Genomic DNA, 42,134 nt, shown 5'->3' with positions numbered 1-42,134 from the left:
AGCGCATGCGCGAAGCGCGAGTCTCGAGGCCTGAACGGCGGGACACCAGGGGGCCTCAACCCCCGCGACGCCGAAGGCGGCGCCAAAAACACAGCTCAGCGGCCGGCGCGGATGGACTCGAAGACCTGCGGGTCCACCAGGGTGGAGGTGTCGCCGAGTTCCCGGCCCTCGGCCACATCGCGCAGGAGTCGGCGCATGATCTTGCCGCTGCGGGTCTTGGGCAGTTCGGGTACCACGTGGATCTCTCGCGGCCGGGCGATCGGGCTGATCTCGCGGGCGACCTCGGCCTTGAGTTCGTCGACCATCGCGGATCCGGTATCGGTGGCACCGGCGGTGAGGATCACGAACGCCACGATGCCCTGACCGGTGGTCTCGTCGGTGGCCCCGACCACCGCCGCTTCCGCCACTCCGGAGTGCCCGACCAGCGCGGATTCCACTTCGGCGGTGGAGATGCGGTGACCGGATACGTTCATCACGTCGTCCACTCGGCCGAGCACCCAGAGGTCACCGTTGACGTCGAGCTTCGCGCCGTCACCGGCGAAGTACCAGCCCTGTTCGGCGAAACGGTCCCAGTAGGTGGCCCGGTAGCGCTCCATATCGCCCCAGATACCACGCAGCATCGACGGCCACGGCTGGTCGAGGACGAGGTAGCCGTTGGCCTCGGTTTCGCCGCGGCGCACCGCTTTGCCTTCTTCGTCCACCACCGCGGCCGTCACCCCGGGCACGGGGGTCATGGCGGCGCCGGGTTTGGTCGCGGTGATACCGGGCAGCGGGGAGATCATGATGGCGCCGGTTTCGGTCTGCCACCAGGTGTCGACGATGGGGGCTGTGCCGGAACCGATCACGTCCCGGTACCAGCGCCAGGCCTCCGGGTTGATCGGTTCGCCGACCGATCCGAGCACCCGGATCGAGGACAGATCGTGCGCGTCGGGGATCTGGCGGCCCCATTTCATGAAGGTGCGCACCAGCGTCGGCGCGGTGTAGTAGATCGTGACGCCGTACTTCTCGATGAGCTGCCAGTGCCGGTGTTCGTCGGGGAAGTTCGGGGTGCCTTCGTAGAGGACCTGGGTGGCGCCGTTGGCCAGCGGACCGTAGACGATATAACTGTGCCCGGTCACCCAGCCGACATCGGCGGTGCACCAGTACACATCGGATTCGGGTTTGTGGTCGAAGACCACCCGGTGGGTGTAGCTGGTCTGGGTGAGATAGCCACCGCTGGTGTGCAGGATGCCCTTGGGCTTACCCGTGGTCCCCGAGGTGTAGAGGATGAACAGGGGATGTTCGGCGTCGAAGGCCCGCGCCTCGTGGACCGGGTCGGCTTGCGCGACCGTTTCGTGCCACCAGAGATCGCGGCCCTCGGTCCATTCCACCTCGGTACCGACGCGGCGTACGACCAGGACGTGCTCCACGCTGGACGGTACGTCACCCTTCGCGAGCAGTGCCTCGTCGACGGCCTCCTTCAGCGGTGCGGGATTACCGCGCCGCCACTGGCCGTCGACGGTGATGACCAGGCGTGCTTCGGCGTCGTCGATCCGCTGGCGCAGTGCGGTCGGCGAGAAGCCGGCGAAGACCAGCGAATGCGGCAGGCCCAGCCGGGCGCACGCCAGCATCGCCACGATGGTCTCGGGGATCATCGGCATGTAAATCGCCACGCGGTCGCCCGCGGTCAGGCCGAGTTCGGTCAGATAGTTCGCGGCCCGGCTCACCTCGGCGAGCAGATCGGAGTAGGTGATCGTACGGGAATCGCCCGGCTCGCCCTCCCAGTGCAGCGCGACCTTGTCGCCACGCCCCTCCAGCACATGGCGGTCGACACAGTTGTAGGCGACATTGAGCCGCCCACCGACGAACCATTTCGCCACCGGGGCGTCGGTCCAATCGAGCACCTGGTTCCACCGCTCGTGCCAGTGCAGGTGATCGGCCTGCTCGGCCCAGAACGCTTCGCGGTCCTGCGCGGCCCGCTCGTAGATACCGGCATCGACATTCGCCGCGGCAGCGAACTCCGCACTCGGCGGGTAGGCGTCCGGGTGATCGGCGGTCTCGGTCATCTGAGTCACTTCCTTCGCGTTACCTGCACCATAAGGGGCCACCTGTGACCCTAAACTCTCGCTCCGGGCCGCCGCGGCGATCCCGGGACGAATGGTCGCCGGTGCCGGGTGAGCGGCAGCCGGTGGCGGACGAACGGCGGTGCTCGCCGGCGTCCCGAGAGTTCACGAACCCGGCAGGATCGCGCAAGGGGGCCTATATTCTGCAGACAACTCTGCGGGGTGCCGAGGCCGTGGTCGTGACGAGCCGGGAGGGTGTGTGAGGGGATCGTCGTGGGTGTTGCGGGCCGCCGGCCTGGTGCTGGTCCTGGTCGGTGTGACGCTGGTGCCCGCGTGCACCGTGACTCCCGCGCTCGGTGAATCCGTCGCGGTCAACGGAAGCGAACCGCAGAACCCGCTGGTGCCCTCGAATACCAACGAGAACGGTGGCGGGCGCATCGTGGACCGGTTGTTCGCCGGGTTGCGCCGGATCGCGGCGGACGGCAGCCTGCACGACGAGGTGGCCGAATCCATCGAAACCGACGACCAGCAGTTCTACCGGATCCGACTGGAACCCGGCTGGACCTTCTCCGACGGTTCCCCGGTGACCGCGCATTCGTTCGTCGACGCGTGGAACTACGGCGCGCTGATCAGCAACGCGCAGTTGCAGAGCTACACCTACGCACCGATCGCCGGATTCGAGGATGTGCAGTCCGATCCACCCCGGTCCCGGACCATGTCGGGGCTGCGGGTGCTCGACGACCTCACTTTCACAGTCGCGCTGAAAGAGCCGACGATCGATTTCCGCACCAGGCTGGCCTACGCGCCCTTCTATCCGCTGCCGCCGTCGGCCTTTGCGGATATGGCGGAATTCGGGAAGAACCCGATCGGTAACGGGCCCTATCGGTTCGCCGGTCCCGATGCCTGGCAGCACGATGTGAAACTGGATCTGGTGCCCAATGATCGTTACCGAGGTGGGCGCCCGCCTCGGAACAAGGGTTTGACCTTCGTCTTCTATTCGGATTTCGACGCCGCCTATGCCGACCTGCTGGCCGGCAATCTGGATGTACTGGATACCGTCCCCTCCAGCGCGCTGACCGTGGTGGACGCCGACCTGGGGGAGCGGTCGGTTTCCGCGCCCACCGCGCAGAATCAATGGATCGGGACACAGCCCGGGTTACCGCATTTCGGGGGCGAGGAAGGCCGGCTGCGCCGGCACGCGATCTCGATGGCGATCCACCGGCAGGCCATCGGCGACAAGATATTCCGGGGCACTCGCGCGCCCGCGCGTGACTACACCTCGCCGGTGCTGCCCGGGTACGACGGCGAACTGCCGGGGGCGCAGGTGCTGGACTACAACCCCGACGAGGCGCGGCGGTTATGGGCCCGGGCCGACGAGATCTCGCCGTGGAGCGGGCGTTTCGAAATCGCCTACAACGCGGACGGCGACCACCAGGCGTGGGTGGACGCGGTTGCCAACAGCATCAAGAACACCCTGGGGATCGAGGCGGTCGGTGCCGCCCTGCCGACGTTCAAGCAGTTACGGGACCAGGTCACCACCCGGTCCGTCGGCAAAGCGTTCCGGTCCGGGTGGCAGGGGGATTATCCGACCATGCTCCAGTTCCTGGAACCGGGGTTCCTGAGCCATTCCGAAACGAACGACTTCGACTACCACAACCCCGAATTCGACGCGCTGATCGCCGCCGCCGAGGCGGCCCCGACCGAGGCCGGATCATGGGCGCTGGTGGCCCGCGCGCAGACGCTGCTGTTGCGCGATATGCCGACCATCCCCATCTTCGACTACGTCAACTCGGCCGGGTACTCCGAACGGGTCCGCGGAGTCACCTTCGCCTGGAACGGCCTGGCCGATTTCGAGAACATCGAGCTGATATGACCGCTGTCCGCGAATCCTCGCCCGAACCGCAGGAGTGCCCATGGCGTGGTATGTAGTGCGGCGGCTGCTGCAGATGGTCCCGGTGTTCTTCGGCGCCACTCTGCTCATCTACTTCCTGATCTACAAGATCTCCGGAGGTTCGGTCGCCGCGCTGGCCGGTGACCGAACCCTGACGCCCGCGCTGGAGGCGCAGCTGAAGGCGCGCTACCACCTCGACCGCTCGTTCCTGGTGCAGTACCTCTACTACCTGAAGGGCATCTTCACCTTCGATCTCGGCACCACGTTCTCCGGGCGCTCGGTGAAAGACGAACTCGCCCGCGCCTTCCCGATCACGATCCGGCTCACGGTGCTGGCGCTGTTGTTCGAGGCGGTGTTCGGCATCCTGTTCGGCACGCTGGCGGGCCTGCGGAAGGGAAAACTGTTCGACTCCACCATGCTGGTACTCAGTCTGGTCGTGATCGCGGTGCCCGTGTTCGTGCTCGGATTTCTCGCGCAGTACCTGCTGGGCGTCGAATGGGGAATCGCCCCGGTCACCGTGGGAGCCGATGCGAGCTGGAGCCGGCTGGTGGTACCGGCGCTGGTGCTCGGCGCGCTGTCCTTCGCCTATGTACTGCGCCTGACCCGCAATGCCGTCGCCGAGAACCGCGACGCCGACTATGTGCGCACCGCCACCGCCAAGGGCCTGCCCCGGCGCCGGGTGGTGCGCGTACACATCCTGCGTAATTCGCTGATCCCGGTGGTCACCTTTCTCGGTGCCGATCTGGGCGCGCTGATGGGCGGAGCGATCGTGACCGAAGGCATCTTCAACATCCCGGGTGTCGGCGGCACGCTCTACCAGGCAGTGGTCCGCGGTGAGGCGCCGACGGTGGTCTCGTTCGTCACCGTGCTGATCGTGGTGTTCCTGCTCGCCAATCTGCTGGTGGACCTGTTGTACGCCGTGCTCGATCCGCGGATTCGCTATACCTGAACGGAGTGCGGTCATGTCAGATGAGTTGCCGGCCCGCCCGATCCGGCCGGACCGCCGGCGCTGGGTCGCCGCGCCGGACGCGGTCACCGTCGAGACGACCGACCGGGTGCGGGTGGCAGGCGCGCCGAGCGGATTCTGGAGTCAGGCCTGGCGCGGCCTGCGCCGCAATCCGTTGTTCCTGATCGCGGTGGCGATCATCGCGCTGGTCCTGGTCGTCGCGATATTTCCCGGACTGTTCACCGACCAGGACCCGCGCTACTGCGTGGTGGACAACAGCCTGCTGCCACCGAGTTCGGCGCACTGGTTCGGCTTCGACCTGCAGGGTTGCGATATATACGCGCGCACCGTCTACGGGGCGCGCGCCTCCGTACTCACCGGTGTGGGCGCCGCCGCGCTGTTCGTGCTGTCGGGCGCCACGCTGGGCGCGCTGGCGGGGTTCTACGGCGGGCTCCTCGATGCGGTGATCTCCCGGATCTCCGAGATCGTGTACGCCGTTCCCCTGATGCTCGCCGCTATCGTGCTCATGCAGTTGTCGACCACGCGCACGGTCTGGCTGGTGATCGTCACTCTCGCCGGTTTCACCTGGCCGCAGGCGGCGCGGATCGCCCGCGGTGCGGTGATCGCGGCGAAGAGCAGCGAATACGTACTCGCGGCGCGGGCGCTGGGCGTATCCCGACTCGGCATCCTGGTCCGGCATATCGTGCCCAATTCGCTGGGTCCGGTGCTCGTGGTGACCGCGATCTGGCTCGGGGTCTTCATCGTCACCGAGGCGACACTGTCGTTCCTCGGCGTCGGTCTGCCGCCCACCGAGGTTTCCTGGGGCGCCGATATCGCGACCGGTCAGCAGCAGTTGCGGGGTGGCTCGCTGATCCTCTTCTATCCGGCCACCGCACTGGCGCTCACGGTGCTCGGCTTCATCATGCTCGGCGATGCCCTGGGCGACGCTCTGGACCCCAAAGGCCGGGCGTCGAAGTGACGGTATCGAAGCGGATTTCCCGGATCGGAGACAGGGAGCAGATATGAGCGCCGGCGCCGAGGACGAACGTCCGCTGCTGCGGATCCGCGATCTGCGTATCGCGTTCGGTACGGGGGACGAACAGGTGGATGCCGTACGCGGTGTGGATCTGACCGTGTACCCGGGGGAGACGGTCGCGATCGTCGGAGAGAGCGGGTCCGGGAAATCGACCACCGCGCACGCGATCATAGATCTGCTGCCGCGCGCGGGCCGGATCGTCGGGGGCAGTATCGAATTCGACGGTACGGAACTGGCGGGCGCTTCCGAATCGCGGCTGGTGGAACTGCGCGGCACCAGAATCGGCTTCGTCCCTCAGGATCCGATGTCGAACCTGGATCCGGTACACAAGATCGGGTTCCAGATCCGGGAAACCCTCGCGGCCAACGGTATCGCCCGCGGCCGCGCCGCCCGGGAACAGGCGGTGGAGCTGCTGCGCGCGGCGGGCATCCCCGATCCGGAGCACCGGATCGATCAGTACCCCCACGAGCTGTCCGGCGGCCTGCGCCAGCGCGCACTGATCGCGATGGCGCTGTCGGGCCGGCCGGATCTGCTGATCGCCGATGAGCCGACCTCCGCCCTCGATGTCACAGTGCAGCGCCGGATCCTCGACCATATCGACAGTCTCACCGGTGAATTCGGGACCGCGATGCTGCTCATCACGCACGATCTGGGAGTGGCCGCCGAACGCGCCGAGCATCTGGTGGTGCTGTACCGCGGCCGGGTGGTGGAGTCGGGGCCGGCCCTGGAACTGCTGCGCGATCCGCGGCACGAGTACACCCGGAAACTGGTCGAATCGGCACCTTCGCTGGCGGCCGTCCGGCGGACGTCGCGTGCCCGCGTGCTCGCGGCCCCGGATCCGATCCTGGTGGCGGACCGGCTCACCAAGCGATACCGGACCCGGGGCGCGGTGCCGTGGCGATCCGGAGAAGCTGTCGCCGTCGAGGATGTCTCGTTCACCCTGCATCGTGGGCGTACCACCGCGCTGGTCGGGGAATCCGGATCCGGTAAGTCCACTGTCGCGCAGCTGGTGCTCGGACTGCTCGAACCGAGTTCCGGGTCGGTGGCCTTCGACGGCACGGATATCGGAGGTATGAGCGGTCGCGAACAAATCCGATTCCGCCGCCGGGTGCAGCCGATCTTCCAGAACCCCTACGCCTCGCTCGACCCTATGTACTCGATCCACCGGTGTATCGACGAACCGCTGCGGACCCACGGCCTCGGCATCCGCGCCGAACGTGACAGCCGGGTCCGCGAACTGCTGGACCATGTCGCGCTGCCCAGCAGTGTGCTGGCCCGCTATCCCAACGAACTCTCCGGCGGTCAGCGGCAGCGGGTGGCCATCGCACGTGCCCTGGCCCTGCAACCGGAGCTACTGGTCTGCGACGAAGCGGTATCCGCGCTGGACGTACTGGTCCAGCAGAACATCCTCGATCTGCTCACCCGGCTACAGGACGAGCTCGGCCTCACCTACCTGTTCATCACCCACGACCTCGCGGTGGTCGGTCAGCTCGCCGACGAGGTCCTGGTGATGTACGGGGGTCGTATCGTCGAGGCGGCGCCCACCGGGGAGATCTTCGACTCGCCGCGCGAGGACTACACGCGCCGCCTGCTCGACGCCATACCCGGTCGCGATCTGCTCATCGGCTGAGTCGGGTCCGGCCGGCACCCGAAGGGCCGCCGAGTCCGCTCACGCCGCGGGGTCAGCGCTCGCCCGGTGGCTCGGCGGCGGTAGCGTGCTGATCCGTGACCGATCCGCTCGCGCCGCTCATCGAACTGCCCGGGGTCCGGGCTGCCGCCGACAAGGCCCGGGACGCGCTGGCCGAGGTCCACCGGCACCGGTCGAACCGCAGGGGCTGGGCCACTACCGCAGCCGAGGCGGCGGTACGTGCCGCACGCTCGTCGGCAGCACTCGAGGGCGGCAGCACCGAGCTGCCTGCCGACGGCAATATCGCCGACCCGATCCTGGCCGGCGCGTTGCGAGTGGGACAGGCGCTCGACGGCGACGCGCTGCGGAATCTGGTCGGTATCTGGGAACGGGCGCCGCTGCAGGCTCTCGCCCGCCTGCACCTGCTGGCGGCCGCCGATCTGATCGACGACGAGGACGGACTGGGCCGCCCACGGGCCGACGGCGGTGTCGCGCAGCGGCTGGATGTCCTGGCGCAGACGTTGCTGACCACTTCTGCGCCGGCGCCGGTCACCGCGGCGGTGGTGCACGGTGAACTACTGACCCTGAAACCGTTCGGTTCCGCGGACGGATTGGTCGCGCGCGCCGCGTCCCGGTTGGTGACAGTGTCGAGCGGCCTGGATCTCCGCGCGCTCGGAGTGCCCGAGGTCTTCTGGTTGCGGCGGCGTCAGGCATATCTCGACGCGGCCGCCGGGTTCGGTTCGGGGACCGCTGACGGTGTGGGCGGCTGGGTGCTGTTCTGCTGCGGTGCGCTGGAGGACGGAGCGCGGGAAGCGACATCCATCGCCGACGCGGCCGCCGGCTGACGCGCCACCGGCCGACGGGCGGCCGGACAGCGCCGCCGGTCGCCTCGGCGGTCGTGGGCAGCCGGTCGGCCGGCGTTCCCGTCGGGGCCCGAGGCGCGGGCGCCCCGGAGAGATCTGGGTGATACCTACTTCGGCGACGAAACTTCCCGCGCACGTCAAAGCGGGCGGCGTGGTCCTTGGACCTCACCGCCCGCGAGCACGGACTACCTGGTTACCATGCGTGCTGGTTTGGGTTGTGTTCTCCGGCCTCGGCGTTCCTCCGGGCTCCGCAGCAGCTCATCCCCGCAGCTATGCGAGGCCATCGCCGGCAACGGACCGGATTTCGCAGGCCCACAACGCTTCTGCCCTTGTCGCGGCGAGCTCCGCGTGGGTGCCTGGAGTCCGTGCTGGGAAGGGTGGGACGGGAGACTGAGCCTTCTCTTCCGACTCCGCCTTGGCCTTCCTTCCTTCCGTGCCTCCATTTTTACACTGTGACTGCACTCACATCAAGGGTTGACGCAACTTCGTGGAACAAATGGAAACCGGGCTCGTCGATCGGAGTTACATGCTATAAGTCCTGGTCGTGGGGGTGCTCACCGTCGGCGTAGTAGTCGGTAGGTCACCGCTCCCGCGGCCAGCGCGCTGATGCCGACAGCCAGTCCCGTGGCCACCGTTTTCGAAGGTGCCTGGAACCGTGACCACAGCGATACCGGGTTGGAGAAACTCAGGACGGGCCAGCCCCGGGTCGCCGCCTCGCGGCGCAGAGCGCGGTCGGGGTTGACGGCGGTGGGGTGGCCTACCGCGGTGAGCATGGGCAGATCGGTGACCGAATCGGAATACGCGTAGCAACGTGAGAGGTCGTAACCCTCAGTGGCGGCGAGCTTCTCGATAGCGGTGACCTTGCCTTCGCCGTAACAGTAGAAATCGACCGCACCGGTGTACTTCCCGTCCACGACCTCCATCCGGGTCGCCGCGGTATGAGTCGCGCCCAGCGCCTCGGCGATCGGTCCCACCACCTCCTCGCCGGAGGCGGAGACGATGACCACATCGTGGCCGCGGATGCGGTGATCGGCGATGAGGTCGACGGCCTCCGCGTAGATCAGCGGGTCCACCAGTTCGTGCAGAGTGTCCGCGACGATCGACTGGATCTGGGCGACATCCCAGCCCGCGCACATATCGGTCAGATGCGCACGCATACGCTCCATCTGGTCGTGATCGGCACCGGAGAGCAGGAACATGAAATGGGCGTAGCTGCTCTCGAGCACCGTGCGCCGGCTGATCAGGCCCTGGTCGAAGAATGGCTTGCTGAACACGAATGTGCTCGATCTCGCGATCACTGTCTTGTCCAGATCGAAGAAGGCAGCGATGCGGCCGTTCTCGCCGTGCCGATCGCCGGGAGATGGTGTCGTATTGCCGAAGCCCGTCACCGCTCCAGGATAGGCATCGACATGTGGCGTGTCGTGTCCGATATGCGCTCGCTCACGTTCTGACCTGTGGTTTTTCCGGCTCCTCCGAAGTGGGGGTGACCTGCGGAACTTCTTTGTCGTCGGGCTTGCGTTCCGGTCGGTGCTTGGGTGTAGTATTGCTGGCACCTGGACATGTTCCAGGCGCGTTCAGCCCGACCCCCCGGGGCTGAACCCCGACGGCCCCAGCCTCCTCCCCCCCCGGCTGGGGCCGTCCTCTATTCGGGTGCGGTTTCCGGTGGGACTCCGGCCGGTTCGAAAAGTTCTCCACAGCCCGCGAGTTGTCCACAATCGCCGCGGCGGCCCGTTCCGATGCGTTCGGCGGGGCCACGCTGAGTCCATGGATCAGGAACCGACGTCCACCACCGGGGACGCACCCGCGGTGTTGGTGCTCATCCGGGACGACCGGCTACGTGAGGAGGTGCGCCGAGTCGCCGCCGCGGCCGGCCGGCGGATCGAAGAGAACGAGGCACCTGTCGGCAGGCATTCCTGGTCCGCGGCGCCGCTCGTGGTCCTCGATACCGCGGCCGCGACAGTGTGCGCGACCACCTCTCCGCCGCGTCGTGACGGAGTGGTGACGGTCACCGACGGTGAGCCGGAACTGGTCGATTGGCAGGCGGCCGCGGTGATCGGTGCCCAGCGGGTCGTCGCACTACCGGATGCCGCGGTCGAGCTCATCGAGAAGTTCGCCGAGTACGGCCAGCAGCGCGCCGACGGTGGAGTGGTGGTCGCTGTGGCCGGAGCGGGTGCCGGGGCCGGAGCCTCCGTTCTCGCGGCCGCCACGGCCCTGTGCTCGGCCTCGACCGGCTTCCGTCCGCATACGGTGCTGGTCGACGGCGCACCCCAGGGCGGCGGCCTCGACCTGTTGCTCGGTATCGAGGCCACGCCCGGTCTGCGCTGGCCTGATCTGGTCGTGGACGACGGCAGAGTCGCCGCGGCCGAGCTGCACAATGCCCTTCCCGCCGCGGGCGCCGGTCTGTCGGTGCTGTCCTGTGGCCGGGGCGGTGGGCGGACCGGTCCCATCGGCGCCGCCGCGGCGCATGCCGTGGTCGAGGCCGCCCGGGGCGCAGGCGATCTCGTCGTCTGCGATATCTCCAGTGAGCGGGGCCCGCATACCGACCGGATACTCGACGCCGCCGACCTCGTGGTGCTCGTGGTGCCCGCGCAGTTGCGCGCGGTGGCGGCCGCCGGTGCGGTGGCGGAATGGATTGCGCAGCGCAATCCGAATCGTGGCCTGGTGGTACGTGGTCCCGCGCCCGGAAACCTACGCGGCCGCGATATCGCCGAGGTACTGGGACTTCCGCTGCTGGCGGCGGTCCGGGCGCAGCCGGGACTCGCCGGGCGGCTCGAACGCAGCGGATTGAGCGTTCGTCGCGGCCCCCTGCGCGACGCGTGCGGTGCGGTGCTGGCGGTACTGAGCCCACCGGATCGGCGGAGAGTCCGATGAGTACTGCCGCCGAGCCCGCCGGGGTGGTCACCACCGAACTGCTGGAGCGAGTGCGTGAACGACTGGCCGGAGATCACGCCGAGCCCGAGCCTGCCCGGGTCGCTGCGGCCATCCGTGCCGAAGCCGGTGGGATGCTGGGAGATACCGATCTGCTGCGTGCACTGCGACTGTTGCAGACCGAGCTCACCGGCGCCGGAGTGCTGGAGCCCCTGCTGCACGATCCGGCTGTCGCCGATGTACTGGTCACCGCCCCGGACGCGGTGTGGATAGACCGAGGTAGCGGGGTGGAACGCACCTCGACGACCTTTCCCGACGAGGCGGCTGTCCGCCGGCTGGCACAACGCCTGGCACTGTCGGCCGGACGACGGCTCGACGATGCGCAGCCCTGGGTCGACGGGCAGTTGTCCGGCCGGGAACTTCTGCTGGGGACACATTTCGGCGTGCGCCTGCATGCCGTGCTGGCACCGATCGCGCGGGGTGGTACCTGCCTTTCGCTGCGGATTCTGCGCCCGGCGACGCAGGGCCTGGACGCGCTCGTCCGGGCGGGTGCGGTGCCGTCCGAAGCGGAAACCCTCCTGCGCGAGATGATCCGCGCCCGGTTGGCCTTCCTGGTGGTAGGCGGGACCGGAGCGGGAAAGACCACACTTCTGTCCGCGCTGCTCGCCGAGGTGGATCCGGGCGAACGCATCATCTGCGTCGAGGACGCGGCCGAACTCGCACCGCCACATCCGCATGTGGTCCGGTTGGTCGCGCGCCCACCGAATATCGAAGGGGCGGGGGAGATCACGCTGCGCGATCTCGTCCGGCAGGCGTTACGGATGCGGCCGGATCGCCTGGTGGTCGGCGAGGTCCGGGGCGCGGAAGTCGTCGACCTGCTGACCGCATTGAACACGGGGCACGACGGCGGCGCGGGGACCGTCCATGCCAACTCGCCGCGGGAGGTGGTAGCCCGGCTCGAGGCACTGGCGGGGCTGGGCGGGATGGACCGGGCCGTGCTGCACAGTCAACTGGCCGCGGCGGTCCACGTGGTGCTGCACGTCCGGCGTCGCGCCGACGGGTTCCGGTACCTCGGGGAAATCGGTGTGGTGCAGCGGGATTCCGGCGGCCGGGTGGAGATCTGTCCGGCCTGGCGGGCTACCGGGCCCGCGCCCTCCGTGGAGCCATTCCGTGCGCTAATCGCGGAACGGTCGGGGTGATGTTCACCGGCGCGGGGTCGGCGGGCCCTTCGGCGGCGGCGTTCGGGTGTGTGGGGCTGGCATTGCTTCTCGTACCGGTTCCACCGGGGAGGCGCCGGTTCGGCGCTGTATTCGAAATGGCTTCACCGCAGAGCTTTCCGATTCGCCGGGCGTTGATCGCTGTGGGCTGTTTCGGATGTGTGCCCGCGCTGGTCCTGGGCAGCGGCAGTTTCATGGCCGCATTGCTCGTCTCGGGAACAGTAGCGCTGCGGTTACGCCGTACCCGCCGGATGCGTCTGCACCGTACCGAATGTGCCCACCTGCTCGACGGCCTCGAAGCCGTGATCGCCGAGTTGCGGGTCGGGGCGCATCCGAGCACCGCGGCGGCCGCAGCAGCCCGGGAGACCGGTGGAATCGCGGCCGCGGCGTTCGCGGTCGGGTCGGCGCGAAGTCGGTTGGGTGGGTCGGGTGCCGAAGGATTGCTCCGTCCCGATGCTGTGATCGCCGCCGAACTCGGCCGAATCGCCGACGCCTGGCGGGTCGCCGAACGCCATGGTCTCGCGCTGGCCGAGCTGTTGTCGGCAGCGCGGGCCGATCTAGGCGCGCGGATCAGATTCCGGAGCCGTACCGATGCCTCGCTGGCGGGAGCCCGCGCGACCGCCACGATCCTGGCGATTCTGCCGCTGCTCGGTGTGGGCCTGGGGCAGCTGATGGGTGCACAGCCACTCCATGTGCTGTTCGTTTCGCCGATCGGGCGATACCTGCTGCCGCTCGGTACCGGTTTGGCCTGCGCGGGGTTGCTCTGGGCAGACGAGATAACTCGACGGGTTGTCCCGCGGTGAGTACGCGTCCGCTCGTTGAATCCTGTTGCGGCCAAGGGCCGCTCAGCGGCGGCGAGACCGCACAACAGAGTTCTGGGGGAAGAAGCGATGACAGCCCAAACCTGGCCGTTCGTACTGCTCTCGGCTGCGTTCCTGCTCCTACCGGCTCGGGTCCCGGTGGTGTTCCGCCTGTCCGCTGCCGCGGCTCATCGCGATGTACGGGCCCGGACGGTCCCTGCGACGCCCGACCCGGTCGCCATCGCGACGCTGTTCGATCTGCTCGGTGCCTGTCTGCGCGCCGGGTTGCCGCCGGCCACGGCACTTCGCGCGGTCGCTCCGGCAGCGCCGGGTGCGCTGGCCGATCGGCTGCTACGGGTCGCCGACCTGCTCGCCCTCGGGGCCGACGCGGCGGTCGCATGGGCACCGGCCGAATCGGGCGCACCGGGTGCGGCGGAATTCGATGCGCTCGCCCGGCTGGCGCGTCGCTCGGCACGGTCGGGTGCGTCACTGGCCGCGGCCATCGGAGAACTGGCCGGCGAGCGGCGTACCCAGGTGGAGGAGGAGGCGACCGCGCGTGCCGAACGAGCCGGTGTGCTGATCGGTGGACCACTGGGTCTGTGCTTTCTGCCGGCGTTCATCTGTCTGGGCATCGTGCCCGTGATCATCGGTCTGGCCGGCCGAGTGCTCGGCGGCGCGGCCCTATGAGCACGGCACCGGAGACGGGTGGTGACGGCAATACCGCCGGGGGCGCCGGCCCGGCCTCCGACGGGTCGGCAGTGGCGGATACCGAGACGTGCTCGTGCGGATCGGCTGTACGAGGCGAGAAGAGAGGGGAGTCGGATGCCGACGAGTCGGACAATGCTGCGGTCTGTACAGGAGGTGCTGCGTGTGGCACAGGCGAGGGCGAGTACTCGCGTGATGAGCGCGATGTCGGAGGACACGGGGATGAGCACGGTCGAGTACGCGATCGGGACCATTGCCGCGGCAGCCTTCGGGGCGGTGCTCTACACGGTGGTGACCGGCGAGAGCATCCCCGACGCGTTGACCGGGATCATCGAGAAGGCACTGAACACGAGCGTCTGAGGTCTACAGGCGGCTCACCCGGCACCGTGACTGCTCTCGGGAGCAGCTGCGCGCGGGCGCTCCGGCGACTGGATTCCGAGGAGACCGGGTCGGCAACTGTCGAGGCGGCGATCGCCCTCGGTGCGATCGCCGTCACTGCCGCGCTGTGTGTGGGAGCCGTGTTCGCGGCGGTGACCCAGGTGCGCTGCGTGGACGCCGCACGTGAGGCGGCCCGGCTGGCCGCCCGCGGTGACCGAGCTGTGGCGGTCGACGCCGCGCGCCGGGTAGCACCGGACGGGGCCGTGATCTCACTACGTGACGAGGGCGATCGCGTGATCGCACTCGTCACGTCGGATACCCCGTTGTTACCTGCACTGGAACTCCGAGCGGAGGCGGTCGCGGTACGGGAACCGGACGTGCGCCCGTGACCCAGGGCCGAGAGACACCACCGGTGTCGGGGGTGCGGCGAGCGCGTCGGATATCGGGGGTTCGATTCAGTAGTGGTCTGCGCCGGAGAATCCTGCGCCAGGGAACGCTGCGCCGACGGCGAGAGGAGGGCTCGGCGACGGTCACCGCTTGTCTGGGACTGGCCGCACTGATCGTCCTCACCGCTCTCGTAGTCCAGTTCGGCGCGGTGGTGGTGGCACGACACCGTACGCAGGCCGCGGCGGACCTTGCGGCCCTGGCCGCGGCAGGCGAACTGTGGAACGGAGCGGAAGCCGGATGTGCGGCCGCCGAATCACTTGTACGGAGGATGGGGGCGGGAGTTGTGCAGTGCGAGATAGCGGGCTGGGATGCCGTGGTCTCGATCGAAGAAAAAGTACCGTTGGGTCCGTTCGGGGAACGGAGTATACGAGCGGTTGCACGAGCAGGGCCGGTCGGAGAAGCGGCGTGATCGCTCTTTGTCGAATTTTGTTAACGACGAATACGGTATTCGCTCAGTGGCGGCAATTAATGGCCCGCTACCCGAATTCGTCATATGTTCCGGAATGGATACGAATGCGCCTTCTGTAGCTACCGACCGGTCTTATGGCAACAATTCAGTTAATATGATGCTTATCCTCTTAATTCCAGTGGGCGCGGGGCGTAGTCTGCCCGCTGCGAATCAGTCGGCAATGCCGTGACCACCAGCGTTGCCCATAGCTGAGGCGCATCGACGGTCCGGTGCGGCAAGTTCCGCCAGAATCGCCGTCAACAAGCGAATCGCCCCTGCTTTATCGAGGGGGTCGTTGCCGTTCCCGCACTTGGGCGACTGCACGCAGGACGGGCATCCGCTACGGCAGGAGCAGGCCTCGACCGCGGCGAGAGTGGCGCCGAGCCAGCGTCGCAGCATCGAGTACCCGCGCTCGGCGAATCCCGCACCGCCGGGCTGCCCGTCGTAGACGAAGACCGTGGGTAGGCCGGTATCTGCATGCTGAGCTGTGGAAACACCCCCGATATCCCAGCGGTCGCAGGTCGCTACGAGCGGTAGTAGGCCGATCGCCGCGTGTTCGGCGGCGTGCAGCGCGCCCGGGGTCGCGGCAGGGTCGATCCCGGCCCGGCTCAGTAGTTCGGGTGTCACGGTGTAGAGCACCGCCGTGGTCGGCAGCGTTTGCTCGGGCAGATCGAGTTCGACCAGGTCGAGAACCTCGCCGGTCACCAGGGTGCGCAGATATCCCACCACCCGGCTCCGTACGGTGACCTCCGCGAAAGCTGCCGTGACCTGGCCGAAGGTCATACTCTCGCGCATTGTGTCCACGGTCAGGGAGGTGACTTTGCGGGCGCTGGTGGTCCAGCCGGGGGTATCGGCGCGGACCAGTGCGACGCCGCCTTCGAGATCCAGTTCCTCGACCAGATAGCTTTCGCCCTGGTGCAGATGGACCGCGCCTTCGTGCAGGGTGGCCGGGGCGCGACCGGCGTCCGTTGTACCGAGTAGCCGCCCGGTCTCGCCGACCACTATCGCGACCTGGGTGCCGATACCGCCGCGGACGTCGACCTCATCGTGCGGTGGTCCGGCGGCGGTGTAGAACCACCGGCCGTCACCGTCGGTTCCACGCCGCCGGACGAGCCCCTGATCTGCTAGGTCCATCAGAACTCGCGCGGCTCCGAGCGCTTCGGCCTCCGCTTCGCCGAGCGGCAGTTCCATGGCCGCGCACAGCAGCTGCGGGCCCAGCACGTAGGGGTTCGAAGGGTCGATGATGCTGGCTTCGACGGGCCGGTCCAGCAGTGCTTCGGGATGGTGCACGAGATAGGTGTCGAGGGGGTCGTCACGCGCTACCAGCAGGGCCAACGCTCCCTGTGTGCGGCGCCCGGCTCGGCCGATCTGCTGCCGGAACGAGGCGACCGTCCCGGGGAACCCGGCCAGTACGACCGCGTCCAGACCGGCGATATCGACGCCGAGTTCCAGCGCATTGGTAGTCGCGGCGGCGAGCAGTGAGCCGTCCGACAGGCCGGCCTCCAGCGCTCGCCTGTCCTCCGGAAGGTAGCCGCCACGATAGGCGGCGACACGTTCCGCCAGGTCAGGGTCGATTTCCGCGAGTCGCTGCCGGGTGTGCACGGCGATCAATTCCGCCGCTCGGCGTGAGCGGGCGAACGTCAGGGTCCGCGCGCCCTCCACCACCAGATCGGCGGTGATACGCGCCGCCTCCGTGGTGGCGCCGAGCCGCACCGGGGCGCCGTTCTCCCCGGTCACCGCAGTGAGCAGGGGCGGCTCCCAGAATGCGACCGTGCGCGGTCCCCGCGGCGACCCGTCCTCGGTTACCGATACGCAGTCGGCGCCGATCAGCCGGGACGCTGCCGCGGCGGGAGCGGCCGCGGTCGCGGAACACAGTACGAATACCGGGTCTGCGCCGTAATGGGCGGCCAGCCGGCGCAATCGGCGCAGCACCAGCGCGATATGGGAACCGAATAAGCCCCGATAGGCATGGCATTCGTCGACAACGACATAGCGGAGCCGGCGAAAAAAGCGTGACCAGCGGCGATGCGAGCGTAAGAGGCTCAGGTGCAGCATATCGGGATTGGTGAAGAGCCAGCGCGCCTCCGCCCGGATCCACTGCCGGATCTCGGTGGGGGTGTCGCCGTCGTAGGCGGCGACGGGGATCCGGGACAGTGCACCGTGCCGGGTCAGTTCACCGACCATCCGGAGCTGGTCGGCACCCAGCGCCTTGGTCGGGGCGAGGTACAGCGCCGTTGCCCGTGGATCCTCGTGCAGGGCGGTGAGGGCGGGGAGCTGGTACCCCAGTGATTTTCCGGAGGCGGTGCCGGTGGCGACTACCACGTGCCGTCCGTGGTGGGCATGGTCGGCCGTGGCCGCCTGATGACTCCAGGGCCGTTCGATTCCTTCGGCCCGCAAGGCGCTCACCACAGCGGATGCGGCCCAGTCCGGCCATTCGGTCGTATCGGCCGACCGGCCCGGTATCTCGGTGATATGCGTCAGCCGCGAATCGGTGGCCGGAACGCCGTCGAGGACACGATTCAGCAACGATCGCCCGTAGGACTGATCTGGCCGCGTCTCTCGATTCATGCGTGGGTGCCTTCCGGGTCTCCGAGCAATGTGAAACACCGCCGTCCGCTCCGTACTACCTGCGGGTTCGATACCCAATAGCGATCTGGGTCACAGCTGGCTACTCGGTCCGGACGCTGGTTATCGGTAGGCAAACATACCGGAAGTTCAGATTCGGATGGGCTAACCCTTACCCCTGCATTCGCGAGATCATTTTTTTTGCAAATTGTCGGTAACTCCGCTGTTGAATTTCCCAAAGACATGGTTCACTGGGTCTCGGTCGCAAGCTTCTGTGTTCGAGGGACGGATGCAAAGTCCAAACCCTGGCAGGATCGATGTTGCGAACGGCATACGTTGGCCCCCATGGGAGTCCAGAGTAGCGCCGATCGGAACAGGCCCGGTGGACGAAACCCAGTTGTCCGCCGTTCCGAGTAAGAAAAGAGAAGGAACAGAATGGCACAGGGAACTGTGAAGTGGTTCAACGCGGAGAAGGGCTTCGGCTTCATCGCGCCCGAAGACGGCTCTGCGGACGTCTTCGTCCACTATTCCGAGATCCAGGGTTCGGGTTTCCGTACCCTCGAAGAAAATCAGAAGGTCGAGTTCGAGGTTGGTCAGGGCACCAAGGGCCCCCAGGCCACCGGAGTTCGCGCGCTCAGCTGAGCGAGTACACCTCCCAGTCCGTCCCTCGCCTCCCGTAACGGGAGCGAGGGACGAACTATATGTGGAGTATGCGTACCTCCGCGTTCGCTCCGGCCGTGCGCGCTTTGCGTACCTCCGCGTTCGCTCCGGCCGTGCGCTCTTTGCGTACCTCCGCATCCGTTCCGGCCGTGCGCTCTTTGCGTCCAGGCGCGTCCGCTCCGGTCTTGCGTGCTTTGCGTGCCGATGCGTTTGCTCGGATCCTGCGCCTTTTGCATTACTCCGCAACCGACCTGGCTGTCCGGCCTGTGTGTACCTCCGCGTTCGCTGCGGTCACGCGTTCGTCGTGTGCTTCGGTATTCGTCCGGGCTATGCGTTCGCCACATGCCGCGGTATTCGCTCCGATCATGCCGATCTCGCATATATCGGTGGCTGGTCGAAGCGGGTACTCCTCGCGTACTCCTGCGTCGGATCCGGCCGGCTGCTTTCCGCCCGGCATCGGCTCGGTGGCGTTCACGTGGATATCGCGCACCGGCGTATTCGGACCTGCTGCATGGTGGCCGAGGCCCGGAGCATTCGATCCGGTCTCGCGCTCCGCGCCGCATGGTGCTCGCGCGCTGCGCCCACGTGTTCGCGGACCCATGATGAACGTGCGTTCCGCACGTAACCCGATATCTCCTGCTGCTGTGTGCCGGCGACCCGCCCCGGCCCGTTCGGAGGTGGGGGAACGGTGCGCGGGTACTCCTCCCGGACACCTCGGACGGCGTACCACTCGTCCGGCGCCGGGTAGCGTCGAACGTGTTCCGCGCCACGCGCGGGCAGCAGGCGGATCGGCCTCGGCACACACCGGTCAATGTGCTACTGGGCGAATTCGTGATGCACCGTGCGTGCCGACCCCTGGCGCGGCACTGCATACTGAACGGCATCGACGCGCCATTGCCCGATGGTCGCAACCGTTCGACCACGCGCAGCGTCGGGGTATAAACGTGACTGGTGGTGATGTAGACCGTCACCATCCGCTCAGTCAGCCGCGTCCTGCGCTCCGCGCAGCGTTCCGCGGGTCGAGAAGGAAAGGGATTCACAGGTGGCAACACGAGACCGAAACGCAGCCGAGGCGGGTCGTCCCGTGCGTCGTCTCGTCATCGTCGAATCCCCGACGAAGGCCCGCAAGATAGCGCCCTACCTGGGCCGCGACTATACGGTCGAGGCATCGGTGGGCCATATTCGGGATCTGCCGCGCGGTGCGGCCGATGTCCCGGCCAAATACAAGGGCCAGGACTGGGCGCGGCTCGGAGTCGACGTGAACAACGACTTCGAACCCATCTACGTGGTCAGCCCGGAGAAGAAGGGCAAGGTCACCGAGCTGAAGGGGCTGCTCGCCGACGCCGACGAGCTGTATCTCGCCACCGACCCCGACCGTGAGGGCGAGGCCATCGCCTGGCATCTGCTGGAAACGCTGAAGCCGAAGGTCCCGGTCCGGCGGATGGTGTTCCACGAGATCACCGAGCCCGCGATCCGCGCGGCCGCCGCTGATACCCGTGACCTGGACAACGACCTGGTCGACGCCCAGGAGACCAGGCGCATCCTGGACCGGCTCTACGGCTACGAGGTCAGTCCCGTGCTGTGGAAGAAGGTCATGCCGAGGCTGTCGGCGGGCCGGGTGCAGTCCGTCGCGACGCGCGTCATCGTGCAGCGCGAACGGGAGCGGATGGCGTTCCGCTCGGCCGAATACTGGGATATCGCCGCGAAGCTCGATGCCGGTGGGGAAGCCGATTCCGCCAATCCGCGCATTTTCTCCGCCCGCCTCGTCGATGTCGACGGGTCCCGGGTGGCCACCGGTCGTGATTTCGGCTCGGACGGCAGGCTCAAGGCCGACTCCCGGGCATTGGTCCTGGACGAGTCCCGCGCCCGGCGGCTCGCCGAGGCCCTGCACGGCACCGATCTGGTGGTGACCTCCGCCGAATCCAAGCCCTACACGCGCAAGCCCTACGCGCCGTTCATGACCTCCACACTGCAGCAGGAGGCGGGCCGCAAACTGCGGTTCACCTCGGAACGCACCATGCGTACCGCGCAGCGGTTGTACGAGAACGGCTACATCACCTACATGCGTACCGACTCGACCACGCTGTCCGAGTCGGCGATCAATGCCGCGCGTACCCAGGCCACTCAGCTGTACGGTGCCGAGTTCGTGCACCCCACCGCCCGGCAGTACACCCGCAAGGTGAAGAACGCGCAGGAGGCACACGAGGCGATTCGCCCCGCGGGCGATACCTTCGCCACTCCCGGGCAGTTGCATGCCCGGCTGGACAACGACGAGTTCCGTCTCTACGAGCTGATCTGGCAGCGCACTGTCGCTTCGCAGATGGCCGATGCCCGGGGTACCACCCTCACTCTCCGGATCACCGGCACCGCGGGTACCGGTGAGGAATGCGTTTTCTCCGCCTCGGGGCGCACCATCACTTTCCCGGGCTTCCTCAAGGCCTATGTGGAAAGCGTCGACGAAGAAGCCGGCGGTCAGTCCGACGACGCCGAGACCCGGTTGCCGCAGCTCGCCGAGGGCGAGGGCGTCACAGCGGTCGAATTGAACCCCGACGGGCACAGCACCAACCCGCCCGCCCGCTACACCGAGGCGTCGCTGATCAAAACGCTGGAGGAGCTCGGAATCGGGCGCCCGTCCACGTATTCCTCGATCATCAAGACCATCCTCGATCGCGGCTACGTCTACAAACGCGGTAGCGCGCTGGTCCCGTCCTGGGTGGCCTTCTCGGTGACCGGACTGCTGGAACAGTATTTCGGCCGCCTGGTCGATTTCGATTTCACCGCCGCGATGGAAGACGATCTGGACGCCATCGCCGGTGGTCGGGCACAACGCGGAAACTGGTTGTCCAGCTTCTACTTCGGCGGCGACGACGGCGCCGAGGGATCGGTCGCGCGGTCGGGTGGGCTGAAGCGGATGGTCGGGGAGCGGCTCGACGATATCGATGCCCGCGTGATCAACTCCATCAAACTGTTCAGTGACGACGCGGGCCGTGACGTGGTGGTGCGGGTCGGCCGGTACGGGCCGTACCTCGAACGAATGCTCACCAACCCCGACGATCCGGACGCCGAACCGACGTCCCAGCGCGCGAATCTTCCCGATGATCTCCCGCCCGACGAGCTGACCCCGGAGATCGCGGAGAAGCTCTTCTCCACGCCGCAGGAGGGCCGGCCCCTGGGCAACGATCCCGGCAACGGCCACGAAATCGTCGTCAAGGAAGGACGTTTCGGCCCGTACGTCACCGAGATCCTGCCGGAGCCCGAAGAGGATCAGGCAGCCAAGAAGACCGCGAAGAAGAACAACGGGCCGAAACCGCGTACCGGGTCGCTGTTCAAGTCGATGGACCCGGCGACGGTCACGCTCGAAGACGCGCTGAAACTGCTGTCGCTGCCGCGGGTGGTCGGTGCCGATCCGGCGTCGGGCGAGGAGATCACCGCACAGAACGGCCGGTACGGGCCGTACCTGAAGAAGGGCACCGATTCCCGGTCGTTGGCCACCGAGGACCAGATCTTCAATGTGACCCTCGACGAGGCGCTGAAACTCTATGCCGAGCCCAAACGCAGAGGTAGACAGGCCGCGGCAGCCGCGCCGCTCCGGGAACTCGGCAACGATTCCGCCACCGGGAAGCCGATGGTCATCAAGGACGGGCGCTTCGGGCCCTACGTGACCGACGGTGAGACCAACGCCAGCCTGCGCAAGGGCGACGAAGTGGAGTCCATCACCGATGAACGCGCTTCCGAACTGCTGGCCGACCGCCGTGCGCGGGGCCCGGTGAAGAAGGCCGCGAAGAAGACCGCGAAGAAGGCCCCGGCCAAGAAGACCGCCGCGAAGAAGACCACCACGGCGGCGAAGAAGACGACCACTGCGAAATCGGCGGCGAAGAAGACGGCGGCGAAGAAGGCCCCGGCCAAGAAGGCCCCGGCGAAGCAGTCCGCCGGACGGTCGGCCTCCCAGAGCGAAGACTAGGCGTACCTCCGCGTTCGCTCCGGCCGTGCGCAGATCGTCGACGGACCTCGCCCGGCGTTGTCCGTTGCGTAGCTGCTGTCGGACCGTCGAAGTAATGTCGCGCGCGATACCGTCCGACGACAAGGAGCACCGATGGTCACCGCCCGGGAACGCGAGGATCTCGTCCAACTGCTGGACGAGCAACGAGAGATGTTCCGGATCACCCTGCGGGGCATCGACGACGAGCAGGCCCGGCAGCGGACGACCGCCAGCGAACTGACGCTCGGCGGCCTGCTGCACCATCTGATCCGGTGTGAACGTGCGTGGACGAAAGTGCTGGTCGAGCGTGACGAGAACGCCGAGCAGAAGCTGGAAGACTACGAAGGCGAGTACATCATCGGCGACGGCGAGACAGTCGCCGGTCTGCTCGCCGAATGGGAACGCGTCGCCGCGAACACCGCCGAACTCGTTCGTTCGGTGGACGATCTGGACGCATCGATTCCCACACCCACCAATCCATGGGTGCCGGGCCGCGTGTGGTGGTCCGCGCGATTCCTGATCCTGCACATTCTGCGTGAGATCGCCCACCACAGCGGGCACGCCGATATCATCCGCGAACAGTTGGACGGGGCGAACACCACCGCCCAGCGTGCTGGATGAATATCGGTGCCTTCGCCGCGGCCGCGCCGTTTCGCGGATGGGCTCGGCCCGACTGCGCGTATTAGGGTGTGAACGTGGTGGGTGTCTTCGAGCGTCTCGTGGGTCAGGAATCGGTGGCGGCCGATCTGACCGCCGCCGCGGTCGCCGGCCGGACCGGCGTGGCCGAGGGCGCGATGACGCATTCGTGGCTGTTCACCGGCCCGCCCGGGTCCGGTCGCTCGATGGCCGCCCTGTGCTTCGCGGCCGCGTTGCAGTGCACCGATCCCGGCCCGCCAGGGTGCGGTCGCTGCCACGCCTGCACCACCACGATGGCCGGGACCCACGGTGATGTCCGCCGCGTGGTTCCCGAAGGCCTGAGCATCTCGACCAAGGAGATGCGCGGGATCGTGCAGATCGCGGCCCGCCGCCCGAGCACCGGTCGCTGGCAGGTGGTGGTGATCGAGGACGCCGACCGGCTCACCGAGGCCGCGGGCAACGTACTGCTCAAGGTGGTGGAGGAACCACCCGAGCGGACGGTGTTCCTGCTGTGCGCCCCGTCGGTGGACCCGGAGGATATTTCGGTCACCCTGCGCTCCCGCTGCCGGCACGTCCACCTGGCCACCCCGGCGGCCCCTGCCATAGCCCGGGTACTGCGCGAACACGACGGCCTCGATCCGGAGACCGCCGACTGGGCGGCCGCGGTCAGTGGTGGACATATCGGCCGTGCCCGCCGCCTGGCCACCGACGACGAGGCCCGTGACCGCCGCCGCCGCGCCCTGGACCTGGTGACCGCGGTATCTCGGGGCACCGCCTACCTCGCCGCCGACGACCTGGTCAAAGCCGCCGAAGACGAGGCGAAACAGCTCAGCGCCGAACGTGACGAACGGGAACGCGACGAACTCGCCACCGCTCTGGGCGCCGGCGGTACCGGTAAGGGTGCGGCGAGCGCGACTCGCGGTTCCGCCGGTGTCCTCAAGGATCTGGAACGCCGCCAGAAATCCCGCGCCACCCGCACCGGCCGCGATGCTCTCGACCGCTCTCTGCTCGATATCGCCGGCCTCTACCGCGACGCTCTCGCGGTGAGCTTCGGTGACCCCGCCGGTATCACCATGACCCACCCCGATATGGCCGACCGTGCCCGCGAGTTGGCGAAGCGGGTGCGCCCCGAGGGTCTGCTCCGCTCCATAGACGCGGTCCTCGTCTGCCGCGATGCCCTGGACCGCAACGTGAAACCCCGCTTCGCTGTCGCCGCGATGGCTGCCACCCTCATCGCGCAAACCTCCTGACCACCCGTTTCGCGTTCCCCGGCCGGAGACGATAGACTCGCCACGCCGAAAGGCACGCCGCCTTAGCTCAGTCGGTAGAGCGCTTCACTCGTAATGAAAAGGTCAGGAGTTCGATTCTCCTAGGCGGCTCCACTCGGAAACCGGCTCTAACCAGCTGATTTCCGCCCTCGGCGACGTTTTTGCCGAGACGTCGCAGTAGCCGTTCTGTCACGGTTTGTCGCAACGGCTTCCGAAGTGCCCGCTGCGGAGACCAGTGCATCGTCCTGGGAGTGCACGTAGGTGCGCATCGTGAACGCGCTGTCAGCGTGCCCCAGCCACTCCGCTATCACCGCGATCGGTACCCGCTGGAGATGCATCAGGGTCCCGCAGGTGTGGCGAGCATCATGCAGCCGGATCCGGCGAACCCCCGCCACCTTGGTGATCTTCTCCCAATAGTCGGTGAGGGTGTCCGGATGGTACGAACGGCCTGCCGGATCAATCACCACGTGTGTTCCCGGCCCGTAGGCCTCACCGAGCGCCAGCTTCTCCGCTGCTTGCCGCTTCCGAGCCGCCTTCAACTCGGCCCTTCAAGGTCGGTGTCAACGGCAGCGTCCGGTCGGAATCCTCTGACTTCGTGTCGTACTCAGTGGCTACCCCGTTGACCGATACCCGGTTGTCGGCGATGGTCAGAGTCCCGCGTTCCAGGTCGATGTCCGACCATCGAAGCCCACCGATCTCACCTCGCCGCAGGCCGGACAAAGCCAGGTGCCAGGCGTGGCCGTCGCGATCTTGCGACGCCGTGGCCAGCACCTTCCGCGCCTCATCCTCGGAGAAAGTGGCGTGCCGCTTCTTCTGCTTGACCGGCACTCTGTCGACGAGGGAGGCAACATTACGGACCAACTTGCCCTCGGCGATCGGAGCATCCAACACTGTCTCGAACCGGTCCGAGGTGGCATTGACTGTCTCCGGTGCCCAGGGCCCTTCGGTTCCGACCGTCGGCCTTTTCGGCAGTACCCGCGAGAAGGTCGGTCACCAGGTTATCCAGGTGCCGTTTCGAGAGCTTTTGCACCGGTTCTTCGCCATAGCGATCGCGGACGGGTTGCAGCGCGTTCTTGTAGTTCGTGGCCGTCGTTCCACGAACCCGCTTGCCCGCCGGCCAATCCAAGAGCGGCGGCGCCTGCGCGCCGCCGCCACGCAACCCGGCGTGGCCTGGCTGCGCTGGCGGCCCCGCCGGGCGCGTCGGCGGCACGCTGGCGCCACCCGCTACCGACCCCACATGGTTGATTTTCGATAACCGAGATGTGTGGGCACGACGAGAGCCGTACCCGACCTACCTCCCGCAGTCGCACACGAATCCGCCGGCACTCTGCCCGGTCAACCGGCTGTGGTCACGATTGACCGATTTTGCCGAGAGGCGCTGGGTCATGCGTCAAACCGGAAGGATTCGAGAACCCCAGGATCTCCAGTGGGGGCGTTGGTAAGACACCAAGTGTCGAAGTCCTCACGACGGAAGCGCGATTCGGCGGGGACCAGGCGTATCTGTGCGATCTTCGGGTCCATCCACCAGACGAGGAAGTCTGTGACGGTCCCCTCGGCGGGCCAGCTGCCGGCGTCGAAGGGAAGAAGCAGAACATCGACGAAACCGGCGATGGGAACACCGAGATCTATGAAGATACCGATCGCGCCCAGCCGTGGGACCCGAGCGACGGTTCCGGACAATTGCTGCCCCAGAGCGAGGTCAGCGCGCACTCGATCCCAGACGACCCAAACCTCCGGGTCAGCGTCTCGACCACCCCAGTGGTAGGGAAAATACGGTCGGTTCTGGTCGCGCTTCTCGGGCATGCCGATGAGCCTATCGACGGTGGTCCAATGGCAATATGCGCGATCTTCGGCCGCGTGGCCCTGGCGGCTCCGCATTTTCCCCGGGGTTCTGGGGCCGGGGCCGCCGGTCACGCTCCGGTTCCACTGGATAACTCTGCACTCTCGGTTTTCCCGTGGGTTGAAGCCACTATTCCGGCGGCGGCCGGAACCCCCGGACCGCGATGTGGGTTCGATGCTCAGGCAGGCGCAGCGGGATCTCGCCACCGGGGAACTCGGACGGTTGGCGGAGCGTGTCGGCGTGGTGCATTGAGCGGCCACGGCTGTGGCCGAGATCGGTGGATCAGACGCCGGGTCATTCTCCGGACTGCCGGTGCCCGCGGCACCGGCGCGGTTCGAAGACGGCGGGTTTCCGGCGCCGATCACCCTCGGGGCCGGGAGGGCACGCCGCTATGTACCGGTTCGATCAACCCTCGAATCACCATGGGCGAGAAGATCGTTGGCCTGCCGTACCGTCTGACCAGCACAGGCCATCAGATGTGCTGTCCGACCACGTACCTCATGCCGGGATCCATCCCGGCTGTCCGCACTTTTCCGACCGGTTGCCATGTCGCCCCAGGTAGTTTCCGAAGTGATCCAGCGTCTTGTCGGTGCGGCGCGAGGTGTGGAGAAAGTCATCGGCGATCGTGAGTTGCGGGTGCTCGGCAGAGAACTTCGCCGGACCGCCGGGTTGGAGCAGGCCGATATCGGGGCCGCACGTTCGTTGCGCGGCATCGGCGACCCCGATACCCGGGCGTATATGGAGGGGCAGTTCGCCCGGGCGCGGGCGGACGAGCGGGCTCGGGCCGGCCGGGAGGTTGCGGTCGAACTCGAGCGGATCCGGTCGTCCGGTGTTCGGTCGCGTTGGGTCAACTTCGTCGAAACGGAGGTGCCCTGCCGGAAGTTCGAGGCGTGGATACACGCGCCGACCGAGGGCCCGCTTCCGGCGCTCGGCCCGGATTCCGGTATGAACTGCTACGAAATGCTCTTCTACGCCGCGGTTCAGCGGAAAAGAATGAGTCACGCTCAACTCCGCGAGCTCTACAAGCCTTTGCGAATCGGCGGTACCCCGCGCGCGCACTTCCCGGCCTCGCCTTATTGGGGGAAGCGGGTGACGGCGGGGATGCTTCCGCACGGGTGGCGGCACTACACCCCGGGAGATCCCGACGGCCTCGACCTGGAGCCGGGTCTCGTGGTGATGTGGGGAAACGGCAGTCATGCCGCGGTCACCAGCGGGGGTTTCCGCGGTGTGGGGCCGGCGCGATCGCCGGAGATCTATTCGTTCTTCCCGCCGCCGAAGGACTTCCTGACCAGGTCGTACTCCGAAATCCGGAATCCGGTGACCGGCACTGTCGAGAGCACCGGATCGATCGGCACGGTGACGGACGCTGTCCAGCTCACCAGCATCGACGAGTTGACGCCGCATCTCATACCCGGCGAGGTGGGGAGACATTCGCCGGCGCTGCCGCCGACGATCCGGATCGGACCGGGGCCGTGGTCGCTGTGACCGGCCGGTCACCCGGCCGAAACGGGGACAGGCGCCAGAGAGTTTCCCGGGCCGACGTCTGCGCAATTGGTCGTGGGTGGTGCGCCGCTGAACCGATCGGCGAGGAATTGCGCGGCCTGGGTTTGGAAGGCGGCGAAGGCGGCGGCGTGGTCGTGGCGGTCGTACTGGGCGTAGGTCACCGGGGCGCCGCGGTCGCAGTATCGGTGGGCGAGGCCTTCGACATCGCGGGTGACCATGATGCCGTCCCCGATGGGGTCGCTCCGGCCGACGGCGAGGAGGAGGGGAACGGCGGGTGTACCGGCGGTGCCCATGATGTTGTCGTTGACGGCGTTCGCCGCGCCGGGGACGTCGAGCAGGGAATTGTAGGGTTCGCGGACCATTTCGGCGTCGGTGAGGCCGGGGTATTTCGCGGCGAACTGGCCGATGCAGAGATCCTTCACAGCGTCGACGAGTTGGGCTCCGCGTTCGGAGAGGAAGGTGGAGGTCTCGATTCCGTAGGTGCGGCGGTACGCGACGACCACGGCCGGGATGACGCCGGCCCAGTCGGCGCTGCCGCTGACGTACGGGAGGTTGTGGGCTATGTGGACGGGCGGCCCGCCCGCGGCGGCACCGATCAGGGCGAGTTCGGGGGCGTAGCGCGGGGCGAGTTCGGCGGCCCATTCGCTGGGTACCGATCCACCCGAATATCCGATCATCGCGACCGGTGTCGAGGCGGGCAGTCCCAGGAATTGTTCGGCGGCCCGGATCCCGTCGAGCGCCGCGAAGCCGGACTGCCGGCCGATTGTCCATTCCAGGTCCGGTCCCTCGTAGTCGGGCACGACGACGGTGTACCCGGCGGCGAGGTAGCCGGCGATGATGATCTGTTCCGCGGCGGCGCCGCGGTTGTCGGCCTGACCGGTGAGTGTGTAGGTGGGGTTGCATTGGGATCCGAGCGCGTCGTAGGCGGTGTGATACGACAGCAGCTTCGTGGGGCCGGGAACGAGCGGGCGGAGCACTGTGGCGGCGGTGGCGGTGGGGGTGTTCTGCTGGGTCGTCGTCCGGTAGAGCACCTGGGTGCTGGGGATGGGTGTGGATAGATTCGCGAAGGCGAACGGTGCTTCCCTGGAGCGCAGGACCGTGCCCGCAGCGGTGGTGGTCAGTGGCTGGTCGTAGGTGTAGAAGGGGTCCGCGGACGGGGGCGGCGAGGTGGGTTGCGCCGAGGCCGGGGCGGCCGATAGGGCGCCGGTCAGCAGTAGCGCCGCGGTCGCCAGCGCCCGGATCGGCCGGGACCCGGCTCCGAGGCCGCATGCGATCGTCCTCATGATCGACTCCGTTCCCCGGCGAGCACCGGGCGCTACCGCGCGGTGCTTCCGGAACTACCGGGAGCCGGCACGGTCCGACGTATGTGCAGAAGCCTGAACAGCGAGCATGTCTTCTTCGAACGCCGGTGCATTGAAACGCACCCGGGTCCGCGAATCAACGAACCACCGGTCCGCCGGGCGAATTGCGCGGGCGGTGACAACCACCGATCGTGTCGGTTCGTCGGCTACTGTCGGTGATCGTGCTCATCGCCATCGCAATATTCGCGGCGGTCTCGGTGCTGCTGCATGTCTACATCTGGTACCTGGAGTCGTTCGCCTGGACGGGCGCGGCGCGGGGCGTGTTCGGCACCACCGCCGAGGAAGCGGCGGCGACCCGCGAACTGGCCTACAACCAGGGCTTCTACAATCTCTTCCTCGCGATTGTCGCGAGTGTGGGGATCGTCGTCGCGATCACCGGGGACCGCGGGGTCGGGCTGGCGCTGATCCTGGCCGGCGCCGGATCCATGCTGGCGGCCGCGCTGGTGCTACTGCTCTCGTCCCCGGACAAACGCGCGGCCGCGCTGAAACAGGGTGCGGCGCCGCTGGTGACGGTGATTCTCGGGGTGATCTGGGTATGCACCGGCTGAGGGCCGGGTGCTCAAGCGCGTTCCATCCAGCGGCAGAGGATGGCCAGACGGTCGTCGCGGTGCCCGGGTCGTAGCCGGCCGTCCCGTTCCAGCGTGACCAGCCCGTGTAGTGCGGCCCAGCCGGTCTCGGTGAAGGTCTCCACATCCTCGTCGCCGGCGAACGGTCCGAGTACGGCGACCAGCTCCGCGAATGCGTCGCGCAGAGCCTGCGGAGCGCCGGGCCCGAATTGCAGATCCGTGGACATGGCGAAAATCGCGTCGTAGACGGCGGGGCGTTCGGTCGCGAATTCGCTGTAGGCGCGGGCGACAGCGGCCAGCGCGTCGGATTCGGTGGCGGTGGCGGCTCTGGACTCGCGCAGTGCCGCGGCGAGTTCGGCGCAACCGTCTTCCGCGACAGCGGTGACGATGGCCTGCTTACCGGCGAAGTGGCTGTAGAGAACGGGCTGGCTGTATTCGATCCGGTCCGCCAGCCGGCGCACGGTGACCGCGTCCCAGCCCTCGGATTCCGCCAGTTCGCGGGCTGTATCGATGATCAGCCGATGCCGTTCGGCCCGTTCGCGTTCGCGCCTCGTCTGCACAGTCATACCGAAACTCTAGCACTGCTAGACAAGGTAGCCAGGTTAGGTTACTGTCGCTCTATCAGATAGCAACGCTAGATTTTGGAGCATCATGATCACCATCCGGCGCTTCGCCACCGCGCTGACCCTGGTCGGGGCCGCGTTCATCCTCTACATCGGGATCACCTACCTGATCGCACCGGACTCGATCGCGCCCGGTTTCGGATTGCCCGCCTGGCCCAGTGGCGAAGCGAGCGCGTTCATGACCCTCAAGGGCATCCGCGACACCGTGAGCGGGGTCGTCATCCTCGCGCTCCTGGTCCTCGGACAGCGATTCGCCCTGGGCGTCAGCATGCTGGCCTTCGCCCTGATCCCGTTCGGCGATATGACGACCGTGCTGGCCAACAGCGGCTCCGCCGCGGCCGCTTTCGGGATCCACGGACTCACTGCGGTACTCGTCGCGCTCGCCGGAGTCCTGCTGATCCGCGAACCCGGGACCCGGCCCGCCGTTCTGCTCCGGCGGGAAAGCCGGATACGGCCCGCCGCCAACTGACACCCCCCGCAACCTCAGGAGTCCATTATGTCCGTGCTCATCCAGATCCTCGCCGCCGTAGCGATTCTCGCCAATGCCGTCGTCTACGGCACCGATACGCTCGCCGCACTGGTCATGCGGTCGGTCTACCGCCGGCTCGACGACGCCACCATGACCGCCAGTGCGGGGTGGGGCCACTACTACGCCGACCTCCGGATGCCGCCGGTGGGCGTCACCGGCGTGGTGGGCGCGCTGGGCGCCGCAATCGCCGCCGCCGTCGGGGGATACGTCGTATCCGCCGCTGCCGCGGGGGTGGCGGTGCTCGCGCTCGTCCTGTGGCTCGCGCTCTATGTACGGGTCGCCAAGCCCATCAACAGCGCGCAGAAGGCGGCCGCGCAGGCCGGTGTCACGCCGCCCGACGCGCGGGCGCTGCAGAATCGCTGGGACAGCATTCTGGCCCCCCGGGTCGGATTGCAGGCGACCGCGCTGATCGCCCTCGTCATCGCCGTCGCGGCAGCCTGACCCATGGGCGCCGACCGCTCCGGATCAGAGCACGATCACGTTCTTACCGCGGGTATGGCCCGACTGTCCGGCGGCGAAAGCGTCGGCTACCTCCTCCAGCGAGAACGTGGCCGCGACCGGAACCGTGAGGTCGCCCTTGGCGGCGAGATCGGCCAAGCGCTGGGTCTGGGTGCCGTCCGGGCGGACCCAGACCACGTGGCCGCCGTGTTCGGCCACGGCACCGTCGGCTATCGAGGCATGCCGCCCACCCGCGGCCAGGACCGCCAGCGTGGTGTCGAGTTGTCCGCCCACGAAATCGGCGACCGCCCGCACGCCGTCCGGCGCCAGTTCGCGGATGCGCTCGATCACGCCCTCCCCGTAGGCCACCGGTTCGGCACCCAGATCGCGCAGGAAGTCGTGGTTGCGTTCGGAGGCGGTGCCCAGGACGCGGGCGCCGCGTGCCCGAGCGATCTGCACCCCCAGACTGCCCACACCGCCGGCGGCGGCATGGATGAGCACGGTGTCCTCGCTGGTCACTGCGAGGAGGTCGAGGGTGCGCAGCGCGGTACCGCCGGCCAGCGGCAGCGCCCCGGCCTGCTCCCAGGGCAGATCGACCGGTTTCCGGGCCACATGCGGGGCCGGGACGGCGACCAGTTCGGCGAATGTGCCGGCCTGCAGGACGTCCTTGCGGGCATAGGCCAGTACCTCGTCGCCCACCCGGAACTCCGGTGTGTCGATACCTGTTTCGACCACGATGCCGGCGACGTCCCAGCCCGGGACGACCGGGAAGACCGCGTCGATCATGCCGTCGAGCCCGCCGGACATCAGTTTCCAGTCGACCGGATTCACCCCGGCCGCACGGACCTCGATCAGTACCGACCCGGGGAAGACTTTCGGTTTCGGCAGGTCACGAACTCGCACATCACTGTTGTCGGTGGTGTATCGGTCGTAGGTCGCTGCGCGCATAGTCCAGTCCTATCGGTTGCTGCCGTCACCCGCGTGCAACGACGCGCCGCAGCCGATATTCCTGGCCGGGATTCCCGGCGACCCGGGGGAGCGGAAGGGTCCGCCGAGCCGGGCGACATTGACCGGACTCGGGGACTTCCCGCTCAGCCCGCGGCCGCAGACCGGGGGCTGGTGCGGTTCAGGATGGCGGTCAGCTCGGTGTTGAAATGGTCGATCCGCTCGATATTGCCCAGGTGGCCGGTGGGCCAGACCTGGTAGTCCGGCCGGTGCCCGGCCGCCTCCATCGTGTCGGCGATGAGCCGTGACATACGTTCCGGCAGCAGCCGGTCGTAACGGCCCGCGATGATCGTGGTGGGCACGGTCAGATTCGCCGCGGCCGCGCCCAGTTGCAGATCCGCCAGGATCGCGGCATGCCGGCCGCGGGCCAGCGGACGGCACGAGCGCACGATGTTCAGGGCGAAATCGGCCTGCTCGTTGGTGGCACCGCGGGCCATGATGCGTTCCTTGAGGATCTCCCGGGCGGCCCAGCCGCCGGGCAGGGGGAGGGGAGTCGTGAGGATGGACTCCGCGACGATCATCGGCAGCCGGATCGGCGAGCCGAGCAGCGTCAGCGGCTGGCTTCCTACGCTGAGCGGTTTGTTCAGCAACGGCAGCAGATCGGTGTCGTAGCGGATATTTCCCGAGGTCGTGTTGGCGAGAACGACCGCGCGGGCACGCCGGGCCACCTGCTGAGGATGTCGGGCCGCCCAGGCCTGCAGGGTGATACCACCCATGCTGTGCCCGACCAATAGCGCCTGCTGGTCCGGCCGCAGGGTGGCGTCGAGGACGGCGGCGAGATCATCGGCGAGGGTGCTGTCGCCGAGCGAGGTGCGACCGAGGGTGCTGTCACCGTGGCCGCGCTGGTCGTAGGCGATGACGCGATAGCGGTCGGCGAAGGCGTTGATCTGCGGGTGCCAGTATTCGATACAACAGCTCCAGCCGTGGACGAGCACGATCGGCTCGGCGTCGGCGGGCCCGTAGGCATGTACTCGCAGGCGGGCGCCGTCGACAGTGGTCACCGAGATGACTTCGGGAACGGCGGCCGGCGCGTTGTAGTGCGCCGTTCGGAATCGGCGCGCGCGCAGCGTGGCCCGGTACGGGGCGGTCAGCGCGCCTTCGTGCGCCTGCGAAAGCGCGGTTATCGACTTCACCAGCATCAGAACACTCCTTTGTGCCTGCTGACACGGTAGCTCTGCAAGCTGGGTGCTTACAAGAGCAAGCGCCGTTCCGGTACGCGTCTTCCAGGATGTCGTTGTTGTCCCGAATATCGGTGCGGCACGGTGCGCTGTTAGCCCAGAGTGCCCATTCGGCGGAAGTTCTATACCTGGACCTGTGGAAACGGAGCAAGCACCTCCGGTGGTTGTGGCGTCAACCCGCGCGCCGCGACTACCGTGAGAGCTGTGAACGACTCCGACGCAGCCGAACCGCGAGAGCTGGTGGATCCGGGAGTTCCGGATACGGATGGATCGGAAGCCGGTACCTGGTCGGCCGGATGGCGCGGGATTCTGCTGCCCGGGGCGGTGGCTGCCGCGGGTGCGGCGGCCGTGCTGCTCCTGCACGTGCGTGACCCGCATATCGAAGGCTCCTACGGGTTGTGCCCGGTCTACGCGCTGTTCGGTGTGTACTGCCCGGGTTGCGGGGGTATGCGCGCAGTGCACAACCTGACCGAGGGACATATCGTCGATTCCCTGCACAGCAACCTGCTGGCGCTGCCGGTGCTCGCGCTCTACGCGTTGTGGGTGGGTGATTGGGTGATCCGTGGATGGCGCGGCGACGGTCCGCGTCTACCCGGGATCAGCAGCGTCACGATGTGGACGCTGCTCGGCTCGATCGCGGTGTACACAGTGCTGCGCAACACCCCCTGGGGCACCTGGCTGACGCCGGTCTGACAGACGAGGCTGGAGATGCGCGATTCACTCAAGGACCGGATACGCGACAAATTACGGCGCCAGCTGGCCGAGGACGGCCCGGTGGGTAGTGAACCGGAGGATCCACGACTCATCGCGGTGGTCGCCGATCTGGACGCGCTGGACAGCGTCGCCGAGGACGATCCGCTGGTCGAACAGCTCGCGGGCCGCTACCTGGTGTTCTGACCCGGCCGCCCCGGGTTGCCGCCGATCGGCGGCAGTGGTGGCAACGGTTCGGAGTACAACCAGTCCTGCCACAGCGGTTGCATCGGCGTCACGCTGTAGTGGCCGACCAGATCGGTGAATTCCTCGGTGGAGACCGAGGCATGCCGGTGGCGGGCGGTCCAGTCGCGGATGAGCCGGAAGAAGGCGGTATCGCCGAGTTCGAGCCGCAGCGCGTGCAAGGTGAGTGCCCCACGCTTGTAGACCCGGTCGTCGAACATGAGCGCCGGACCCGGGTCGCCGACCACGATGTTCTGCGGCTCCCGGTGCAGGGTGTGCCAGGTCGCGCGGGCCAGTTGATCGGCGGTCGGCCCGTGCGCGGCCTCCGACCAGATCCATTCCGCGTAACAGGCGAAACCCTCGTGCAGCCAGATATCGCACCAGTGCTGGATCGTGAGGCTGTTGCCGAACCACTGGTGCGCGAGTTCGTGCGCGACCAGTCGCTCGGCGCCGCGGCGGCCGTCGCAGTGATTGGCGCCGAATATGGAGATGCCCTGCGCTTCGATCGGGATCTCGAGTTCGTCCTCGGTGACCACCACCGAATAGCTCCGGAACGGGTACGGGCCGAACAGGTCGCTGAACACCGACATCATTTCGGGCTGCCGGGCGAAATCGTGGTCGAACGCGGCGCGCAGCGAGGTCGGCAGGACCGCGTGTATCGGGACCGGGGCGTGCCGGTCGGTCAGCTGATGTCTGCGGTAACGGCCGATCTGCACGGTGGCCAGATAGCTCGCCATCGGTTCGGTCTGTTCGTAGACCCATGTCGTCTGTCCGGCTTTGGTCTGTTTGCCGACCAGTTCGCCGTTGGCGAGGGTGTAGTACGGGGTGTCGGTGGTGATGGCGATCCGGTAGCTCGCCTTGGAGCTGGGATGGTCGTCGCAGGGGAACCAGGACGCGGCGCCGTTGGGCTGGCTGGCCACGAGAGACCCCTCGGTGAGTTCCTCCCAGCCGACCTCTCCCCAGGGGCCGCGGACCGGTTTCGGCGCACCGGCGTACTGCACGACCAGCTGCAGGATGCCGCCGGCGGGTATGCGCTCGCGCGGGGTGACGGTGAGCTTGCCGCGCTGATGGGTGTATTTACCGGCTTTGTTGCCGTTCACCAGCACTTTCGAAACGGGAAGGGATTGGGAGAGATCGAGCGAGAAGCGCGGGCGTTCGGCGGTGGCGACGGCGGTGATCACCGCTCGCCCGGCGAGCCGGTTACTGGCGACCTTGTAGTTCAGGTCCAGTTCGTACCGCGATACCCGATAGCCCCGGTTCCCGTTCTGCGGTAGATAGTCGTCGATGGGGGCGTCGTAGAACCTGCTCCCCATCAGTTGTCCGTCTCCTCGTCGGCCGGATCGGAATCGAGTTCGGCCGCCGGCCCACTCCACGGGGCGATCGGGTTACCCCACCATCTGGTAGAGGCCGGGACGGTATCGCCGCGCATCACCAGGGAAGCCGGACCCACGGTGGCGGCCGCGCCGAGGGTGGCGGCGGGCAGCGCGACACAGTGCGGCCCGAGGGTGGCGCCGGGTTCCAGGGTGACGGTGTCCATGGCCATGATGCGGTCGTGGAACAGATGGGTCTGCACGACGCAGCCGCGTTCCACGGTCGCGCCGTCACCGAGTGTCACCAGGTCTGCCTCCGGAAGCCAGTAGGACTCGCACCATACCCCGGTGCCGATTTTCGCGCCGAGCGCGCGCAACCAGAGGTTCAGTACGGGCGTACCGGTTGCCGCGCGGGCGAACCACGGCGCCGCGACAGTCTCCACGAATGCGTCCGATACCTCGTTGCGCCAGACGAACGAGCTCCACAGCGGATGTTCACCGGCCCGGATCCGGCCGATCAGAACCCATTTCGCCGTCACCGCGCTCGCGCAGGCCACCGCACCGGCGATCATCAGCACCACACCCGAGAGCAGCGCCGCCGCCGGATACCCGAACCGATCGGCCAGCCGGGCCAGGGTCAGCAGGACTCCGACGCCGATGGCGAAGGTCACCACGACCGCCGCCAGCCGGCAGGTCTCGAAGGCACCCCGGAAGATACGCAGCCGCAGCGGCGGATCGAAGGTGCGGTCGGTATCGGCGTTACCCGCGGCCCGGCGCAACCGGACCGGCGGGCTGCCCAGCCACGACGATCCCGCCTTGGCCTTGGTGGGTGCCGCGGACAGCACCGCGACCAGGCCGTTCTTGGGCACCCGCCGACCGGGTGCGGCCATACCGGAATTGCCCAGGAACGCGCGTTTACCGACCTTGGCCTCGCCGATGTGCAGCCAGCCGCCGCCCAGTTCGTAACTGGCGACCATGGTGTCGTCGGCCAGGAAGGCGCCGTCGGCGACGGTGGTGAACTTCGGCAGCAGCAGCACGGTGGAGGCTTCTACGCGTTTACCCACCTTCGCACCGAGCAGCCGCAGCCACACCGGGGTCAGCAGGGAAGCGTAGAGCGGGAACAGGAAGGTGCGGGCCGAATCCAGCAGGCGCTCGGTGGCCCAGACCTGCCAGCCCACCCGGCTGCGCACCGGGTGATAGCCCTCGGTGAGCCCGATACTGAGCAGGCGCACCGCGACCACGGTCGCGACCGCGTACACCACCAGGCTGAAAACGGTGGCGACCGGCAACCACAGGAACGCGGGCAGCAGGGCGTCGGCGAAATCGGCGCTGCCGCGGATTCCCCAGGCGATCACCGCCAGACCGGCAGCCAGCCCGAACAGCGGTAACGCCCCCAGTGCCAGGGAACCGATCCCGAAGGCGAGGACCCAGTGCACCGCGCGCTCCGGGGTCTCCGCGGGCCAGCGATGCCGGGCCCGGCCGACCTTCACCGCCGGTGAACCGGCCCATTCCTGCCCGGCCTTCACCTTTCCCGACACTGCGGAACCGGCCGCGATCTCGGCATCGCGCCCGATTCGGGTACCGGGCAGCAGTACCGACCGAGCGCCGACCACCGCGCCCTTGCCGACCACGATCGAACCGATGTGCACGGTATCGCCGTCGATCCAGTAGCCGGACAGGTCGACCTCGGGCTCCACACTGCATCCGTCACGCAGTTCGAGCATGCCGGTCACCGGAGGCAGGGTGTGCAGGTCGACGCCTCTACCCACCTTCGCGCCCAGAGCACGTGCGAACGGCACCATCCACGGGGCGCCGGAGAGGTTCTCCGCTCCGCTGGCCTCCGATAGCCGCACGGCCGCCCACAACCGCAGGTGCACCGAACCGCCGCGTGGATAACTGCCGGGCCCGACACCCGCGAGCAGCGTCCGGGCACCCAGCACACAGATCGCCATCCGGCCGAGCGGAGTGATGAAGACCAGGAACAGCAGCGCGGTCCACCACCAGGACAGTCGCGGCAACCAGGGCAGCAGCTCGAACCAGGCGGCCACCCCGGCGGCGACAGCGAGCCAGGTGACCCACTGCAACCCGGTCAGCGTGGTCAGGGCGACCGTGGCCAGAACTTGGATCCACTGGGCGGACAGCGGTGTCGGCCGGACCGGCCGGGTTTCGGTGGCGGCGGCCGGGGCGCTCTGGTCGAGCAGTTCGGTCAGTGCCCCGAGTCGCGGATGGTCGTACACATCGGCGACCGTGACCTGTGGGTACCGCGCGCGCAACGCCGTGACCAGCTGTGCGGCCGACAGCGAACCGCCGCCGAGAGCGAAGAAATCGGCGTCGGCGCCGGTGATCTCGGCGGCGAGTACCTCGGTCCACAGCTGGGCGACCCAGGCAGCGGTTCCGGTGAGGCCGTGCTCGGTTCCGCTGTCGGCGTCGGCGAGCGGCCAGGGCAGCGCGTTGCGATCGACCTTGCCCGAGGTACGGGTCGGCAGCTCCGGGACGATCACCAGACGCGGGATCAGCGGGGCCGGGAGTTGCCCGGCCAGCCGGGTGCGGGCGGCGGTCAGGTCGTAGTCCTCGTCGACACCGGTGAGGTAGCCGATCAGTACCGGCGCCCCGGTCGCGGTCGCGCGGACCGCGGCGGCGGCGCCGCGCACACCCGGGAGGTGCTGCAGCGCGTTGTCGATCTCGCCCAGCTCGATCCGGCGGCCGCCGATCTTCACCTGATCGTCGGCCCGGCCGAGGAAGATCAGTCCGGCTTCTTCGTTGCGCACCAGATCGCCGCTGCGGTACGCGCGGTCCCAGCCCAGCGTTTCCAGCGGCGCGTACTTCTCGGCATCCTTGGCCGGGTCGAGATAGCGGGCCAGGCCCACCCCGCCGATCACCAGTTCCCCGGTTTCGCCCTCGGCGACCGGTGCGCCGTCCGCGTCGACCACCACCAGATCCCAGCCGTCCAGCGGGAGACCGATCCGCACCGGTCCGATACCGTCCAGCAGGGCCGCGCAGGCGACCACGGTGGCCTCGGTCGGACCGTAGGTGTTCCATACCTCGCGGTCGGGATCGGCGAGACGTTCGGCCAGTTCCGGCGGGACCGCCTCGCCGCCGAAGATGAACAGCCGCACCGATTCCAGGGCCTCGGCGGGCCAGGTCGCGGCGAGCGTGGGAACCGTGGACACCACGGTGATGCCCTGCCGGACCAGCCACGGACCGAGATCGGCGCCGGTCCGCACCAGGGCGCGCGGCGCCGGTACCAGGCAGGCGCCGTGCCGCCAGGCCAGCCACATCTCCTCACAGGAGGCATCGAAGGCGACCGACAATCCGGCCAGGACGCGGTCGCCCGGTCCGAGCGGTGCGTCCCGGAGGAACAGACGGGCTTCGGCGTCGACGAAGGCGGCGGCGTTGCGGTGGGTCACCGCAACGCCCTTCGGGGTGCCGGTGGAACCCGAGGTGAAGATGATCCAGGCATCGTCGTCCACGGTGGGCGGCCGCGCGGATCGACTGTCGATCGCCCGGTCCCCGGTGGTATCGGATGGCATCGGACGGATACCGTCGGCCGTCGCCACGGCCGTCACCCGCGCCTCGGTGAAGACCAGTTCGGCGCGCTCCGCTGGATCGTCGGCGTCCACCGGGACGTAGGCCGCCCCGGCGTGCAGTACCGCCAGGATCGTGAGATAGAGCTCCCAGGTGCCGGAGGGCATCCGGACCCCGACCCGGTCACCGCGACGAACCCCGGCGGCGGCCAGTTCGCGCACCGCGTTGTCGATCTCGGTGCGCAGCTCGGTGTAGGTCAGCGTGCGATCCGCGGTCGCGATCGCGGGTGCGTCGGGATACACGGCGGCCGTCTCGGCGACGATATCGACCAGGGTGCGCGCCGGTGGCGCCGCCTCCGCCCGCCGTAACGCGCTCTCCGTTCGCAGCTGCGACCGCATCTGTCCGGCCCACCTTCCATCGCCCAGCCGACGGACTGGTTGTCTCATACGAGGGTTACCGCACGGCAAACAGCGGTCGACCGGGTGAACAGACTACTCGGCGATTCGTAACACTCGATGTCAGCGGGGCAGGCGGCAGGCGAGGTTCGGGACGATGAGTCGGCCTGTCCGCGGGATGGACGCGCACGGCCGGAGCGGATGCGGAGGTACGCACAACGCGCACGGCCGGAGCGGATGCGGAGGTACGCACAACGCGCACGGCCGGAGCGGATGCGGAGGTACGCCTAGTCCATATCGTCGGGCAGCGGAGTGGGCCGGTAGTACCGGCCGTTGTAGTAGAGCAGGGGAGCGGCGGAGGCTTCCTCGCCGGTGTCGTCGTGCACCCGGACCACCCGGCCAACCACGAATGTGTGGTCGCCGATGGGGATGAGCTGCTCCACCGTCGTGCGCAACCAGAGCGGGGTGCCGTGCAACACCGGTTCGCCGGTATCCAGGGCGCTCCACAGGGCGGTATCGCTGAACCGGTGCGCGGCGGTCCGGGCGAAACGTTGCGCCAGATGACGCTGGTGCTCACCCAGGAAGTGGATGACGACGGAGTCGGCGGCGGTCAGGGCCGTGAGGCTCGACGAGGTATCGCTGATGTTGAACGAGACGAGCGGCGGGTCCAGCGAGAGCGAGGCGAACGAGGTCGCCGTGAATCCGACCGGTCCGGTGGCCGAATCGAGGGTCACGACGGTGACGCCGGACGGGTAGTGGCGCATCGAGGCGCGATACTGCTCGGCGGTGATACCGCTGAGGTCGTCGGGAATCCGGATTCCGGTATCGGGCCGTGGTACTTCGGTCACTTCGCCGACGCTACGCCCGGATCGGGGTGCCGGGGCGAGCCGGTCCACTGGCCGGGAGGCGGCGGTAGGGGTCAGTCCAGGTCGAGCGAAAGGCCCGCGGTGATCCGCAGCAGTTCCGGATACGAGGTGCGGAAAACGGTCCCCGGGCTACCACCCGCGGCCCACAGTTCCCGGTGCTCGGCGAGTCCCGAATCGACCCAGGTGGGCACGTTCGCCGGATGGCCGACGGGCGCGACACTGCCCGGTAGTTGCCCGGTGTAGCGCACCACCAGATGAGGCGGTGCCGGGATCAGCGGCCCTTCCAGCCGGGCGCCGGTACGTTCCGGATCCACCCGGTGCGCCGCCGATACCAGCAGCAGGATCGGCTCGTCCCCCAGCAGGAACACCTGTGCGTGCACCAGCGCCCCGACTTCCACCTCCAATGCCTCGGCGGTCGCCACCGGACCGATCGCCGATTCCGGCGCGGTGACGATCAACCCGTGGTGACCACGGGCGATCAAAGTATCCGAGACCCGGCAGGTTATCGATGGAAGCGACCTGCGCATGGCCACAGGGTAGAGCGATCCGCGGTATCCCGCGCCCGATTACCCACTGATCGGACAAGGCACTTTTTCCCGGCGCCGCTGCGGGTGTACCGCGCGCGGCCCGGGTGCAGTGCGGTCGCCGCCGATCCCGTCCCCATTAGGCTGGGCAGATGACAGATTGGCAGGCTTTCACCGTCGAAACCGATGACCACGTCGCCCGGGTGACGCTCACCGGGCCGGGTAAAGGTAATGCGATGGGCCCGGATTTCTGGCGGGAACTGCCGGAGATCTTCCGCGGCCTCGATGCCGATCCCGCGATCCGGGCGATCGTTCTCACCGGGTCCGGGAAGCACTTCTCCTACGGTCTGGATCTGCCCGCGATGAGCGGCACCTTCGGCCCGCTGATGGCCGACCGGGCACTGGCCGCGCCGCGCACCGATTTCCTCGCCGATATCCGCCGCCTGCAGGCCTCGATCACCGCGGTCGCCGAATGCCGCAAACCGGTGATCGCCGCGGTCTCCGGCTGGTGCATCGGCGGCGGACTCGACCTGATCGCCGCCGCCGATATCCGCTATGCCAGCGCGGAAGCGAAGTTCAGCCTGCGCGAGGCGAAGGTCGCCATCGTGGCGGACGTGGGCTCGCTACAGCGGCTGCCCGGAATCATCTCGGAGGGCCATCTGCGGGAGTTGGCCTACACGGCCAAGGACATCGACGCCGCGCGCGCGGAGAAGATCGGCCTGGTCAACGATGTCTTCGCCGACCAGGAAGCCGTGCTGGAAGCCGCCCACGCGACCGCCCGCGAGATCGCCGCCAACCCACCGCTGGTGGTCCAGGGCGTGAAGGACGTACTGGGCCGGCGCGACGCCGCCGCGGTGACCGAGGGCCTGCGCTACGTCTCGGCCTGGAACGCCGCGTTCCTCCCCTCGGAAGACCTCACAGAAGCCATCCAGGCAGTCTTCGAGAAGCGAACCCCCGAATACAAAGGCCGCTGACCGCAGCCACAGGGAGCGATCGACCGAGGCAAAACCCACGCCACCCCGCTGAGCCCGCATGCCGACCAGGCCGTCAATGCCTCCGCAACCCCCCGAGTCGAGTCTTACGAGACACCGCGAAGGGTTGAGGCCCGTCCCGCCGTTCAGGCCTCGAAGCGCATGCGCCGAAGGCGCGAGTCTCGAGGCCT

At 68.0% G+C, this 42,134-nt stretch carries 37 protein-coding genes and 1 tRNA gene; 24 read left to right on the top strand and 14 right to left on the bottom strand.

Annotated elements, in window-relative coordinates; all coding sequences use genetic code 11:
- Positions 1 to 95: 95 nt before the first annotated feature.
- Entirely contained in the window at positions 96 to 2,045 is a 1,950-nt protein-coding gene (gene acs, locus ACWEWT_RS33825) for an acetate--CoA ligase (RefSeq protein ID WP_452564917.1), read from the bottom strand.
- Between the two features lie 256 nt (positions 2,046 to 2,301).
- On the opposite strand from acs, the gene ACWEWT_RS33820 reads away from it, so the two are divergent.
- The 5 genes from ACWEWT_RS33820 (at position 2,302) to ACWEWT_RS33800 (ending at position 8,387) form a co-directional block, all read left to right on the top strand.
- Positions 2,302 to 3,915: a peptide ABC transporter substrate-binding protein gene (locus tag ACWEWT_RS33820; RefSeq protein WP_452564916.1), complete on the top strand. Its 1,614-nt coding sequence runs from the start codon at positions 2,302 to 2,304 to the stop codon at positions 3,913 to 3,915.
- A 40-nt stretch (positions 3,916 to 3,955) separates the two neighbouring features.
- Positions 3,956 to 4,882, top strand: coding sequence for an ABC transporter permease (locus ACWEWT_RS33815; protein WP_452564915.1), 927 nt, complete (start codon positions 3,956 to 3,958; stop codon positions 4,880 to 4,882).
- Positions 4,883 to 4,895: 13 nt separating this feature from the next.
- Complete coding sequence (locus tag ACWEWT_RS33810) at positions 4,896 to 5,858, top strand: ABC transporter permease (RefSeq protein ID WP_452564914.1); 963 nt, start codon at positions 4,896 to 4,898, stop codon at positions 5,856 to 5,858.
- A 43-nt stretch (positions 5,859 to 5,901) separates the two neighbouring features.
- The gene (locus ACWEWT_RS33805) at positions 5,902 to 7,545 is read left to right on the top strand and encodes a dipeptide ABC transporter ATP-binding protein (protein ID WP_452564913.1); all 1,644 of its coding nucleotides are present in this window, start codon (positions 5,902 to 5,904) and stop codon (positions 7,543 to 7,545) included.
- Positions 7,546 to 7,640: 95 nt separating this feature from the next.
- A complete protein-coding gene (locus tag ACWEWT_RS33800; protein ID WP_452564912.1) occupies positions 7,641 to 8,387 on the top strand; it encodes an oxidoreductase in 747 nt (248 codons plus the stop codon).
- Between the two features lie 572 nt (positions 8,388 to 8,959).
- Here ACWEWT_RS33800 and ACWEWT_RS33795 read toward each other — a convergent pair.
- Positions 8,960 to 9,793, bottom strand: a complete 834-nt coding sequence (locus ACWEWT_RS33795) for an HAD family hydrolase (protein WP_452564911.1) — start codon at positions 9,791 to 9,793, stop codon at positions 8,960 to 8,962.
- Between the two features lie 376 nt (positions 9,794 to 10,169).
- Between ACWEWT_RS33795 and ssd the strand changes: the two genes are divergently transcribed.
- From ssd to ACWEWT_RS33760, 7 genes are all read left to right on the top strand, one after another.
- Positions 10,170 to 11,276: a septum site-determining protein Ssd gene (gene ssd / locus ACWEWT_RS33790; protein WP_452564910.1), complete on the top strand. Its 1,107-nt coding sequence runs from the start codon at positions 10,170 to 10,172 to the stop codon at positions 11,274 to 11,276.
- A complete protein-coding gene (locus ACWEWT_RS33785) occupies positions 11,273 to 12,472 on the top strand; it encodes a TadA family conjugal transfer-associated ATPase (RefSeq protein WP_452564909.1) in 1,200 nt (399 codons plus the stop codon). The genes ssd and ACWEWT_RS33785 overlap by 4 nt, the downstream gene beginning before the upstream one ends.
- The gene (locus ACWEWT_RS33780) at positions 12,472 to 13,293 is read left to right on the top strand and encodes a type II secretion system F family protein (protein ID WP_452564908.1); all 822 of its coding nucleotides are present in this window, start codon (positions 12,472 to 12,474) and stop codon (positions 13,291 to 13,293) included. The genes ACWEWT_RS33785 and ACWEWT_RS33780 overlap by 1 nt, the downstream gene beginning before the upstream one ends.
- 87 nt (positions 13,294 to 13,380) lie before the next feature.
- Complete coding sequence (locus tag ACWEWT_RS33775) at positions 13,381 to 13,977, top strand: type II secretion system F family protein (RefSeq protein ID WP_452564907.1); 597 nt, start codon at positions 13,381 to 13,383, stop codon at positions 13,975 to 13,977.
- 213 nt (positions 13,978 to 14,190) lie between these two features.
- Complete coding sequence (locus tag ACWEWT_RS33770; RefSeq protein ID WP_452564921.1) at positions 14,191 to 14,355, top strand: DUF4244 domain-containing protein; 165 nt, start codon at positions 14,191 to 14,193, stop codon at positions 14,353 to 14,355.
- Between the two features lie 26 nt (positions 14,356 to 14,381).
- Positions 14,382 to 14,762 (top strand): TadE family type IV pilus minor pilin, encoded by a 381-nt coding sequence (locus ACWEWT_RS33765; RefSeq protein WP_452564906.1) that lies wholly within the window; start codon positions 14,382 to 14,384, stop codon positions 14,760 to 14,762.
- Positions 14,759 to 15,229 carry an Rv3654c family TadE-like protein gene (locus ACWEWT_RS33760; protein ID WP_452564905.1) on the top strand — a complete coding sequence of 157 codons (471 nt, stop codon included), beginning with the start codon at positions 14,759 to 14,761 and terminating at the stop codon, positions 15,227 to 15,229. Before ACWEWT_RS33765 ends, ACWEWT_RS33760 begins: the two co-directional genes overlap by 4 nt.
- Before the next feature lie 210 nt (positions 15,230 to 15,439).
- Here the strand turns inward: ACWEWT_RS33760 and ACWEWT_RS33755 are convergent, their stop codons facing one another.
- Complete coding sequence (locus ACWEWT_RS33755; protein ID WP_452564904.1) at positions 15,440 to 17,836, bottom strand: DEAD/DEAH box helicase; 2,397 nt, start codon at positions 17,834 to 17,836, stop codon at positions 15,440 to 15,442.
- Positions 17,837 to 18,268: 432 nt separating this feature from the next.
- Between ACWEWT_RS33755 and ACWEWT_RS33750 the strand changes: the two genes are divergently transcribed.
- The 5 genes from ACWEWT_RS33750 (at position 18,269) to ACWEWT_RS33730 (ending at position 24,490) form a co-directional block, all read left to right on the top strand.
- Positions 18,269 to 18,475, top strand: a complete 207-nt coding sequence (locus ACWEWT_RS33750; protein WP_011206895.1) for a cold-shock protein — start codon at positions 18,269 to 18,271, stop codon at positions 18,473 to 18,475.
- A gap of 1,060 nt (positions 18,476 to 19,535) precedes the next feature.
- The gene (topA, locus tag ACWEWT_RS33745; protein WP_452564903.1) at positions 19,536 to 22,454 is read left to right on the top strand and encodes a type I DNA topoisomerase; all 2,919 of its coding nucleotides are present in this window, start codon (positions 19,536 to 19,538) and stop codon (positions 22,452 to 22,454) included.
- 132 nt (positions 22,455 to 22,586) lie between these two features.
- Positions 22,587 to 23,093, top strand: coding sequence for a mycothiol transferase (locus tag ACWEWT_RS33740; RefSeq protein ID WP_452564902.1), 507 nt, complete (start codon positions 22,587 to 22,589; stop codon positions 23,091 to 23,093).
- A gap of 74 nt (positions 23,094 to 23,167) precedes the next feature.
- Positions 23,168 to 24,358, top strand: a complete 1,191-nt coding sequence (locus ACWEWT_RS33735) for a DNA polymerase III subunit delta' (RefSeq protein ID WP_452564920.1) — start codon at positions 23,168 to 23,170, stop codon at positions 24,356 to 24,358.
- Positions 24,359 to 24,414: 56 nt separating this feature from the next.
- Positions 24,415 to 24,490: transfer RNA gene (locus ACWEWT_RS33730), tRNA-Thr, on the top strand.
- A gap of 14 nt (positions 24,491 to 24,504) precedes the next feature.
- Here ACWEWT_RS33730 and ACWEWT_RS33725 read toward each other — a convergent pair.
- From ACWEWT_RS33725 to ACWEWT_RS33715, 3 genes are all read right to left on the bottom strand, one after another.
- Positions 24,505 to 24,771, bottom strand: a complete 267-nt coding sequence (locus tag ACWEWT_RS33725) for a tyrosine-type recombinase/integrase (RefSeq protein WP_452564919.1) — start codon at positions 24,769 to 24,771, stop codon at positions 24,505 to 24,507.
- Between the two features lie 94 nt (positions 24,772 to 24,865).
- On the bottom strand, positions 24,866 to 25,204 hold the full coding sequence (locus tag ACWEWT_RS33720; RefSeq protein ID WP_452564901.1) for a hypothetical protein: 339 nt from the start codon (positions 25,202 to 25,204) through the stop codon (positions 24,866 to 24,868).
- A gap of 555 nt (positions 25,205 to 25,759) precedes the next feature.
- Positions 25,760 to 26,179, bottom strand: coding sequence for a hypothetical protein (locus ACWEWT_RS33715; RefSeq protein ID WP_452564900.1), 420 nt, complete (start codon positions 26,177 to 26,179; stop codon positions 25,760 to 25,762).
- 607 nt (positions 26,180 to 26,786) lie between these two features.
- On the opposite strand from ACWEWT_RS33715, the gene ACWEWT_RS33710 reads away from it, so the two are divergent.
- The gene (locus tag ACWEWT_RS33710) at positions 26,787 to 27,701 is read left to right on the top strand and encodes a hypothetical protein (RefSeq protein WP_452564899.1); all 915 of its coding nucleotides are present in this window, start codon (positions 26,787 to 26,789) and stop codon (positions 27,699 to 27,701) included.
- Positions 27,702 to 27,709: 8 nt separating this feature from the next.
- Here ACWEWT_RS33710 and ACWEWT_RS33705 read toward each other — a convergent pair whose 3' ends face one another.
- Entirely contained in the window at positions 27,710 to 29,002 is a 1,293-nt protein-coding gene (locus ACWEWT_RS33705) for a lipase family protein (RefSeq protein WP_452564898.1), read from the bottom strand.
- Between the two features lie 239 nt (positions 29,003 to 29,241).
- On the opposite strand from ACWEWT_RS33705, the gene ACWEWT_RS33700 reads away from it, so the two are divergent.
- The gene (locus tag ACWEWT_RS33700; RefSeq protein WP_452564918.1) at positions 29,242 to 29,628 is read left to right on the top strand and encodes a DUF1304 domain-containing protein; all 387 of its coding nucleotides are present in this window, start codon (positions 29,242 to 29,244) and stop codon (positions 29,626 to 29,628) included.
- Between the two features lie 11 nt (positions 29,629 to 29,639).
- Here the strand turns inward: ACWEWT_RS33700 and ACWEWT_RS33695 are convergent, their stop codons facing one another.
- Positions 29,640 to 30,212 carry a TetR/AcrR family transcriptional regulator gene (locus ACWEWT_RS33695; protein WP_452564897.1) on the bottom strand — a complete coding sequence of 191 codons (573 nt, stop codon included), beginning with the start codon at positions 30,210 to 30,212 and terminating at the stop codon, positions 29,640 to 29,642.
- 85 nt (positions 30,213 to 30,297) lie between these two features.
- Between ACWEWT_RS33695 and ACWEWT_RS33690 the strand changes: the two genes are divergently transcribed.
- Positions 30,298 to 30,738 carry a DUF4267 domain-containing protein gene (locus tag ACWEWT_RS33690; RefSeq protein ID WP_452564896.1) on the top strand — a complete coding sequence of 147 codons (441 nt, stop codon included), beginning with the start codon at positions 30,298 to 30,300 and terminating at the stop codon, positions 30,736 to 30,738.
- 27 nt (positions 30,739 to 30,765) lie between these two features.
- Positions 30,766 to 31,239, top strand: coding sequence for a DUF1772 domain-containing protein (locus ACWEWT_RS33685; protein WP_452564895.1), 474 nt, complete (start codon positions 30,766 to 30,768; stop codon positions 31,237 to 31,239).
- Between the two features lie 24 nt (positions 31,240 to 31,263).
- Here the strand turns inward: ACWEWT_RS33685 and ACWEWT_RS33680 are convergent, their stop codons facing one another.
- Both ACWEWT_RS33680 and ACWEWT_RS33675 read right to left on the bottom strand, forming a co-directional pair.
- A complete protein-coding gene (locus tag ACWEWT_RS33680) occupies positions 31,264 to 32,184 on the bottom strand; it encodes an NADP-dependent oxidoreductase (RefSeq protein WP_452564894.1) in 921 nt (306 codons plus the stop codon).
- 143 nt (positions 32,185 to 32,327) lie between these two features.
- Positions 32,328 to 33,380, bottom strand: coding sequence for an alpha/beta fold hydrolase (locus ACWEWT_RS33675; protein WP_452564893.1), 1,053 nt, complete (start codon positions 33,378 to 33,380; stop codon positions 32,328 to 32,330).
- A gap of 243 nt (positions 33,381 to 33,623) precedes the next feature.
- Between ACWEWT_RS33675 and ACWEWT_RS33670 the strand changes: the two genes are divergently transcribed.
- Together ACWEWT_RS33670 and ACWEWT_RS33665 are read left to right on the top strand one after the other, a co-directional pair.
- Positions 33,624 to 34,112: a DUF2752 domain-containing protein gene (locus ACWEWT_RS33670; protein WP_452564892.1), complete on the top strand. Its 489-nt coding sequence runs from the start codon at positions 33,624 to 33,626 to the stop codon at positions 34,110 to 34,112.
- A gap of 15 nt (positions 34,113 to 34,127) precedes the next feature.
- A complete protein-coding gene (locus ACWEWT_RS33665) occupies positions 34,128 to 34,316 on the top strand; it encodes a hypothetical protein (RefSeq protein WP_452564891.1) in 189 nt (62 codons plus the stop codon).
- On the opposite strand, the gene ACWEWT_RS33660 is transcribed toward ACWEWT_RS33665, so the two are convergent.
- From ACWEWT_RS33660 to ACWEWT_RS33645, 4 genes are all read right to left on the bottom strand, one after another.
- Entirely contained in the window at positions 34,301 to 35,665 is a 1,365-nt protein-coding gene (locus ACWEWT_RS33660) for a M1 family metallopeptidase (protein WP_452564890.1), read from the bottom strand. The genes ACWEWT_RS33665 and ACWEWT_RS33660 overlap by 16 nt on opposite strands.
- Complete coding sequence (locus ACWEWT_RS33655; protein WP_452564889.1) at positions 35,665 to 39,585, bottom strand: Pls/PosA family non-ribosomal peptide synthetase; 3,921 nt, start codon at positions 39,583 to 39,585, stop codon at positions 35,665 to 35,667. Before ACWEWT_RS33655 ends, ACWEWT_RS33660 begins: the two co-directional genes overlap by 1 nt.
- Positions 39,586 to 39,869: 284 nt before the next feature.
- Entirely contained in the window at positions 39,870 to 40,430 is a 561-nt protein-coding gene (locus tag ACWEWT_RS33650) for a flavin reductase family protein (protein ID WP_452564888.1), read from the bottom strand.
- 71 nt (positions 40,431 to 40,501) lie between these two features.
- Positions 40,502 to 40,975 (bottom strand): YbaK/EbsC family protein, encoded by a 474-nt coding sequence (locus tag ACWEWT_RS33645; RefSeq protein WP_452564887.1) that lies wholly within the window; start codon positions 40,973 to 40,975, stop codon positions 40,502 to 40,504.
- A gap of 149 nt (positions 40,976 to 41,124) precedes the next feature.
- Here ACWEWT_RS33645 and ACWEWT_RS33640 point away from each other — a divergent pair, with 149 nt between their 5' ends.
- Entirely contained in the window at positions 41,125 to 41,946 is an 822-nt protein-coding gene (locus ACWEWT_RS33640; RefSeq protein ID WP_452564886.1) for a crotonase/enoyl-CoA hydratase family protein, read from the top strand.
- Positions 41,947 to 42,134: the final 188 nt, after the last annotated feature.

Source organism: Nocardia sp. NPDC003963 (assembly GCF_053605105.1).
This window is presented reverse-complemented; position numbering and strand designations above follow the sequence as displayed.

Bases quoted from the DNA above. Each gene is read 5' to 3' on its own strand.
- acs (WP_452564917.1), bottom strand. From the start codon at position 2,045: ATGACCGAGACCGCCGATCACCCGGACGCCTACCCGCCGAGTGCGGAG.
- ACWEWT_RS33815 (WP_452564915.1), top strand. From the start codon at position 3,956: ATGGCGTGGTATGTAGTGCGGCGGCTGCTGCAGATGGTCCCGGTGTTC.
- ACWEWT_RS33810 (WP_452564914.1), top strand. From the start codon at position 4,896: ATGTCAGATGAGTTGCCGGCCCGCCCGATCCGGCCGGACCGCCGGCGC.
- ACWEWT_RS33805 (WP_452564913.1), top strand. From the start codon at position 5,902: ATGAGCGCCGGCGCCGAGGACGAACGTCCGCTGCTGCGGATCCGCGAT.
- ssd (WP_452564910.1), top strand. From the start codon at position 10,170: ATGGATCAGGAACCGACGTCCACCACCGGGGACGCACCCGCGGTGTTG.
- ACWEWT_RS33785 (WP_452564909.1), top strand. From the start codon at position 11,273: ATGAGTACTGCCGCCGAGCCCGCCGGGGTGGTCACCACCGAACTGCTG.
- ACWEWT_RS33780 (WP_452564908.1), top strand. From the start codon at position 12,472: ATGTTCACCGGCGCGGGGTCGGCGGGCCCTTCGGCGGCGGCGTTCGGG.
- ACWEWT_RS33775 (WP_452564907.1), top strand. From the start codon at position 13,381: ATGACAGCCCAAACCTGGCCGTTCGTACTGCTCTCGGCTGCGTTCCTG.
- ACWEWT_RS33770 (WP_452564921.1), top strand. From the start codon at position 14,191: ATGAGCGCGATGTCGGAGGACACGGGGATGAGCACGGTCGAGTACGCG.
- ACWEWT_RS33755 (WP_452564904.1), bottom strand. From the start codon at position 17,836: ATGAATCGAGAGACGCGGCCAGATCAGTCCTACGGGCGATCGTTGCTG.
- ACWEWT_RS33750 (WP_011206895.1), top strand. From the start codon at position 18,269: ATGGCACAGGGAACTGTGAAGTGGTTCAACGCGGAGAAGGGCTTCGGC.
- ACWEWT_RS33740 (WP_452564902.1), top strand. From the start codon at position 22,587: ATGGTCACCGCCCGGGAACGCGAGGATCTCGTCCAACTGCTGGACGAG.
- ACWEWT_RS33715 (WP_452564900.1), bottom strand. From the start codon at position 26,179: ATGCCCGAGAAGCGCGACCAGAACCGACCGTATTTTCCCTACCACTGG.
- ACWEWT_RS33705 (WP_452564898.1), bottom strand. From the start codon at position 29,002: ATGAGGACGATCGCATGCGGCCTCGGAGCCGGGTCCCGGCCGATCCGG.
- ACWEWT_RS33695 (WP_452564897.1), bottom strand. From the start codon at position 30,212: ATGACTGTGCAGACGAGGCGCGAACGCGAACGGGCCGAACGGCATCGG.
- ACWEWT_RS33690 (WP_452564896.1), top strand. From the start codon at position 30,298: ATGATCACCATCCGGCGCTTCGCCACCGCGCTGACCCTGGTCGGGGCC.
- ACWEWT_RS33685 (WP_452564895.1), top strand. From the start codon at position 30,766: ATGTCCGTGCTCATCCAGATCCTCGCCGCCGTAGCGATTCTCGCCAAT.
- ACWEWT_RS33680 (WP_452564894.1), bottom strand. From the start codon at position 32,184: ATGCGCGCAGCGACCTACGACCGATACACCACCGACAACAGTGATGTG.
- ACWEWT_RS33675 (WP_452564893.1), bottom strand. From the start codon at position 33,380: ATGCTGGTGAAGTCGATAACCGCGCTTTCGCAGGCGCACGAAGGCGCG.
- ACWEWT_RS33665 (WP_452564891.1), top strand. From the start codon at position 34,128: ATGCGCGATTCACTCAAGGACCGGATACGCGACAAATTACGGCGCCAG.
- ACWEWT_RS33660 (WP_452564890.1), bottom strand. From the start codon at position 35,665: ATGGGGAGCAGGTTCTACGACGCCCCCATCGACGACTATCTACCGCAG.
- ACWEWT_RS33655 (WP_452564889.1), bottom strand. From the start codon at position 39,585: ATGCGGTCGCAGCTGCGAACGGAGAGCGCGTTACGGCGGGCGGAGGCG.
- ACWEWT_RS33645 (WP_452564887.1), bottom strand. From the start codon at position 40,975: ATGCGCAGGTCGCTTCCATCGATAACCTGCCGGGTCTCGGATACTTTG.
- ACWEWT_RS33640 (WP_452564886.1), top strand. From the start codon at position 41,125: ATGACAGATTGGCAGGCTTTCACCGTCGAAACCGATGACCACGTCGCC.